General features: G+C 39.3%; 52 protein-coding genes and 1 pseudogene. 10 read left to right on the top strand and 43 right to left on the bottom strand.

The features are described from left to right. The first annotated feature begins 248 nt into the window (after window positions 1-248). The 4 genes from HMPREF9072_RS00770 to HMPREF9072_RS00755 all read left to right on the top strand — a co-directional run bounded on the left by HMPREF9072_RS00770 (window position 249) and on the right by HMPREF9072_RS00755 (window position 5838). On the top strand, window positions 249-1331 hold the full coding sequence (locus HMPREF9072_RS00770) for an AMP-binding protein (protein WP_002671241.1): 1083 nt from the start codon (window positions 249-251) through the stop codon (window positions 1329-1331). Between the two features lies 1 nt (window position 1332). Next, window positions 1333-3159 (top strand): ABC transporter ATP-binding protein, encoded by a 1827-nt coding sequence (locus HMPREF9072_RS00765; RefSeq protein WP_009410041.1) that lies wholly within the window; start codon window positions 1333-1335, stop codon window positions 3157-3159. A gap of 265 nt (window positions 3160-3424) precedes the next feature. Then, on the top strand, window positions 3425-4720 hold the full coding sequence (gene tyrS / locus HMPREF9072_RS00760) for a tyrosine--tRNA ligase (protein ID WP_009410039.1): 1296 nt from the start codon (window positions 3425-3427) through the stop codon (window positions 4718-4720). An 86-nt stretch (window positions 4721-4806) separates the two neighbouring features. Further along, complete coding sequence (locus tag HMPREF9072_RS00755) at window positions 4807-5838, top strand: WG repeat-containing protein (RefSeq protein WP_009410038.1); 1032 nt, start codon at window positions 4807-4809, stop codon at window positions 5836-5838. A gap of 242 nt (window positions 5839-6080) precedes the next feature. Here HMPREF9072_RS00755 and HMPREF9072_RS00750 read toward each other — a convergent pair whose 3' ends face one another. The 9 genes from HMPREF9072_RS00750 to HMPREF9072_RS00715 form a co-directional block, all read right to left on the bottom strand. Beyond that, the gene (locus tag HMPREF9072_RS00750; RefSeq protein ID WP_009410036.1) at window positions 6081-6686 is read right to left on the bottom strand and encodes a YigZ family protein; all 606 of its coding nucleotides are present in this window, start codon (window positions 6684-6686) and stop codon (window positions 6081-6083) included. 9 nt (window positions 6687-6695) lie between these two features. Further along, entirely contained in the window at window positions 6696-13778 is a 7083-nt protein-coding gene (gene sprA / locus HMPREF9072_RS00745) for a cell surface protein SprA (protein ID WP_009410035.1), read from the bottom strand. Window positions 13779-14405: 627 nt separating this feature from the next. Then, window positions 14406-14903: a cytidine deaminase gene (gene cdd / locus HMPREF9072_RS00740; protein WP_369814595.1), complete on the bottom strand. Its 498-nt coding sequence runs from the start codon at window positions 14901-14903 to the stop codon at window positions 14406-14408. Window positions 14904-14956: 53 nt separating this feature from the next. Beyond that, on the bottom strand, window positions 14957-15571 hold the full coding sequence (locus HMPREF9072_RS00735; protein ID WP_002671253.1) for a DUF4230 domain-containing protein: 615 nt from the start codon (window positions 15569-15571) through the stop codon (window positions 14957-14959). A 72-nt stretch (window positions 15572-15643) separates the two neighbouring features. After that, complete coding sequence (crcB, locus tag HMPREF9072_RS00730) at window positions 15644-16018, bottom strand: fluoride efflux transporter CrcB (RefSeq protein WP_002671254.1); 375 nt, start codon at window positions 16016-16018, stop codon at window positions 15644-15646. 24 nt (window positions 16019-16042) lie between these two features. After that, window positions 16043-16171: a hypothetical protein gene (locus HMPREF9072_RS12605; RefSeq protein WP_009410033.1), complete on the bottom strand. Its 129-nt coding sequence runs from the start codon at window positions 16169-16171 to the stop codon at window positions 16043-16045. Window positions 16172-16219: 48 nt separating this feature from the next. Further along, window positions 16220-16534: a hypothetical protein gene (locus HMPREF9072_RS00725; protein ID WP_009410032.1), complete on the bottom strand. Its 315-nt coding sequence runs from the start codon at window positions 16532-16534 to the stop codon at window positions 16220-16222. 14 nt (window positions 16535-16548) lie between these two features. Beyond that, the gene (locus HMPREF9072_RS00720; RefSeq protein WP_009410031.1) at window positions 16549-17163 is read right to left on the bottom strand and encodes an endonuclease III domain-containing protein; all 615 of its coding nucleotides are present in this window, start codon (window positions 17161-17163) and stop codon (window positions 16549-16551) included. Window positions 17164-17466: 303 nt separating this feature from the next. Continuing rightward, window positions 17467-18444 (bottom strand): hypothetical protein, encoded by a 978-nt coding sequence (locus tag HMPREF9072_RS00715; RefSeq protein WP_009410030.1) that lies wholly within the window; start codon window positions 18442-18444, stop codon window positions 17467-17469. Window positions 18445-18560: 116 nt separating this feature from the next. Between HMPREF9072_RS00715 and HMPREF9072_RS00710 the strand changes: the two genes are divergently transcribed. Further along, on the top strand, window positions 18561-19796 hold the full coding sequence (locus tag HMPREF9072_RS00710; RefSeq protein ID WP_009410029.1) for a ketopantoate reductase family protein: 1236 nt from the start codon (window positions 18561-18563) through the stop codon (window positions 19794-19796). A gap of 71 nt (window positions 19797-19867) precedes the next feature. Here HMPREF9072_RS00710 and HMPREF9072_RS00705 read toward each other — a convergent pair whose 3' ends face one another. Next, on the bottom strand, window positions 19868-20269 hold the full coding sequence (locus tag HMPREF9072_RS00705; protein WP_232300828.1) for a nuclear transport factor 2 family protein: 402 nt from the start codon (window positions 20267-20269) through the stop codon (window positions 19868-19870). A 149-nt stretch (window positions 20270-20418) separates the two neighbouring features. Here HMPREF9072_RS00705 and HMPREF9072_RS00700 point away from each other — a divergent pair, with 149 nt between their 5' ends. Beyond that, window positions 20419-20742, top strand: coding sequence for a helix-turn-helix domain-containing protein (locus tag HMPREF9072_RS00700; protein ID WP_009410027.1), 324 nt, complete (start codon window positions 20419-20421; stop codon window positions 20740-20742). 68 nt (window positions 20743-20810) lie between these two features. On the opposite strand, the gene HMPREF9072_RS00695 is transcribed toward HMPREF9072_RS00700, so the two are convergent. After that, on the bottom strand, window positions 20811-21356 hold the full coding sequence (locus HMPREF9072_RS00695; protein ID WP_009410026.1) for an NAD(P)H-dependent oxidoreductase: 546 nt from the start codon (window positions 21354-21356) through the stop codon (window positions 20811-20813). A 94-nt stretch (window positions 21357-21450) separates the two neighbouring features. Between HMPREF9072_RS00695 and HMPREF9072_RS00690 the strand changes: the two genes are divergently transcribed. Continuing rightward, window positions 21451-21828, top strand: a complete 378-nt coding sequence (locus HMPREF9072_RS00690; RefSeq protein ID WP_009410025.1) for a helix-turn-helix domain-containing protein — start codon at window positions 21451-21453, stop codon at window positions 21826-21828. A 136-nt stretch (window positions 21829-21964) separates the two neighbouring features. Here HMPREF9072_RS00690 and HMPREF9072_RS00685 read toward each other — a convergent pair whose 3' ends face one another. From HMPREF9072_RS00685 to HMPREF9072_RS00580, 23 genes are all read right to left on the bottom strand, one after another. Next, the gene (locus HMPREF9072_RS00685) at window positions 21965-22414 is read right to left on the bottom strand and encodes a MarR family winged helix-turn-helix transcriptional regulator (protein ID WP_009410024.1); all 450 of its coding nucleotides are present in this window, start codon (window positions 22412-22414) and stop codon (window positions 21965-21967) included. After that, window positions 22389-22841: an EVE domain-containing protein gene (locus HMPREF9072_RS00680; protein ID WP_009410023.1), complete on the bottom strand. Its 453-nt coding sequence runs from the start codon at window positions 22839-22841 to the stop codon at window positions 22389-22391. Before HMPREF9072_RS00680 ends, HMPREF9072_RS00685 begins: the two co-directional genes overlap by 26 nt. 62 nt (window positions 22842-22903) lie before the next feature. Next, window positions 22904-23458: an NAD(P)H-dependent oxidoreductase gene (locus tag HMPREF9072_RS00675; protein ID WP_009410022.1), complete on the bottom strand. Its 555-nt coding sequence runs from the start codon at window positions 23456-23458 to the stop codon at window positions 22904-22906. 189 nt (window positions 23459-23647) lie between these two features. Further along, window positions 23648-24451, bottom strand: a complete 804-nt coding sequence (locus HMPREF9072_RS00670) for a hypothetical protein (protein WP_009410021.1) — start codon at window positions 24449-24451, stop codon at window positions 23648-23650. A gap of 205 nt (window positions 24452-24656) precedes the next feature. After that, window positions 24657-25034 (bottom strand): VOC family protein, encoded by a 378-nt coding sequence (locus HMPREF9072_RS00665; RefSeq protein WP_009410020.1) that lies wholly within the window; start codon window positions 25032-25034, stop codon window positions 24657-24659. Window positions 25035-25111: 77 nt separating this feature from the next. Beyond that, a complete protein-coding gene (locus HMPREF9072_RS00660) occupies window positions 25112-27505 on the bottom strand; it encodes an AAA family ATPase (RefSeq protein ID WP_034565957.1) in 2394 nt (797 codons plus the stop codon). A gap of 65 nt (window positions 27506-27570) precedes the next feature. Next, window positions 27571-28323, bottom strand: coding sequence for a helix-turn-helix domain-containing protein (locus HMPREF9072_RS00655; RefSeq protein WP_009410018.1), 753 nt, complete (start codon window positions 28321-28323; stop codon window positions 27571-27573). 107 nt (window positions 28324-28430) lie between these two features. After that, window positions 28431-28925 carry a 3'-5' exonuclease gene (locus HMPREF9072_RS00650; protein WP_009410017.1) on the bottom strand — a complete coding sequence of 165 codons (495 nt, stop codon included), beginning with the start codon at window positions 28923-28925 and terminating at the stop codon, window positions 28431-28433. A 44-nt stretch (window positions 28926-28969) separates the two neighbouring features. Next, window positions 28970-29788: an alpha/beta hydrolase gene (locus HMPREF9072_RS00645; protein ID WP_009410016.1), complete on the bottom strand. Its 819-nt coding sequence runs from the start codon at window positions 29786-29788 to the stop codon at window positions 28970-28972. 216 nt (window positions 29789-30004) lie between these two features. Continuing rightward, entirely contained in the window at window positions 30005-30454 is a 450-nt protein-coding gene (locus HMPREF9072_RS00640; protein ID WP_009410015.1) for a hypothetical protein, read from the bottom strand. 51 nt (window positions 30455-30505) lie between these two features. After that, the gene (locus HMPREF9072_RS00635) at window positions 30506-31465 is read right to left on the bottom strand and encodes a quinone oxidoreductase (RefSeq protein ID WP_009410014.1); all 960 of its coding nucleotides are present in this window, start codon (window positions 31463-31465) and stop codon (window positions 30506-30508) included. A 223-nt stretch (window positions 31466-31688) separates the two neighbouring features. Next, complete coding sequence (locus tag HMPREF9072_RS00630) at window positions 31689-32399, bottom strand: ABC transporter ATP-binding protein (RefSeq protein ID WP_009410013.1); 711 nt, start codon at window positions 32397-32399, stop codon at window positions 31689-31691. Then, a complete protein-coding gene (locus tag HMPREF9072_RS00625) occupies window positions 32396-33937 on the bottom strand; it encodes a glycine betaine ABC transporter substrate-binding protein (protein WP_009410012.1) in 1542 nt (513 codons plus the stop codon). Before HMPREF9072_RS00625 ends, HMPREF9072_RS00630 begins: the two co-directional genes overlap by 4 nt. Before the next feature lie 139 nt (window positions 33938-34076). Then, on the bottom strand, window positions 34077-34724 hold the full coding sequence (locus HMPREF9072_RS00620; RefSeq protein ID WP_009410011.1) for an NADPH-dependent F420 reductase: 648 nt from the start codon (window positions 34722-34724) through the stop codon (window positions 34077-34079). Between the two features lie 86 nt (window positions 34725-34810). Further along, complete coding sequence (locus tag HMPREF9072_RS00615) at window positions 34811-35401, bottom strand: Crp/Fnr family transcriptional regulator (RefSeq protein ID WP_034565946.1); 591 nt, start codon at window positions 35399-35401, stop codon at window positions 34811-34813. A gap of 48 nt (window positions 35402-35449) precedes the next feature. Further along, window positions 35450-35881, bottom strand: coding sequence for a hypothetical protein (locus HMPREF9072_RS00610; RefSeq protein ID WP_009410009.1), 432 nt, complete (start codon window positions 35879-35881; stop codon window positions 35450-35452). A 79-nt stretch (window positions 35882-35960) separates the two neighbouring features. After that, on the bottom strand, window positions 35961-36653 hold the full coding sequence (locus tag HMPREF9072_RS00605) for a LytTR family DNA-binding domain-containing protein (RefSeq protein ID WP_009410008.1): 693 nt from the start codon (window positions 36651-36653) through the stop codon (window positions 35961-35963). Then, window positions 36650-37729: a sensor histidine kinase gene (locus HMPREF9072_RS00600; RefSeq protein ID WP_009410007.1), complete on the bottom strand. Its 1080-nt coding sequence runs from the start codon at window positions 37727-37729 to the stop codon at window positions 36650-36652. The genes HMPREF9072_RS00605 and HMPREF9072_RS00600 overlap by 4 nt, the downstream gene beginning before the upstream one ends. Before the next feature lie 49 nt (window positions 37730-37778). Then, complete coding sequence (locus HMPREF9072_RS00595; RefSeq protein WP_009410006.1) at window positions 37779-38720, bottom strand: DUF6268 family outer membrane beta-barrel protein; 942 nt, start codon at window positions 38718-38720, stop codon at window positions 37779-37781. A 159-nt stretch (window positions 38721-38879) separates the two neighbouring features. After that, window positions 38880-39293 (bottom strand): EamA family transporter, encoded by a 414-nt coding sequence (locus HMPREF9072_RS00590; protein ID WP_009410005.1) that lies wholly within the window; start codon window positions 39291-39293, stop codon window positions 38880-38882. Window positions 39294-39325: 32 nt separating this feature from the next. Next, window positions 39326-39958 (bottom strand): NAD(P)H-binding protein, encoded by a 633-nt coding sequence (locus tag HMPREF9072_RS00585; RefSeq protein ID WP_009410004.1) that lies wholly within the window; start codon window positions 39956-39958, stop codon window positions 39326-39328. Between the two features lie 27 nt (window positions 39959-39985). Beyond that, complete coding sequence (locus HMPREF9072_RS11770) at window positions 39986-40255, bottom strand: hypothetical protein (protein WP_009410003.1); 270 nt, start codon at window positions 40253-40255, stop codon at window positions 39986-39988. Window positions 40256-40284: 29 nt separating this feature from the next. Further along, window positions 40285-40962: an alpha/beta hydrolase-fold protein gene (locus tag HMPREF9072_RS00580; protein WP_009410002.1), complete on the bottom strand. Its 678-nt coding sequence runs from the start codon at window positions 40960-40962 to the stop codon at window positions 40285-40287. A 120-nt stretch (window positions 40963-41082) separates the two neighbouring features. Here HMPREF9072_RS00580 and HMPREF9072_RS00575 point away from each other — a divergent pair. Beyond that, window positions 41083-42650, top strand: a pseudogene (locus HMPREF9072_RS00575) (Na+/H+ antiporter). A gap of 75 nt (window positions 42651-42725) precedes the next feature. Here the strand turns inward: HMPREF9072_RS00575 and HMPREF9072_RS00570 are convergent. Continuing rightward, the gene (locus tag HMPREF9072_RS00570) at window positions 42726-43073 is read right to left on the bottom strand and encodes a hypothetical protein (RefSeq protein ID WP_009409999.1); all 348 of its coding nucleotides are present in this window, start codon (window positions 43071-43073) and stop codon (window positions 42726-42728) included. A 597-nt stretch (window positions 43074-43670) separates the two neighbouring features. Beyond that, on the bottom strand, window positions 43671-44255 hold the full coding sequence (locus HMPREF9072_RS00565; protein WP_009409997.1) for an NUDIX hydrolase: 585 nt from the start codon (window positions 44253-44255) through the stop codon (window positions 43671-43673). Window positions 44256-44260: 5 nt separating this feature from the next. Here HMPREF9072_RS00565 and pyrE point away from each other — a divergent pair, with 5 nt between their 5' ends. Next, entirely contained in the window at window positions 44261-44902 is a 642-nt protein-coding gene (gene pyrE, locus HMPREF9072_RS00560) for an orotate phosphoribosyltransferase (RefSeq protein ID WP_009409996.1), read from the top strand. Window positions 44903-44920: 18 nt separating this feature from the next. Further along, window positions 44921-45640, top strand: a complete 720-nt coding sequence (locus HMPREF9072_RS00555) for a carboxypeptidase-like regulatory domain-containing protein (protein WP_009409995.1) — start codon at window positions 44921-44923, stop codon at window positions 45638-45640. Window positions 45641-45691: 51 nt separating this feature from the next. Here the strand turns inward: HMPREF9072_RS00555 and ftsH are convergent, their stop codons facing one another. From ftsH to HMPREF9072_RS00520, 7 genes are all read right to left on the bottom strand, one after another. Next, on the bottom strand, window positions 45692-47653 hold the full coding sequence (gene ftsH / locus HMPREF9072_RS00550) for an ATP-dependent zinc metalloprotease FtsH (RefSeq protein ID WP_009409994.1): 1962 nt from the start codon (window positions 47651-47653) through the stop codon (window positions 45692-45694). 4 nt (window positions 47654-47657) lie between these two features. Then, entirely contained in the window at window positions 47658-48029 is a 372-nt protein-coding gene (rsfS, locus tag HMPREF9072_RS00545; RefSeq protein ID WP_009409993.1) for a ribosome silencing factor, read from the bottom strand. 320 nt (window positions 48030-48349) lie between these two features. Next, the gene (locus tag HMPREF9072_RS00540) at window positions 48350-50215 is read right to left on the bottom strand and encodes a hypothetical protein (protein ID WP_009409991.1); all 1866 of its coding nucleotides are present in this window, start codon (window positions 50213-50215) and stop codon (window positions 48350-48352) included. After that, window positions 50212-50646, bottom strand: a complete 435-nt coding sequence (locus HMPREF9072_RS00535) for a nucleoside deaminase (protein WP_009409990.1) — start codon at window positions 50644-50646, stop codon at window positions 50212-50214. The genes HMPREF9072_RS00540 and HMPREF9072_RS00535 overlap by 4 nt, the downstream gene beginning before the upstream one ends. Window positions 50647-50717: 71 nt before the next feature. After that, a complete protein-coding gene (locus HMPREF9072_RS00530; protein WP_009409989.1) occupies window positions 50718-51113 on the bottom strand; it encodes a DUF937 domain-containing protein in 396 nt (131 codons plus the stop codon). A gap of 7 nt (window positions 51114-51120) precedes the next feature. Continuing rightward, on the bottom strand, window positions 51121-52080 hold the full coding sequence (locus HMPREF9072_RS00525; protein ID WP_009409988.1) for a D-2-hydroxyacid dehydrogenase: 960 nt from the start codon (window positions 52078-52080) through the stop codon (window positions 51121-51123). Window positions 52081-52130: 50 nt separating this feature from the next. Beyond that, complete coding sequence (locus HMPREF9072_RS00520) at window positions 52131-52814, bottom strand: cell division ATP-binding protein FtsE (protein ID WP_002671339.1); 684 nt, start codon at window positions 52812-52814, stop codon at window positions 52131-52133. Between the last annotated feature and the right edge of the window lie 232 nt (window positions 52815-53046).

Here is a 53046-nt window from a genome sequence, read left to right as displayed (position 1 = left end):
TATAGAAAGGGTATATAAGTAGTTGATTTATACTGTAATATAGCAAGGCTAAAAGTGCTAAAAACGAGGTTTCGAAGCGAAAGTAATGGAAAGGTAAAATGAGAATAGAGCGATGGTTGGGTAATTGCCGACAAACCCAATGAGGGGGAATTGTAACGATGAAAATATAAGATTTTACATTTAATTTTGCTCATTTCGTTTAATTATTGTAGCTTTGCCACTGCTATTAAAACAATATTACATTTAAGATGAACGAAATAGACTACAAATTTGTACATAAAGATTTTAGAATCAATGGATTTCCTATAGATAGAGAACGACTTATTATTTTGGCGGTAGCCTACGTGAAAGATGGTTTGCCTTACCGCAAATCGGTGGGGAGGTTTCTTTTGGATTGGCTTGACGACAGGGATTATATAGAAGCGACGACCTCTGGTTCTACTGGCATTCCTAAGCAAATTCACCTTAAGAAACAAGGTATGGTTAATTCGGCTTTGGCTACGGGTGAATATCTTAATCTTTCACCTAAGAATCGTGCTTTGTTGTGTTTGCCAGCTGACTTTATTGCAGGTAAGATGATGCTTATTCGCGCCATTATTTTAGGTTTACACCTTGATATTATTCGCCCTTCGTCTATGCCTTTATCGCTTACCAGTAAGGATTATGATTTCTGTGCAATGATACCTTTGCAAGCGGCGAAATCTCTTACTGATTTGCCTCGTGTGAAGAAGGTAATATTAGGAGGTGCTTCTATTGATGGAGAATTAGAAGCTAAATTACAGAATATTCCCACAGAAGTGTATTCGTCTTACGGAATGACTGAAACTATTTCGCATATTGCGATGCGCAGGGTAAATCACACGATGGAGCACGAAACTACCTATAAAGCAATGCCTAATGTTACGTTTACCCAAGACGACCGCAATTGTTTGGTAATTAATGCACCTTTGATTGCCGACCACCCTGTGATTACTAATGATATTGTAAATCTCATATCGCATAGTGAATTTGAGTGGTTAGGGCGTTTTGACAATATTATCAATTCGGGAGGCTTTAAAGTCTTTCCAGAAAGTGTAGAGCACAAGATTAAGAAGTACATCAAAGGTGATTACTTTATTACTAAAGAACCTGATGATGAATTAGGACAACGAGCAGTGCTTTACGTACAGGGTGAGGAGAAGGATTACCCTACTTTGGCACACGATATTTATATGGATAAAGATATACTGAAATACGAAGTGCCTCGCCAAATCTATTTCGTTCCTAAGTTTGTGTATACCGATAATCAAAAGCTAAGAAGGGACGAAACGGTTAAGAAATACAAGAAATAAGATGAAACTCAAGAGATTTATCCCTTATATATTGCCTTATAAGAAACAGGCAATACTGAACATATTTTTCAATATTCTTTATTCACTCTTTAGTGCACTTTCGTTTGTGGCACTTATCCCGATGCTTGATGTACTTTTTGGCAAAGCGCAAACAGTAGCTGAAGCTCCTGTATATTCGGGTAATTTGTTGGATTTAGGGAGTTATGGTAAAGCCTACTTAAACTACAAAGTAGGAATTCTTGCGGGAGAAAATACTATTTGGGCTCTTGGAATAGTGATTGCTTTGGTAATTTCACTCTTCTTGCTGAAGAATATGTTTAGCTATTTAGCTTCTTTTTTCATCACTTACCTTCGCAATGGTGTATTACGCGATTTGCGTGATGCACTTTACAAAAAGGTTGTAAGCCAACCGATAGCATTTTTCTCAGAACAGCGCAAAGGCGATATTATGTCGCGTATGGTAGGTGATGTAAACGAAGTACAATACTCATTGCTCTCGGGATTGGAGGCTTTTGTGAGAGAACCTCTTACTATTCTCTTTTCTATTTTGGTGATGCTAGGTATTAGCGTGAAACTTACAGTATTTACCTTTGTATTTATTCCTATTGCAGCGGCAGTAATTTCGAGGATAGGTAAATCACTAAAAAAGAATTCAATAGCTTTACAACAAGAGCAAGGGCGATTTCTTTCGCTCATAGAAGAGACTATAGGGGGATTGCGCATTATAAAGGCATTTAATGCTGAGGGTATTTTTTCTAAGAAATTTAAGGAATCTAGTAATACTTTTAACCGATTGAGCAATAAGGTAATGAACCGTCAGAACTTAGGGTCGCCAATGAGTGAGTTTCTCGGTATCCTGATGATTGCTATTTTGCTGTGGTTTGGAGGCTCGTTAGTGTTGGTAGATAAAACATTAGAGGGCACTCAATTCATTGCCTTTATGGGATTGGCGTACAATATTCTCACCCCCGCTAAGGCTATCAGTAAGGCATCATACGATATGCGAAAAGGGAATGCAGCAGCCGAGCGTATTTTGGAAATCCTTGATTACGAGAATCCTATTAAAGAGTGTGAAAATCCTGTTGTAATTTCTGATTTTACCACTGCTGTAGCTCTGAAAGATATTACTTTTGCGTATGCTGAACTGCCCGTACTCAGTCATTTTTCTTTGGAAATACCTAAAGGAAAGACAATTGCCTTAGTAGGACAATCGGGGAGTGGCAAGAGTACTATTGCGAACCTTATCACTCGTTTTTACGATGTAAATCAGGGAGAGGTACTTATCGATGGGGTGAACGTAAAAGATATGCAAACTGCCTCCTTGCGAAAGCTCATAGGGGTGGTATCGCAGGATTCTATTCTTTTTAATGATACGGTAAAGAACAATCTGCTGATAGGAAAGCCCGATGCTACTGATGAAGAACTAGTGACAGCGGCTAAAATAGCCAATGCTTATGAATTTATAAAAGACCTTCCCAAGGGTTTCGATACCAACATAGGCGATGCAGGTAGTAAACTGAGTGGCGGGCAAAAACAACGCCTTAGTATTGCTCGTGCAGTACTGAAAAACCCACCTATAATGGTACTCGATGAGGCAACTTCGGCACTTGATACTGAAAGCGAGCGTTTGGTACAGAATGCCTTAGAAAATATGATGAAGAACCGCACTTCGGTAGTGATTGCACACCGGCTTTCAACAATCCAAAATGCTGACCAAATAGTAGTAATGCAAAAAGGGCAAATAGTAGAGCAGGGTACCCATACTGAACTGATACAAAAGAACGGTATGTATAAAAAGTTAGTGGAAATGCAATCGTTTGAGCAATAAGCTTAGGGTATAGGAGTGAGCCACACAGGCAGGTGCGAGCCGCACGGGCAGATAAACAAAAGACGAACAAAAGACGAACAAAAGACGAACAAAGAACGAAGGAAAGGCGAACAAATGACGAATCTAAACCGAAGAAAAAGCGAATAATAAATCAACTATAGACAGATATTTATACTTACTTATTTAGAACTTTAGCAAGAAGAAAAAAGTGTTTTTACTTTTTTCGTACCTTTGCACCCAAATAGATTATAAACGAACAAAACTAATGAAGAATTTTATAGAAGAATTGCGTTGGCGCGGTATGATTCAGGATATAATGCCTGAAACGGAACAACACCTTATGGAAGGCTTACGGGCCGCTTATGTGGGAATAGACCCTACTGCTGACTCACTGCATATTGGTCACTTGGTGGGCGTGATGATGTTGCGCCATTTCCAAAATTGCGGTCATAAACCCTATGCACTTGTAGGAGGTGCAACAGGTATGATAGGCGACCCTTCAGGTAAATCGGTAGAACGCAATTTGCTCACTGAAGAAGTATTAGCACACAATATAGCGGGTATCAAAAAGCAGTTAGCTAAGTTTCTCGACTTTGAAAGCCAAGCTTCTAATCGTGCTGAACTCGTGAATAACTACGATTGGATGAAAGACTTCTCGTTCCTTTCATTCATTCGCGACATTGGTAAGCACATCACCGTAAACTATATGATGGCTAAGGATTCGGTAAAAAAACGCTTCGACCCTAATGAAAATACCGATGGAATGTCGTTTACTGAGTTCTCATACCAACTCTTGCAAGGTTATGACTTTTTGCATCTCTACCGTGAGAAAAACCTCACTTTGCAAATGGGCGGCTCTGACCAATGGGGAAACATTACCACTGGTACCGAGCTCATTCGCCGTATTGCTGGAGGAAAGGCGTATGCCCTTACTTGTCCGCTGATTACTAAAGCCGATGGTACTAAATTCGGTAAGAGTGAAGGCGGTAACGTATGGCTTGACCCTGAGAAAACTTCGCCTTATAAGTTCTTCCAATATTGGATTAATACTTCCGATGCCGATGCAGAACGTTATATTAAAATCTTTACAATGCTCAGCAAAGAGGAAATCAATACTCTCATCGCACAGCACACCGAGGCACCTCACTTGCGCATATTGCAAAACAAATTAGCTGAAGAACTCACCCTATTAGTACACGGACGCGAAGAGCTTGAGAAAGCTAAAAAAGCATCACAAATCCTCTTTGGTAACTTTACTTCTGCCGATTTACGCACTTTAGACGAGAAAACTTTCTTAGAAGTGTTTGACGGCGTACCTCAAGCCGAAGTAAGTGCCGCCGATATTACTGGTGGACTTGATATGATTGCCATTCTTTCAGCAAAAACGGGCTTCATTAGTTCTAACTCCGAAGCACGTCGTGCCTTGAAAGAGAACTCTATTTCCGTAAATAAAGAGAAAGTAGGTGAAGACTATCAAATAGGGGAAAAAGACCTTGTAGATGAGAAATTTATCTTATTACAACGCGGAAAGAAAAACTACTTTATAGTGAAGAAAGTGTAGCTCTCTATAATATTCAACTTTGTCAAGGGAGCGCGCCGTGCAGATAGAAAAACTTTGGCAAAGTTTTTAACTTCTAGTTCTTAACAATGAAACTCCTCTTACCCTTTATTTTATGTTTCTTACTTATCGCTTGTAAAACAGTAGATATGACGGTGCTAAATGATGTGCCCTTTTATGCTTTTTCTAAAGAAAAGGAAGGAGATAATGAACGTAAATTTCCTTTTGTACCTTTGGAATATCAACAGCAAAAGGCAGTAGTGAACAGCTTTCGGTTGCATTTTAAAAAAGATTCTTTGTTTGTAACTTACGACTCAATTGCTAATGACTCAACTATTCCTGTAGTAAGAGGCTTTAAAGGTAAGCAAAAACGGCGCTTTTGGCGCTATTATGCTGCTCGTGAAATAGAACCTTATTTTCCTATTTATATGAGGATTTATATTCACCGGTTGCGTTTGCGCCCTACTGAAGAAGGAAATTTGAGAGTGGATACTTATGTAGATAATGAGGGGGTTGTATTAGTTATATTAGGAACAGGTTATTCCTATAAACTGAAGCATATTTATAAGCGTATCAATGATGAAGAGCTGATGATTCCTTTTTTTGAAAATGGTAAATATGGTATCAACAAGGGAGGAAAATTGTTCATACCTGCTCAATATGATTATATCAGCGCCTATACCGATGGTTTCTTTATCGTAGAACAAGGAGGCAAGTGGGGAACGATTGATAAAAATGGTCAGATGATCATTCCTTTAGAATACGATGCTTTGCAGTATGATAAATCAGTAGACAGTCACCCTTTGTTTATAGCACAAAAAGAAAGATGCTACGGGTTTTTAGAACCTTCAGGAGTACCTATCTTACCTCTTATTTATAGTTATATTGAAAAACGATGTAGTGGAAAAAGTTATAATTTAGGGATAGGTGATAAAGTAGGCTATTTTACTTATGATATTAACTCTTCGTCAAAAAAGCCTTATTTATTTATTCCTGCTGTATACAGCAAAATAGAAATGCGTACCCTCTATTGGGATTATATATTAGTGTACGAAGGACTTACGCCTTTGTTCATAGACCACACAAAGGTAATGAATACAACTTACAGACAGTTCATCTGAGTAAGTGGGAAGCTTTTATGGGAGGAGAGTCAGAGCAGGAATGTATAGTAAAGATTGATAATAGTTTTTATAAACCCAACTTAGAGACCAAGCGCCCTGCAATGCGCTCTGAAAACCCTATACTTGTATTAGAAAAATGAAAACTCTGATTTCTTTCTTGTTATTCTTAAAGAGGAAATACAAATAGGCAATCAATATTACCATCCTCATATAGAAAGTAAGCACCCAAGAAAAGAAACACCCTAATCTTCTTCTATTATATGTACCCCAAAGAGATTACTAAAAATCTCTTTTACTTTTATAAAATCACTTTGTCGTACGGCTAAATGTAGCACACAGTTTTCAGTGAGCAGTTGATGACTGATAGTGAGGTTTTGCTCTTTTACTACCCGCATTACTTTGTTCATCAGTGGATATTCAAAACTGATGATGAGTTCCTCGGTAATGCGCTTTTCTACAATTTCTACTTCTTGCAAGGTGAGTTGAGCAGTAGTTTTGTAAGCCTGCACCAATCCGCCTACCCCTAATTTAATCCCTCCGAAATAGCGCACTATTACCACCAGTACGTTAGTAAGCTCAAATGACTGTATTTGTCCATAAATAGGAATCCCTGCTGTATTGTTAGGTTCACCGTCGTCGTTAGTGCGATAACGCTGGGTAGTGCCATATCCCAACTGCCACGCATAACACCAATGCCGTGCCGAGAAATGTTCTTTCTTCACAGCTTCGAGATGCACCTTTATCTCCTCTTCAGAAGTAATTGGGAAAGCATAGCCTAAAAACTTACTGCTTTTCTTCTTAAAAATCACCTCTTCTACCGAGGTAGCTATGGTTTTGTAGGTATCCAAATTAGCTAATTATTGAAAGGTATATTTCACTGAAAGTCCTGTGCGAATAGTCGTGATTGGGAAGGCAGTTGAGATAGCTGATTTAGAGAAATTGTATTGGAAATAATACGATGCCAAAAGGTTACGAGTAAGAGCATATTCGGCAGTGAGGTTACCCAACCACGAGGTTTGTCCTGCCGTTACTTGGTTGTTGAATATTTCCATATTGCGTATTACCGTAAACTCATTGAGGTAAGAAAGAGTACCTTTCAGTACTAAATCGCTCTTCAAGGTAGTGAGATTACCATTTACTCGGGTAACGAAACGCAAATCTTTAAATCGGTATCCTACCCCGAATTTGTATTCGCGTTTGAGAATCTCAGTTAGGTAATCATTATCTAAACTGATAGAAATAGTACGGTCTCGGTTGAATTCTGCCAAGAAGCTCATAGAGTTTTTGAATTCCATATCTGCCCTAATAAGCGGATTGAATTGCTCAGCGAGCGTAACAGTAGAATAGAGTTTCTCATTAAGAAAATCGCCTGCTACGTTCGTTTTATTAGGGTTAGCCGGTTCATATTCTAAGTTAGTTCGGAACTCACTAAGCGAGTAGCTAGCACGATAACCGTGTGCCAATGAGAAACGACGGAAAGTATTCTTAATAAACTCTACGCGCATTAGTCCGGTATAGCGTATATTCCACTCAGGGATAGGAATATTCTTGAAAGCGTCAAGCGATACGCCACTGGCGCTACTTCCTGAATAGGCTGCAAAGAAAGCTGGTATCATCACTGCTTGGCTCTTTTTGCTATAACCTATAGGGTAACCTTCTGCATCTACGCTGGCTGGATTCAAACCGCGCGCCTCAGCCAAACGACGCGCTACGGTAAGTCGGTTTTCTTTGAAACGTTCAAAGGCTTCCGACTTGTATTCATCAATCTTATTAAAGGTAGTAGCTATCAAGTTGGTAGAGATATTGAAGCTACCCACTTGGTTACCTACTAATGGATTATAAACAAAGTTCCGCACTTCAAAGGTTTCAGTATAGTTCTCGGTATACTGACGATTAGCCTTTAAGTTGATTTGCAAATCAGGGACAGGTTGCAAATTAGCCGTAAGCAATAGTTGTCTTTCTTGTGATTTAATGTATTGGTCGTTGAAATCAGGGAATTCAGTAAGGTAACCGCGTTTTGCCATCTCGTAACGCAAGTCAGTTTGGTCGCCAAACATAAAGCCTGCCGATGGTTTAAAGGTGCCTAAGAAGCCTACTTGTTGCGTATATCCTGGTATGGTGCGGGCATTGGTAACTGAGTAGTTCACTCCTACTGTTTTAAGCATTGTCAAGAAAGTTTTAGCTACACTGGCTTTTTCTCCTCTTGGAGTAGCTTTTACGCCTAAGTAACGATACAGCTGGTCGAAAGTAAGGTTTGCTGTAAAGTTATGTGTGTTACCGTTTTGCAAGGTGTTTACTTCTTGGCGTGCCAACTGTAAGAGAGTTTGTGAACCGCGCTGATAGTCGAAATCACCAGAATAAGTATAGTTAGCTTTCATAAATTCAAAGAAAGGAAACTTACTAAAAGGCAAATCGTAGTTCACTTGAAACTTCGAGAAGAAGTGGTCTGGAGTTCCTAAATCCCAGAAATCTGACCAAAGTGATACTTCTTTATTAATGCCTGATATATCCCCATTGCCATCGTACACATAGTAATTGCGAATGATACTGTTATTAGTGGCATTGAAGTTCAATCGCAATGATTTAGTCAAATTGTAGTTGATAGCGTATTGGTGATTCATCTGGTAATTGCGCTGTTGTAGCTCAGGGAGTGCTTTTTGCTGATTTGCATTCACACCATCAAAATGTACATCGCGAAACAATTGCTTGGTGAAAGAACGATTGATATCACTAGTAAACATAATGCTGGTAGGCAGAATGTTCAAGTTTATATCTGCTAACCATTGCCAATAGCGCTTATTAGCAAACTTACTACTTTTCTTGAAAGGCTCTACGGCAGTAGGTTTGAAAGTATAGTTGTACATAAAGCCTGCGCGCACTTGTTGTTCATCTTCGTAACGCAACTCGTAATCGCGGTGATTCTTCTCGTTGTAAGCGTAGTTAAAAGTAAAGTTCTCTATGTTGTAAATACGGTTTTTCTGTCCTTCGCCTAAGTTTTTCTTCACCCCGATGAGGTTAATACCGCGTCTTAGTGTATAATCTTCCGCTTGTTCTTTAATAATTTCTCGCTCGCGTGCGTTTTGTGCTACGTCCAATCGGTCTTCTAATTTGATGTCTTGATATACGGGGTCGTACTCTGGGGTCGAGAGTTTCTGCGAGTGATTCAAACCTACTGGTATTTGCATATTCCACTTAGGAGGAAGCAGTTTCCCCGCATTGATGTTCATCATTACATCGTATTCGCGGGTACTTTCTAAGGCGCGCTGATTAGGAGCTTGGTCTACCGCTCCAAAACCTACGGTATGCATACGTCCTGTAGCCGAGATGTTCATTAGTTCAGAGGCATTCGCATCAAGAGAGCCTACGGCTGCCCAACCGCCGTGGTTTTCCAATTCGGCTACACGCAATTCGTTGAACCAATATTCCCCACTCAGTCCATTACTGCCCGATATGTTTTTCACCCCTATCATTACGGCTCTTACACTACCGAGCGATGGATTCCCTTTGATTACATAACGGTTTTGTCCCGCTACGTGTGGCGCACTCTCAGGTACTACATTGAAGTTTGCATCGTAGTATACTGCATCACTCATTGTTTGGTTGCGTATGCTGATAGCTTTTAACTTGGTGAGCACGTCCATTGGGATAACCAATTGGTTGTTTTGTGGCCATATCAGTTGCTCTGTCGAAGCACCCGCAGGCGTTACCTGTAAGGGTATTTCCACTTGGTAATAGTTGTCGTTAAAGTCAGTACCTACCCGCAAGAAAGCCACTGCCTGATTATCGCTCAGCGGTTTGTTCTTATAGGCTTCAGCGTGTACAAACATCTTGATATACTTGTATTGTCGAAGGTCAAAGCGCATTGCCTTGTATACCGCCCTACTATCGTTGTTTTCAAGGTTATCCACTATGTAAGATAAAGCCTGCTCGTTTTGTTCTACCAAGGTGTTGTTGGTATTAATACGCTCACGGCGTACCCCTGGTGGCATACGGTAAGGGATAGGCTGACGAGTTTCGTTCTCAATTAAGTTTACTGAATTGATTTCTACTTTGGTGCCGTCATCACTTGGGTCGTCCTTATCAGTGCTGAGGGTATAATTGTAATAACGCCAATCACCGCGAATAAGGTCAAGTGTACCAAAGCGTAATAGCATTTCTTGAGGGAAGCCTGTAAGGTACATACGCATATGGGTCATCGAGTTGATGATATCCATCTTGTCGTTGTTGTTCAATGGGTATTGGAACCCTTCTCGCCACATCTCACCGCTGGCAATCGGTATTTTAAACTGTATCCAGCGGGCACTTACTTGTTGCCCGTTAGGTGCTTCTACCGATACCACGCGAATATCATTCACATAAGGGTCAGCAGTGGTAATATTAGGTTTAATACGTACTCTGTATTCAAGGTAGTTGTTGGCGGTGTTCATCGTATAATCACCGTTGATATCTTCATAATCAGGAATTGTGGTCGAACCTCTGTTCGTATTAGTCACTGCCACAGGCGAGTTTCCTTGCGTACCATTGTAGTTGTAATAACGGTTTAAGATACCACCACTACGCGCCAAAAAGTATTCGTAGTTATCCATCGCAGGGTCGTTAGGTGAGGTAGCTACGTTATTGTTGTATATTCTCGATTCTTCGGCGTCGGTGAGTCCATCTAATCCTATATCTTGCAAGGCACGGTTAGATGAGTTGTCATCAAAAGCATATATCAGTGATTGTGCCGCAGGTACTTTACCCCAAGACGAGGTATTAATACTTGAAGTAGAAGAAAGTCCTGGTAAGCCGTTTTCATACTGTTTCCTACCGTCTTTAAGTACGTCTTCTGATATATTTCCCAAGTTGAACACCAATTCTCCATCACCACTGTATTCACCTGAATAATAAGGATCCATTACCCAGAACTGCAAGAACTCTATGTTACTTTCTTGAAAATCCGAATAGCTCATACCGCGCATAATTCCTGCCCATTTGTCGTTTTTAGTACGAGAAGCAAAACTTGGGTCGTTGTTATAAGGCCCTTTTACATTAGGATAATAAGCTAAGTCTAAGGTAGTTTGTACTAACGATTGTCCTTGGGCTAATTGCTGTTGTGGGAAGATTTCTTCTATAAAAATACGACGTGTACTATTCTTAGAGATTTCGCTACTACTTATCTCCGAAGGCTTTTGGTTTGAATAGAACACAGGGTCTATGGTATACCACGACAGTTTGGCACGCCCATAACCATTGCGTAGGTTATCGGGGTCATCAGGTCCGTTACCGTATAGGGTGCGTGAAGCTGTACCACTACCTTGTCCAAATTCCAAAGGCGTGCTCGCCAATTTCCACGCAAGGGGCGAACGCATATCAATAGTGGCTTGCGCTGCCTCAAAGTCGTCTAAGTACACGGTAGTTTCCCCGTCAAAATCATCTGCCTTAGGGGTACCGGCTCTTAGGTAAGCAAATTCACCTCGTATAGATAGATTCGACGGCGCATCGCTCTTAATCGTAGGAATACGGTTTACCCAGCGAGTTAGGAAAGGTAGCTCAGTAGAGTAAGTTCCTCCAAAACCGAAGATAGTATTGTTTACGGCTTCTTGTCCGTAGCTGGTCTTTTGGGTATAAGGTCGTTCGCGTAGGTTCACGATAGAACCTCCAATGATAAACTTATCGTTGAATTTGTGTTCTACATTCACGCCCATAAAGCGGGTGGTTTTCCCTCCAAAAATCAGGTTGTTCTCTACTGAAACCTGTATAGGCAAGTTGCTCGCTTCAAGACTCGGATTGATAATTTCCACAATTCCTGATTGATAGTCTACTAAATAGTCTAATCCTTCAACCAGTATACGCCCACCGGCTGTTACCGTTACTGAACCACGAGGTATGTTGAAAGCTCCTAAGGATATACCTCTTCTACCCGATGACTTATAGCGTCCTTTCATTTGGAACTTATTCTTATCACCGTCCATCTGGGCTTGGGTTTTCGTATTTTTGTATAGTGAAGTATATACGTATTTTCGTTGATTGTCATTATAAGTTGCGGGGTCATCATAATTTGCACCACCACCTAAGGTGTTGTATAGGTATTCACCAAAAGGCTCTACTTTGGTAAAGAATATTTTTCCGTATTGTTCGTCTACGGTAATGCCCGGAACAAAATCAAAGAACCCGTCACCACCTGGCTGAGGGTCGTTGTATTTGTTGAGGCGGTCGAAGTTGAAGAGATTTAACAAAATGCGGTCTTCCAATCCTGTAGGCCAACCGTTATTGTTTACTTTTTCGATATAGTTAATAGGGGAGGGGTTGGAGTAGAAGATATTCATACGGAAATCTTCTGCTGAAAGCTGTGCCGAACCTACTGAATACACGTTCTTCATCATCAAATCCCAAATAGGGTCTTTCACATTTAAGCGGTTACTTTTAAGCATCTTCAACACCAAAAGGTTGTTGGTAATTGCATTGTTACCACCTCCGTAGAACTGATTGGTAGTTGCCGAGATACCGTCGTTGGCAAACTCACCCACTTGATACACTTGGCTACCGTAGGTATATTGATAAGCTACCGCCAATACCTCATCGCTACTAAGGGCTGTGTTCAGCGATATATAACCGAGTTTGGTATCTACTTTATAGTCCACTCCCTCTTCAAGTTTACGAGCGTTCTCTATAACGGCGTAGTCGTAACCCTGACTCACGTAGGAGCTGTTCGTGCCAAAACCTTGTTGTACCGTAGCCACATCGCGAATAGCGCTAGTAAGTACCGAATTTGGCGTGCCCAAACGTGTAGGGTCGTATTTGTTAGCCCCATTGGCAGGCATATTATTGGTGGTAGCATTAAAGAAGCTGGCTCCTGCTTTATTTCCCAAACGCGTATTCTCCATTTTGGGTTCACCTAAGTCTTGTACAGCCAAGATATTGCGGATATTCCCCATACGGCTATTGCGGTTGGTTACCCACACCTCCAAACGGGTAATTTGCACTTTACTATTGATAAATGGGTAGTTTTCTAAAGCGCGGTCGTAGTTATCACGGAAGAACTGTGCGAGGAAGTAGTTGCGGTTTTCGTCGTAGTCAAGAGCCGAAAATTCAAACTCTGTAATAGTACCACTGCCTTGGGCACTTACGGTCTTTCGCTCCGATTTCTGTTCAGAGAAAACACCCGTGATAGTAGTGCGCCCAAATTTAAGTTCTGTCTTCACCCCGAAAAGGCTCTGCGAACCTGTGATGAGTGAGTTAGACATCGGCATTGAGATATTACCCAATTCTATTTTTTGTACGATATCGTCTTCATCAGGGGTATATTCTAATTTAAATACATTTTGGAAATCAAAAGAGGCTTGTGTGTCGTACTGAGCGTTAAGTGTTAGGCGTGTACCTATCTTACCGGTAAGCCCTAAGCTGATGCGCTGTTCAAAATCTAAGCCCCACGAACTGCGGTAACGCGGACTCACTACGGGGTTGTCGTTGCGCGTATAGCGTACGCCTAAATCTACCCCTACACTTCCCTGCGGAATCAGTTCTATATTGCGCCCCCCGAACACGCTTTCAAAAAAGTCAGAATTTACGTATAATTCGGGCAAGAGGTCACGTTGCGTTTTTTTCTTATCGGCAGTATTGCTTTGGGTATCGCCTATGGCGTCCAATTTAGTTCGGTAGTATTCCTTCATACGCTCACGCAACACCAAGTTTTCATATTGTTGTACCGTGAGAAACATAGGGGTAGAAAGGTCGTAATTCCCTAATTTCTCAGTGTATACATAGCGGTCGAGCGTCGGGTTATAGGTGTACTGATGCACAATGCTTTTAGGTTGCTCTAACCCTATACGCCCAATGCCATTCCGCACAGTCGTCTCAGTTTGAGTACTCGTAGCGGTTTGGGTCGTAGGGGTTACTTGTGCTTGAACACTGAATCCTGCTAAAAGTAGTAGAAATAAGGTTAAACGTTGCTTTGCTGACATCTTATAAGAAATAATTAAACACCTATAAACCAAATTATTGCTATAACGTTATAACCTCTTTTTTGGCAGATAGGTACATTATGAGATAATGTAATTTGGTGCAAAAATATAAAATAAAGTATAATTAGCAAAGGATATCACTTTTTTTCTACACCAAATGTGTAAATTATTTTTTTAAATATACTTCACCTTCACCCTATCTTATCATTATTCTACCTTCGCCTTTCAAACGGATAACCACCCCAGTTGAAATCACCTTCCTCCTCCTAATACACTTTTTACTTTCGTTTCTCCCCTCATTACTCTTCGCTTAATTAACATTTTTTAACTTTTTAATATCTGCTCTTAACTTCTCATTATTAACTATTTATATACCTTTCCTATATCAATCGTCCAAGATTCGTATAAGCTTCCTATAAGCTTTCTATAAGCTAACTATACCATAACCCTATCTTCGATATCTTCCGTGTATATCCGAAATACTCCGATAATGCACTTTTGTAAATCCCTTTCTTTTGCAAAAAATAAGGCAATGGTTTTTCATACCATTGCCTTATAGCAGTTACTCTTTGTATTTCTTTTTTACGTTTATCTATTAACTCTCACCTGTCCGTGTGGCTCGCACTTTTACATCAAACTACCGTCAAAAAGGAAAGGTAGTAAATCTTTAATAGAAGCTGTTCTGATGATATTCCCTTCTGCTCCCATAAAATAAACAGGTATTAGCTTTTTCTGCTTAGTCTCGTATTCTGAAAGTGATTGCCTACACGCTCCACACGGAGAAACAGGGTAACAAGTAGGGTCTTCGGCAGTACCCGAAATAGCAATCATCTCTATTTCTTCATCAGGACATTGGGTAGAAGCCTGATAAATAGCCACTCTTTCAGCACATAACCCCGACGGATAAGCAGCATTCTCCTGATTAGAACCTATGAAAATTTGTCCGTTTTTAAGACGAACCGCCGCTCCTACCTTAAATTTGGAGTAAGGAGCATAAGCATTTTCTCTAGCCATAATCGCTTGTTGCATTAGTTCTTGTGCTTTTTTTGGCAGGTCAGTAATTCCCTCAAAAACGCTATATTTAATATTTAATTGTTTTTCCGTTTTCATAAGTGAATATTCAATATTTGATTTATGGGGCAAATATACAGAAAATAATCAAAACTAATACACTTTTGTTATGGTTTCAGCATTTTAAAATCTTCTCTACTCTCAATAGGCGTATTTTGGTACTCTAACGTCCAGCCCACAGCTCGGGTAGCAAAAATAAGATTAGAAAGTTCAGTAAGCAATCGATTTTCGGCATTGCTCCTTAGGGTTGAAGCATTCACTTTGCGTTCCAACTCGGCTTTTACCTTCTTCTGTATCTTCTCTACATCGGTAGGAGTAAAAGGGTTCACCTGACTCTGGCTCACGTCGTAATATTTCATCGTTGGGTATATCTTTACCTCTGCCTCTGGCAGCGATTTAATGATGACTTTCTTTTGCTCTTCGTTTACCTCATAGCTGATTTTGTGCAGGTCGTAAGCTACCGTTACATCAGCATTTACTACTGTGAGGATTTTCTTATCAAACGAAAGCAAATCCATAAAGTACTTTTGAGTATCGGTATACGAGAGTACTTCTGCAAAATGTCCTTCAGTAACAACCAACTTGCTTACGTTTGCTATTTGCGTTTGTATCAGAGCCGTATCAGCCTCCAATCTCTCTTTGTCTTCTTTCTTATCAGTAAAATACTTTATTAATAGCAAGGCTACTACAGCCACAGCTACTCCTAACAAAAATTTCTTCATTGTCGTATATATCTCTTAATGTAAAAACTTCTTATTTAAATGCCAGCTATTGCTAGCTTAATCTATTACCTTTTACCTGTTGCCTATAATGTATCCCAAAAAGCACGCCAAAATTCCTAATCCTACACTTCCTACTACATAAAAAGTAGCTTTTAGTAGTTCATTTTGCTGAAATAATTGCAGTACTTCCAATGAAAAAGTAGAAAACGTGGTGAAGCCTCCCAAAACGCCTGTCATTAGTAATAAAATTAGATAGCTATCTACTTCTTTATTCTTGAAATAACCGTAGAGTATTCCTATCAAGAAACACCCCAATATATTTACCATAAAAATACTTATTGGGAAGGACAATATTTTACCCCATCTGCTCAATCCTACTGAAAGCACATAACGAAAAACTCCGCCCATAAAGCTCCCAAGCCCTACTATTAAAACTGATTTTATCATACTTACAATTATTTGGTAATACTGTTAGATTTGTTTATCGTCTGCCCAATTCACAAAAACCGTCATTAAATGAGTTTCGAGGGCTTCGCAATAGCCTACAAAGAAGAAATCTTCTCTGTACACTAGCTCTTCGGAGAGCTTTATATTTTCCACTTGTTTTATTTTTATCTTCTTTTGATAGTTTGTTGTGATGTTGTTTGTTTACTTGTAATAATAATACCAATTTCCGTTCCATTCCTTGTCGCAATCTTCCTGAGAGGCAAAAGTACAATCTTTTATACCTTCCTCAGGATATTGTTGCTCACGCAATAGTTTTTGGTGATAGTCGTTTATCTTTTGCAGTAAGCCTGTTTCCTTTGCTTTGCTCAGTTCCTCTTCTGTTTTAAAGATGTAAGACACAAAGTAATCTTGCGGGGCTATATAAGCTCCGAAATCCACAGAAGCGTATAATTCTTGAAAAGTTGCCTTTACCTCTTTTTGTGTTTGGGCAATGATATTTTTCCATATTTTGCTCATAATTTTTTTATTTATTATTCTAATAACCACTGTTCATCGGTAAAACCTTTGCGGTAAGCCTTGCCGTGTACATCAATCACAGCGTGCCATTCTTGGCAGGTTTCTAAGGGAATTTCAGCAACTAAGGGCATACACTCTTCGCGTAGGGCTTTATAGGTTTGTGCAGTAGAAAGGTTCAGTCGGTTCAAAAGTCGTATAGCGTACTGGTCGGCTATGAACACCTTTCGCTCAAAAATGTACAACAACATTGCATCGGCAGTTTCTTCGCCTACACCTTTGATAGAGAGCAGTTCCTTGCGAAGCTCCTCAGTAGGGATAGCTTCAAACTTTTGTAAGGAAGCTCCGTGCGATACATACCATTCCATCAGTGCTTTGATGTAAGTGCTTTTTTGCTTGTAGAAGCCTGCCGGACGTATATATTCCTGCAAAGTGTTCAGTTCCATAGCGTGCAAAGCCTCTACCGAGAGCTTGCCCTCTAAGTTAGCAAGCGCTTTTTCGGTATTCTGTTGGGTCGTTTGCTGAATGAGAATCATCGAAATCCAGTCGCTAATGCGATTGGGATCATTCCACCAATATTGCTTGCCGTAATGGGCTAATAATTTATTGAAAACTTTGATTTTTTGAGACATAAAATGCCTAAGGTGTTTTTATAAGTTAATGTCAATTCGATATATATAATACAGATTTACAGCTGTGTTTATATTGTAATCTGTGAAATCCAGCAACGCAGTTGCCAATTCGTGCCCATCACATTTGTCAATTATCAATTGTCAATTGAAAGACTATCCGTGCAATTCGTGTAATCTGTGTGTAGTCTGCGAGCTGGCATAGCAGAGTATGTGTCTAAAGGCAACTTGTTGCCTATTTGTTTGATTTTTTTAAGATTTGTAAGATTTCTGTAGCGTAAGCTACATTTTTTTTTTACGTCGAACTCACGTTAAGTTATTGTAATTACACAAAGATATTTCTTTTAAACCTCTATCGAAAAGAGAGGTCAAGCAAAGGTTACCTGTGATATTTTGGAGTTTGTGTTTTGTCATTCCTTTAGGTAAGAAAATATTGCCATATTCGCGTGTGGTGAGCGAAAAGACTTTTTGATTGCCCTTCCATTCATCGGTTTTAAAAATAGGTGTTAGTATCACATATTCAGATTCTGTGAAACAGCCATTAACACCGCGTTTTTTATGATCGGTATGCAAATTGTCCGATTCAATAATTTTCTCAATGACCTTCCCTTCGGCAGAGATTTGTGCGAGCGCATAATAATCCATTCCCCATTTATTAACCGATGAAGCGCTTTCACCCGGAATGAAGGCGTAGATTTTTTTATCCGATATTTTAAGACTGTCTATTTTTGGGGTGTCGGTGGTTCTGTTGTCACGATGTTTAAATGCTTTTTTATCTATGTAAGAAAAGGATTTCCATTTGGCAGTTTTGGCTGTATCATCAAATTCTAAAAGGGCAAAACATCTTGCATTGCCATAATAAACTTCATTTTCAAAGCAAACGGGAATTATTTGGCTATCGGATATATTTTGAAAATACCGCTGTTCTGCCTTCTCTGGTACAATGTTATACCTGAGCAATGATTTATTTTTTATCGGAATGAGTGCTGGCGACGAATGCATATCTGAGTAATATTGCACTTCTTTTGCCGAGATGATGATACCAAACCCTTCTTTATATCTGAAAAGCACAGGATAATCTCTGTTTGACATTGGGTTGTATTCAATGGAAATCTTTTTGACGCCTTCGGTTGAAAGGACAAGGGCGTAATATTTATGCCAATCGGTATGATCGGAAGTTAGGATTACGGCAGTGCCATTGGGTAGTAAAGTTGAAGCATAGACAAATGAGAATTCATTGTCAAATTCCCATTTTCTCAAAAGTGTTAGTTTAAAATCGCTCATATCCTTTTCTTTTTGCAGACTGTTTACTCGGCAAAGGTAGTAAATAATTTGTTAATTAGCTAATTAGCAAATTGACTAATTATTATTATCTTTGTGCCTTAAAAAAACATATTATTATGGAATTGCAAGTAGGAAAGAGCTATCGAGTAAAAAATGATATTTTCAACTTTAAAGCGGGTGAAGTTTGGTCGTTAGTAAAAGAAGGATACCAAACTTACTATGGTGAACACAATTTTGTATTTGTCAATGCCGAGAAAAATAGTCGATTTATAGTATTACGTGATGCTTCCGATGAAGATATGGGAATATACTGCCATTTGGATAGGTATTTTGAGAAAATTGAAGGGGATGATAATAATTTCATACCTTTGTCCTTAGATAAAAAAGACACTATGAAAATCTTAGTAATAGGCATAGGCGTTATAGCTTCTATTTACGGCTATGTATTTTCTAAAGCAGGACACACGGTAGCACATTATCTTAGAAAAGACAGTAAAAAGAATAACATACACACTTTAAACGTTCATATCTTGGACGGACGTGGACACAAGAAAGGACTTTCGTATACCGATAGCTATTCTATTGAGCACGCCACAGAAAAGGAGTATGATTTTATCTTCATTGCGGTACCTTCTGGAAAATTAGCAAGTGTGATAGAAGAACTCAATAGAGAGCATATTACAGGAACACTGCTTATTGCTTGTGGTATTTGGGAAGATAAGAATTATCTGGAAAAACTCTTAGGCAATCGTCCTTATGTATTGGGTTATCCCGTAGCAGGAGGCAACTTAGAAGGTGAGACCCTTAATGCTTGTTTGTTTGACCATTTTATGCTGGAGAGCAAAGCAAAAACTACTATCGATAATTATGACGATTTAGTAAAGCTATTTAGTGATTGCCACATAGCCTTAGAACACCCTTACGATATGCTCGAATGGATATGGTTACATCTGGCTATTAATGCGGGAGTTATTTCGGTAGCAAGTACTACAATGGAAAATTATAGCAATAATGCACAAACTACTGAGGCAGCCGAGAAGCTAATGCAGTCTGCCAAACTACTGAAGCAAGCCGTAAAATCGGTAAGTGAAACGGTGAAGATAGTAGCCTCACGAGGGGTGGTACTAAAACACTACAACAACGAGTTACTACCTTACAAATTGCCTACTTTCCTTTCAGCACCTTTGATGAAAAGAATGTTTGCCAACAATATCCTTACCCAAAAAATAATGACTCTCCACAACAACCTACCCGACTTATTATATGTATGCAAGTGCGTGTATGAAGAAGGTAAGAAAAAAGGTATAGAAGCACCTTTGTTCTATAAAAATTGCAGTAAGTTACCAATGTAATGGAAATACCTAAAATCTAGTATAACATAAAAAAATCCCCGCTTATAGTATGCTCTACAAGCGGGGAAATATTATTTCTGTTGGTTAGATAACCTGAGGGCTTCTGTCCAGAAGGCGTCCTCTTCGTCTATGTGTTCAGAGAATAACCAAACCTCTTGTATTTTGTCGTTCTCTACCCGATAGAGATCAATACCTCTCATTCGCATACTTTTGTCAAAAGCAAAGACCTCAAAAGCGACGGCAGCAGCTACCAAAGGGTCGTTTTCGGTGATATAATCAATTTGGTCAATAGCAAAAGTGCCTCCACTGAGTTGCGACATTCTTCCCAAATGAGAGAATACAGCCTCTTTACCTTTGTAGCTACCTGAAAGAGCTCCTTTCCCTGGTTGATGCCATACTAAATCATCGGCTAATAAACTGCCTACTTTCTCAAAATCTCCTTTAGCTAAGGAGACATAAAACTGATGTACAATTTCTGTTTTTGTTATTTTTATATGAATTTTTCTTTGTTATTTCACCGCAAAATTATACCTTTGTATCCAAGCACACAAGTACTTACGAGAAAGTAAGCACCTTACAAAAAAGTTAGAATTACTCAGTATCAAATAGAAAAAATATTGCGATGAACGAAAAAAATATTAACAAAGACTGTCCTGTATGGCGAACAATGCAAATAATGGGAAGCAAATGGGCAATGCTTATACTGTTTCATCTCAGTCAGCGCACACATCGTTATGGAGAACTAAAGCGTGCCATTCCACAAGTGAGTGAAAAAGTACTTAATGAAGAACTAAAAACACTCTGCTCACATCAATTAGTAGCAAAAGTAAGTTATCCAGAAGTACCCCCGCGAGTGGAGTATTCCCTTACCGATTTAGGTAAAGAAGCCTTGCCTATCATAGAAGCGATTATTCGTTTTGGAAATGACCACTTGAAGAGTAACTAATAAAAACCCTCCCCGCTCGTAGTATTTCCTATCAGTGGGGAGGGTGCTTTTTAATCCTAATTTGTGTGTTATTTCAGCAAAGAAAGAAATGCTAACAATCGCTGGGCTTGCGCTTTGGCTTTTGCTTCTATATCCTCTTTGGTATAACCTGCATTTACTGATGTCCCGTGAAAATATAGAGGCTCTACATACTTCATCTGTGCATAATAAGCCGTTTGCGCTAAGTTCTTACAAAACTCGTATACTTTGAAATGGTGTTCTCCCAAAGTGTGATATTCACTTTCGGGTGCCCCAACGGTAAAACTTGGGATAAAATATTTCCCTTTGAGCTTATCTCCTTGTGAACCATAAGCAAACTGATACGTGAAAACCTCATCAAACCAATGCTTGAGTATCGCTGGCATATTATACCAATAAAAAGGATATTGAAAGATAACCTCTTGATGCTTGAGTAAGGCTTCTTGCTCTGCTTTTACATCTATTTGAAAGGTAGGGTATAGCACTGATAAATTTCTGATTTCAAAATCTATATCGCTACGAGAAAGTTCCTCTATGATAGCCTTATTGGCTATTGATTGGTCAAAATGGGGGTGTGCTAAAATTACTAATGCCATATTGAAATTATTTTTTAATTTTGGCGCAAAATTATAGTACAACTTTCAATCTGGCAATAACTATCTAAATAGATACTTTATAATTTCAACTACTATGGAAACAAAAATAGAGTGTACTGCCCCCAGCGTTCGCTTAGGAGAAAAAACCTATCCTTGTACCATTGCCGTAGCGATGGATTTGATAGGAGGAAAATGGAAAGCCGTGATTTTGTATCATCTTAAAGAAGGTGAAAAGCGATTTAGCGAACTGAGAAAAGACCTCTATTCGGTAACCGAAACTACGCTGAGTATCCAGCTAAAACAATTGGAAAACGACGGGCTTATTTCTAAAGTTGTCTATGGCGAAAAACCTCCTTTGGTGGCTATCTATTCACTCACCGACTTAGGGAAATCTTTTTTGCCCATACTCGATGCCCTTACCCAATGGGGAAATAAAATTGTGCTTGAAAAAGGAACTTTCCTAACGGAATAAAACACAATTATTAATTTCCAAATTTTCTAATTTGCTAATTGCTCAATTATTCTCCGCTTCCTTCTTCAAAGCATTCACTCTATTAATACCCAAACAAAAATCTATATTAAGGATAGCAAGTAGCAAAACGATTCTGCTAATTCGTTAAAAGTTTGTGCAGTTGAGCGTTGAACGAGGGCTGTTCAGTTGCCAAAGTACTGAAAAATTCATCGTCGAAAGCCTCGACTTTAGCGACAGCTTGCGCGATGAGTTCGGCACCTTGAGCGGTGATAGCAACTACTTTGGCGCGGGTGTCGGTCTTGTGTTCTTCCCTTGTGATGAGGTCTTTGCTCTGCAAAGTGCGCACCACTTGCGAGGTAGTCATTGGGTCTATCTTGGTGAAATTTGCCAAAGATACCTGCGTGATTTCCTTTCCTTGTTGGGCGAACCACTGGGCACTCGCCAAGAGTACAAACTGGGGGTGTGTGAGGTCGAAAGGTTGCAACACTTTTTTGATTCCGCGTTGCCATAACATACTTACCTGCCAAAGTAAAAGCCCTGAGCTTTCTTCGGCTTTCAAATTAAAAATTGAGGGCTGAGAGGTCATTGTGTAACATTTTAGAGGCTATAAGTTTAAAATCGTTCTCGGATATTTCCAAAATACCAAAGCGAAAAGGATATCCCCACGCTTTTTTGTTGGGGATAAACTCCAATAGCTCAATAAGGTCGGCTATGGGCGTTTCTTCGCAGTCTACAAAAGTAATATTTCTCCTAAACGGACAGAAATTTTCACTCATCTGAAAGGCATAGATTTCCTCGTCTTTCACTCTGCCAATAGCCGTGAAGGCTTGGCATTTGTCTTCTTTTCCAAAATAGCGTTTGGAAGAGTAATAGAGAATACCGTCACCCTCCTGCATACGCTTCAAAGGCTGTGCCTTGCCGTGGCAGGCTTGGGCAAAGCCTCCCGCAACACCCATTTGTACGTGGTCTTTGCTCGCCACGATAATCCAATATTTGATAGGTCTCTTTTTCATTTATAAATGGAATAAAAACCGTGTGACACACTGCCACACGGTGATTTTTATCAATTGCAAAATTAGCTTAATTCTTTGATTTGCGCAACCAATCGAGCGGCGTGATCTTTGGCTCTTTGTTGTAGGGTTGTAAGTGCTTCTTCGGGCATTACCTCTGGAATGTACTTCATTCCGTAAGAGATTACAGGCTCTTGGAATAGCAGTTTGCAGTGATTGGCAGTTTGGCGGTGAATATTGAGAAAATCGGTAAACGGATAGTTCTGTGCGCCACCGTGTTGGTAAGCCTCTTCAGGTGCTCCGGTGGTGAAAGAAAGGATGAGTTTCTTGCCCATCAGCTTGTTGTCGCTATAAGCAAAGCCGTGTGAAAACACGTTGTCTAACCATTTTTTCAACAAGGCAGGAAGCGAATACCAATTCACGGGGAATTGCCATACAATTACATCTGCTTTTACAAGTTTAGCTTGTTCGGCAGTTACATCAATTTGATAGTTAGGATAAAGAGCTTGTAAGTTACTTACTTCAGCCTCAGGGAGCAAGCGTTTTACTTCTTCTAAAATAGCCTTATTGGCGTTAGACGTCTCCATTGTAGGATGCCCGTTGATAATTAAAACTTTCATATATAATTTAAATTTACTTCTTTATTCGGGCGCAAAGGTAATATGTTTTTATATAATAAGCAAACTTACTATATATTATTTTATAAATATTTTTTTAAGGTGTAGGTATACTATGATTTGTGGATATAAAAAATCCCCAAAGGTATATTTCTCTACAAGTGGGGAGGGGGGGTATGTTTTCTAAAGGTTTTATGGCTTTTCATAGGTTGGTGAAGGAGAGGCATTATAGCCACCAACAAACCATTCCTTTTTTTCGCTATCATATCTTAGAATCTCTACAGATGAATTGTCCTTGACATAGAAAAAATAAGTGAAATTTTGATATTCAGATCTAAACAAATAAGAAATTACTACATTATCAGGGGCTAATTTGAGCCTTATGAGTAGCTTTTTTATAAAAAGAGAAGTTTCTTTGTCTTCTTTTAGGGTTTCAAAGTCTTTGTTTATATCTGAAATGCGTTTTCCAAGCGTATTATCAGGAATATAGTCGTACATTTCATTGGTTTTAGGGTTAAAGTAGCCTAATATATTAGCTCTCCCACCGTATTGTTGTCCTGCTTCAATATGAAAATAGAATATACCTTTATATTCTTTGGTTTCCATACTATGTGCGAGATTTGCAAAAGCTCCCGTATGAGGGTATAATCCTATATAATAGGTTTTATGTGTCATTGTAGTTAAATCAAAACTTACGGCGGTTACTACTCCCCAACAAGAATAGAAAACAAGTAGCTTATTTTCTAAATGAAATTCTTTGATGATATTGTAAGTATGATATGCACCTTCTCCTAAATATTTACTTGTTGCCCAATTAGAGTCCTTTTTATAAGTAGAGACAAATATTTTAGTTGCTTCTCCTGATTTTTTGTCTATATAAAGTGTACGGAACTCGGCTTGCTTCTCTCCACTATCATCTCTGACTAATTGTAGAGAAAAGTCCTCGAAATCTTGTTTGTATATGGTGTCTATACTTGTTTTGGTTTGACTAAACATATTTTGAGAATAGTTAAGTATAAAGATTAAGAATAGGAATGTTCTCATAGGCTAATTTTTAGAGGATTGTTCGATTTTATCGAGTTTTATTCCTAACCAAATGGCGAATTACGAATTACGGATGATGAGTGCAAAAGTAGTGAATAATTAGCTAATTAAAAAATCCCCGCCGGTAGATTTCTCTACAAGCGGGGATTTTTTATTTTTACTCAGGTGCAGAATAGGTTACGATATCTATACCGATGCCGTTGGGGTCTATAATGGCAAAATGGCGTTCGCCCCAAGGCTCTTCGCGTAAGTCTATAGCAATAGGTACTCCTTGCTCTTTTAGTTTGTGGTAATACTCATCTACATTCTCTACTTCAATGGTGAGGTATACGCCCTGTTGGGTAAAAGGTTTTTGGAAGAGAGGCTGTTGCGAAGGGTGGTTAGGCAACAAAAAACTGATTTCTGCCTCGTGATTGGGGGTGTGCAACAGCAAATAAAAGTCGTTTTCAAAAGTAACGCCAAATTGCAATACTTGGGTGTAGAAAGCCTTGCTCTCGGCTAATTTCTCGGTGATAATACCTGCGTTTAATTTCATTCTGATAATGTATTTGTTATTCGGGGGCAAAAGTACCGCAAGCGCAGGGAATACGATTGTAAAAAACGGACAAAGTTTTATTTCTTACATTCTCCTATACTTTTTAATAAAGCATCATATTGTTCCTTATCCTTTTCTTCAATTTTTCTTAAAATATATTGAGCCATTGTTCTCATTTCTGGAACATCAACAGGTCTCATGCTTCTTTCAAATAATCCCTCTAAATGAGAATATTCATTATCAATTCTATCTGCTAATATTGTAGCCTGCTTGTCTCCTCCAAAAAAATTTAATAGTTTAGCTTTATCATTTATGTCTGCATTAGGATATTTATAGAATAAGAAAGCTTCTAAAAATTTTCGTGTATTATTAGAAAAATTATAGAATAAGTTATATTCATCAATGTCATTTTCTTCTGCAATAGAACATTTATATATTTGATGAAATAGGTAATTAAATTCTGTTACATAGTTTTTTAAATAGTTTGGCATTATGATTAAATTACTTTCATCTCTTTCTCTAGTAAGTAAAAAATAAGAAATAATATTTTCCTGATTTTCTCTTTTAGTAAAATGATTTGAGAATTTTTTCAGATATTTGAGAAAATCTAAATTATGTGTTGATATGAATAATTGTTCAAATTTTTTTGTTTGAATAATTTCTGAACTTATCAAACTATAAACAAAAAATATGTGATTCCCATCTAAACTTGAAATAGGATCATCTATCCAAATAATAGGATTCATATCTTTAGTATCAATATCCTCAAGTTTAGCCATAAAATAGCAAAAAGATATTAAACTACATTCTCCTTCACTTAAATGATATGCTTTTTTCCCATTTCTAACAACTTCAAAATAAATACTTTTTTCTCCATCCTTATCTTTTAAAGCTTGTAAGGTTAAAAAACTATGACCAAAAAAGTTATTAAGATATTCATTTACTTTTTTGGCTCCAGCTTCTTCATCTTTTCTTTCTCTTTCTTTATTGGAAATAAGATTTAATACTTCTGTGATTTTATCATTAACTTTTTTTTCTTCATCTAAAGAAATTTCCCACTTAATTTTCAGATCATCTATTTCTGCTTTTTCTTTTGAATATTCAATATTTCTTACAAAATTTGTTACTTCTTTTAATCTTAATACCTTTTTTGCATTTTCTTGATCTTGCAATAATTTTTCGGAATAACGATTTGATTCTTCAGCAAGAAGATTATACTTCGAGATACATTCTTTTAATTCTTTTGAAAAATCTTGTATATCGGGAAAAGACTGAGTATTTAATAAATCTTGTTTTCTTGACTCTAATACTTCTTTTAGACTATTAAGCTCTTTAACTATCTTTTTAATGCAATTGTCTTTCTCCTCAATTAGTCGTTCTAATTCATTTTGAAAATTGGTATAGAAAAGATTTTTATTTTTATCTATTGGTAGTACATCTGAAATTTTAGTCACATATGAGTCTACTTCTTGCAACATTGAATCAATTTCTTTTTCTAATTTTTCAGACTCTTCATCAAAATGTTTATCTAATTCTTTCCAACGTTCTTCTGATATTTTATTACCGCAAAAAGAACATTCTTTTAAACCATTTTCTTTATGAATTTTCCGGCCTTCTTTTACCCAGCGATTTAAAACAGCTATTTTAACTAGCTCTTCTATCTTATTAGAAGGTGTAATAGGCCTAGTAACTGCCTCCTTTACTTTATTATTTAAAGTTTGTAAATCAATTTCAGGGACAATAATAGGAGAGGTATCTATTTTAATTATTTCTTTAAGAAGAGCTAACTTATTAGCCTCTTCTTCTTGTGTTAAGATAACTTCTTTTTTTAAGACAGTTTCTATTTCATTTTTTAATTTTGTAGAATTATAATTTTGATCTCCAAATATATCTGAGTGATATTTAATACCTATTTCCTTATTTATTGCTTTATCTTGTATTTTATCTTCCAGACTTGTATTCCTACTATCATATCTTTTTTTAGCTAATTCTCTATTATGTTCTTTTTTTTCGAGTTCTAAATAGAGCCCGCTTTTATTTCCTTCTTCATTTCTACCTAACTTTTCTTTTAATTTTTCTATCTCTTCTTCGATACTATTATTTTCTCCTAATATGGCAAAAGGAGTTATGTTCTCTTCGGGATTATAGATAAATCTCAAATTTTCCTTTACAAAATCTTCGTTGAAGACACGAATAATTTGTTTTTGTTCTTCTATATTCTTTAGAGTTATTTTATAGTTAGAATCAAACTCAACTTCAAAGTCAGGACTTTCATATTTTTCTGATAGTTTCTTAGTTTCTAAAGAGCGAACAATTCTTGAAAGAGTTGTTTTTCCAGAATAGTTCCTCCCATAAATAATATTTACTTTAGTAAATTTAGAAATATTATTTCCTTTATCTCGAATAACTTTATCCCATTCAAAGTTTTTAAAAACTGCTAAGTTATTTATTTTTGTGATTTTTGTAATCATTTTCACTTCCATTAAGAATATGCAAAATTAATTAAAATTTATTTACTTCAAATCTTTTTAACAAATTACTCTATAAACACCTTACTTGGGGTATCGCCATAGAATGTTTTAAACGATTTGATAAAGTGGGCTTGGTCGTAATAAGTGTCTAAAAAAGAATGGTTGTGGTAGGCTTTTGTACTTAGTATATGCTGAAAGCGCACAATATTGCTAAAAGTCTTAGGACTATCGCCTATGTAGTAGTCGAAAAGGCGGCGCAACTGTCGGGTGCTGATGCCGGTATCCAACTCACTGATGTGTATGCTGCCTTTGCTTTGTAATATCTGCAAAAGTGCTGAGAAAAAGCGCTTGTCCATCTGCAAAGGGCGTTGTGATAGGTGACGGAGAAAATAGTTGTCCAAACGTTGTGCTATGGTAGCTAACGAAAGGGGAGCCTCCAACTGCTGAGTGATAAAAGTAGCCAAAGCAGGAACTACCTCGCACAAGGGAATTTCTTGTGCGCTGATTTCAAAAGCATCCTGACCAAAAAGTAGCGGAAAGGCACTGGGCAGAAAGCGCACCCCTACATAGTGAAAAGCACCCATTATGGGAAACTCAATATACGTATTGCAATAGCCCATAACGGAACTCATCTGCGGGGCGTTGCAGTCAAAAAATAAGTCTATACAACCATCGGCAACTACTCGGTAGCAAAAAGGTGTGCTACGCGGAGGAGATTTCAGTTCCCAATAGCAATAGATAAATGAGCGCAAAGCCTCACACGGAAGAAACTCGGTATAGGTAACCTCTTTTTCTTCCGCAGGAATAACCGATTGCATAGGGTGATAATAGGGACGAAGTGATAACACGTTGTTTGCTATTGATTAAGTGCAAAGATAGAAATAATTAGCCAATTTGTCAGATTTGCTAAATAAAGGTTGCGATCTCACTTGAAAAGTTCTAAAGCGATATGCGCACAAGCCTCGGCATCGGCTAAGGCGTGGTGATGTTGCTTTAAATCAAACCCAAAATAAGCGGATACAGTGTCTAACTTGTGATTTACAAGCTGAGGGAGGAGTTTACGCGCTTTTTGATAAGTACAAAAGAAAGGATTAGTGTGTTGTGGGAGCTCGTAATAAGCTAATACAGCCCGCAAACAACCTTCATCAAACACACTATTATGAGCTACAAGGGGTAATTTTTTTATTTTTGGCAATATTTCTGCCCATACTTCGGGGAAGAGCGGTGCTTTTTCGGTGTCGTGCTGCGAAAGACCGTGTATTTGGGTATTGAAATAACTATAAAAGTTTGGTGCAGGTTTAATCAGTTGGTAATAAGTATCGACAATCTCGTTATTTTCTACAAAAACAAGTCCGATACTGCATACGCTACTGCGGTATTGGTTGGCGGTTTCAAAGTCTAAGGCTGCGAAAGTGTTCATTTTATTCAGGTAACAAGTAAAGTCAGTGTTATATCGAACTCACGTTATTTAAGTTGTTTTTTCATCCATTGACTTACCTCGGTGGCGGGGATATCTTCTTGGTTAGAGAAAACGTGGTCGGCTTTTGGAGTGATTGTTAATTCGGCGTTTTTGTAGAAATACAAAAGATATTCACTATACGAGTAAGGTACGGCTCTATCACCTGTTCCGTGAATGATTTTTACCTTTCCTTTGTAACGTTTAGCGGCTTCAAAAGGCTTTATGCGTTGCCCTGAAAGAATATAGTCCTTGCCTACGGTAATTTTGCCTGAGAAGAGGCTCACCTTATCGGGGACATTTAGGGGGTCGAAGGTAGTGCCAAAAAAAGACCCTTGTAACATATTATCGTGAATGATAACTGCTGGAGCTAGCATTGCCACTGCCTTGATTTTACTCTTGCCGAGTTCTGAACTGAGCAATATTGAGATCAGCCCTCCTTGTGAATGACCATAGATGCCTATTTTACTCACAAAAGGTAGTTGTTCAACATACTGAACAATACGGCGCGCATCTTCTAATTCGTTATCGAGGCTCATTTTCTCGAAGTCGCCATCGCTTTTCCCGTGTCCGTTGAAGTCGAAGCGCACAGAAGCAATGCCTTCTTTGGCAAGGGTTTCGGCTATAGTGATGTTTATTTTCTCGTTGATATTTCCAGTAAAACCGTGAAACATAATCACCACGGGGATTTTCTTTTGGTTAAAATTGTCGGGAGTAGTAAGCACCCCTCGGAGTTTGCCTACCGCACCTTGTGTTTCTATAGGTTCAGTTTTGGCATTAGCCCAAAAAAACGTCGTTAAAAACAATAAAGTCAATACTTTTTTCATCTTATCTGATATTTAGTGTTTATTATTTTACGGGGACTATATAGTTATCCATTTGAAATGACTCTGTGATAAATAATGAGAGTTCAACGTAAGTAATTATTTAAAAAACAGCAAAGTATTTTAATCTTCCACAAAACCAGCGAGTTGGCGCTGCTGGGTAATGTGGAAGATAAAATTTCACGAAATTGACAATTTTACGTTTACTAATTTTGAAGACTACTTTTTCAATCGTTTGAAAACAAAGCGGGTGATAAAAAGCCCTGTAGAATCGTCTTTACCTGAATTACTTTCTACACCACTGGTAACAAAGGCGAGCTCCCATCCTTCTTCACTCATTGCATTGAGTTTGGAAGTGATAAGGGCATCGTTGGCAGCGATATTCTGAAAGCGAATCCCCCCGATGTTAAAGAAGTTCAGCAATTTGGTTTCGTCAAAACCTTTGACACGAATCTCATCACGGTCACTTTTGTTGCGTTCATCACCGTCTTCGGAGCGGGTGGTGGTAAAATCTTTGTAATTGCGCTCATCGTTAGTCGAAATCAAGCGCGAACGCCCCATTCCAGAAGGTATAACCGATTCTACAGCGGTTACTACTTTAAATTCGTAGGTTTGTGCTGTAGCTACAAAGCCCACAAGGGCTAAACAGAATAAAAAAATCTTTTTCATTGGATTTGTATTTGATGATTTAGGGGCAAAGATACAAAAATAATTAGCAAATTAGTTAATGCGCACTACTACTTTGCCATAACCTGCACTGCTTTCAACATATTGATGAGCAGCAACTATTTCTTCTAAGGCAAATACTTTCTCGGGAGCAACAGGTACATCGTGTTCGTCAATATAAGCAAATAATTGGGTAATCTTTTCGGCATTTACACTGCCTGAATAGAAGGTGGTAAGATAGGCATTGTGCAGGAGGTCGCGAGTAGGGTCAAAGTCCTCTAAATACCACTTACCGCCTAAAAGTCCTGTAGCACAGATGATGCCATATTCTTTTATATGGGCAAATGAATCCTTAATACTCGCAGGTCCCACCAACTCTAATATTTTATCAAAACACTCATCGGTAGCCAAAACGTTATCATTATCGGCGATAATAGCATCGTAACCCAACCCCAAGAGTACAGCTGCTTTCTCAGTATTATTACCTCTGATAGAACCTACTACCCTCAGCGTAGGGTATTGAGCTTTTACCAATCGTAAAAAAGCAATGCCTACCCCACTGGCAGCAGCACGCACCAGTACGGTGTCGGTGGGTTTGATTTGTAGATTCTGCATAGAGCCAAAAGCAGTGTAATAGGTTTCGGGTACTGCCGCAAGGTCGTCCCAACTTAGTGAGGTGTTTATAGGATATACCTGTGTATTGGGCAAGAGGGTATACTCGGCATAACTACCGTCAAAAGCCCTACCCATTTCACCCATTAGCGAAACAACAGTCTGCCCTTTTTGCAAAGTAGGACTGGTAGTAGCTTCCACTACCCCTACACACTCAATACCTAAAATACGCGGAAAAATAACCGAAGGTGAGTGTCCTTGCCGCGTGAATATCTCCGAACGGTTGATGCCGAAGCCTTTTACTTTTACTAACGTCCACCCCTCTTTGAGTGCTGGGATAGGACGTTCTTCTAACTGTAATTGTTGGGCATCGCCTGCTTTGTAAATAACGATAGCTTTCATTTTTATAGATTATTAATTAACGTGAGTTCGACGTAAGTAATTACTTAACAATCAGTAAAATATTTTTAATCTCCCACGAATTTCACGAATTTTCACGAATTTGGGAGTGTATAAAAGTCTTTATTTTTTATTATCTCACGAATTTTCACCTGACGGTGAATTATTTTGTGAATATATTATGATATAAAGCTGTAAATCAATATTCTGTTATATCGAACTGACGTTAATTAACTAATTGTCTTACAAATTCATTAGCAGGGTGTTGTTTAATCATTTCGGGGGTGTCGTATTGCTGAATAACACCCTTGTCCAACACCAATACTTTGGTACCCAGTGTTAAGGCTTCGGCTATGTCGTGAGTAACGAATACTATAGTAGCCCCTGAGAGCTGATGCAGCACTTTGAGCTCTCGCTGTAGCTGCTGACGGGTAATGATGTCTAACTCCCCAAAAGGCTCGTCCATTAAGATGATTGAAGGGCTTGCCGCTAAGGCTCTTGCAATACCTACCCGCTGCTGCTGTCCGCCCGAAAGCTGATGTGGGAATCGGTTGGCGAGTTCAGGGTCGAGGTTTACCTGTTGTAGTTTTTCGGTTACAATGTGTGTGATGTCGGTTTTAGAGTAGTTTTTCAGACGGAGTACATAAGCAATATTCTCAGCAACAGTGAGGTGCGGAAAGAGGATATTCCCTTGAATTACATAACCTATGTTGCGGCGTAAGGCAATGAGGTCTTCCTCCAAAATATTCTTGTCGTCAATGTATATTTCGCCCTTGTCGGGCAATACCAATCCGTTAATCATTTTTAGTACGGTGGTTTTGCCAGAGCCTGAAGTGCCTATGATAGTGAGGAAAGTGCCGCTTTCAATGGTGAGATTGAAGTCAGCAATAATTTCCTTACCATTATAATTTTTGTGTATATGAGAAAAAGTAATCATCGTTGTGGGTCTAAAAGTCCTTTTTGTAGCAGAAAGTTCTTAGCAACTTCTTCAGGTCGTTTTCTTTCAGTTTCTACTAAGAAGTTGAGGTGTGCCATCGTAGTATTGTCTATTAGCTGGTTCAGCTTTGCCAAAGTAGTGCGCAGGGTGGGGTAGGTGGTCAGTAGCTCGGTGCGTACCACTGTGCCTGCCTTGTAGGAAGGGTACATATTACGGTCGTCTTGCAGTACCACCACCTCACTTACCGATAGTTGTCCGTCGGTAGTGAAAACCACCATAACGTCAATCTTCTTATCGCGCATCGCTTGGTATTTCAGTCCGATGTCCATATCGAGTACCTTTCTAAAGTGCATTCCATATACCTCTTGTAGTGCTTTGTAACCGTCTTCTCGCTCAAAGAAGTCGTATTCAGCCCCAAAGATAAGTCGCTCGCTCACCTTAGCCAAATCAGTAAAGGTTTTGAGCTGGTATTTTTGAGCCATTTCCTTGCTCACTGCCAAACCGTAAGTATTGTTGAAACCATATAGGTTAGCCCATTCCAATCCGTATTGCTTTTTATAGGCAGTTTCTAAGTCGGCAAACTTGTTCTCGTTGTAAGGGTCTTTGCGTTTGAGTACTGCTTCCCACGCGGTTCCGGTATACTCGGGGTACATATCAAAGTCTCCGCGCAACATTGCTGGGTGAATGTTGGAGGTGCCACCTCCTACACCATTGGTCAGTCGTACCGAAAGCCCCGTGTCTTGCTCAATAAGCAAGGTGAGCATTTGCCCTAATATGTAGCTTTCGGTCATCGGCTTGGTAGCGATATGAATATTTTTCGTCTTTTTTGGCGAAAGCACAAAGAACAAGGTGATGAGCAGTGCCAAAATTCCTATTCCTACCAGCTTTAGCGGATTGCGTTTATAGGCAACTTCACGGTGCATCAATCGTTGCTCTACTTTTGCCAAAAGAAAATCAAAACCTAAAGCCAAGAGCGCAATCAGCACACTGCCTATGAGGGTCATCGCACTGTTATTGGTAGTGATACCTCTGTAGATAGCCACACCCAAGCCCCCGGCACCTACAAACGAGGCAATCCCTGCCAGTGCAATGGTCATCGTTACCATATTGCGAATGCCCGACATCAGTACAGGGAGGGCTAAAGGAAGTTTGATTTTCCAAAGCAGTTGCCTGCGGGTGCTACCCATTGCCTCTGCAGCCTCTACAATCAGCGGATTGATTTGGGTAATACCCGTATAAGTACTGCGGATAATAGGCAGTAAAGCATAGAGTATTAGAGCAATAAGAGCCGTGAGGTTCCCTACCCCCGTAATAGTGATAAAGAAACCCAATAAAGCGATAGAGGGGATAGTATAGAGCACATTCACAGCCCCCAAGAGCCAAACGGCATACTTGCGGTACTCGCTGATAAAAATCCCCAATAGCACCCCTATAAACGTTGCGATAACAATTGCCAAGAGCGAGATAAGTAAATGCTCAGCAGTCAGGTGCAGGAAGAACGGCGCTTCCTCACGAAGAAGAGTGATAAAATTTACCAATGTGTTGATGTGTTAATTTGCCAATGTGATAATAGTGCAAAGATAAAAATAATTAGCCAATTAGCCAATGTGTTATCGACACATTGGCTAATTAAATGGTTGAAAAAGATTCTGTTTTCTTTACTAATTAACAAAACGACTATTTAACCAATTGCCTTGCTTCTTCTAAAGTAACGGTTTTGCCTACAGCACCAGCTTCGTGTAGGTCACCGAATACTTCTATACGAATAGACTGATTGAGACCGCCTACACGTACGGGTTCAAAACCTGTGTCTTTGATAAGTTGCTCTACCACTGGGTTGATACTTACCTCATCGGTAGCATAGAAGAGCACCTTGCGTGGAGTGGTAAAGGCTTCAGCACTGAGCGATCCTGCCAATAGGGTACCTAAGGCTTTTACCAAGTGTGCTCCTTGTGGCAAGTGTGAAGCATTGATTTCACCTGCTGAGGCTTCAGCAGCAATTACTTTCTTAAAGCCTCCGTTTTCATCGGGAGCAATAGGGTTAGATACATCTACAATTACTTTTCCTTTGAGTGCCTCAGCGTGTTCTTTCAAGAAGTCAGCAACAAGAGGAAAATAAATAGCGGGGATTACGATGTCGGCTTCTTTTACCGCAGTAGCGATGTCGGCTACTTGTGCGTTTTGCCAAGCTTTAGCTACTTCTTTTACTTTGGCAGTATCTCTACCTGCTACTATAAATTTGCGACCTGATTTGTTAAGGTTTTTGGCTACTGCCTTACCAATGTTTCCTAAGCCTATAACGGCAATTTTTTGTTCTGTTTTCATTTTAATAATACGTTTAAAATTCTGGTGCAAAGGTACGGCGATACGGCAGGCGAAAGCAATAAAGTATTTTAAGAAATACCCTTAAATTATTTTAATCTTAACAATTCGGCTTTTACATTGCTAAGCGATACGGGAGTGATTCCTAGAAAAGCAGCAATTTGTGTCTGTGGTAGTCGTTGTAGTAGGTGAGGATAGGCTTGGGTGAAGTAACGATATTTTTCTTGTGCCGAAGCACTGATACTCAATAGGAAGCGTTGTTGAAGTTGGGCATAGGCTTCTTCTATCAACACGCGGAAGATGCGGTTAAACTTAGGCGAATAGCCGTAGAGTTGAAATAAATCCTCTCGTTTTATCTGTAGTACAGTAGTATTTTCGAGGGCATCAATACTGAACTCTGAAGGTGTTTCTTTATAGAGGCTCATTAGGTTGGATATCCACTCATTTTCAGGAGCGAAATGTACAATATGCTGGGTGCCTTTCTCGTTGATGGTGTACATCCGCAGGCAGCCGCTCACTACAAAATTGAGCACGTGGCACACATCGCCTTCCTGCAGTATGTATTGCTTCTTGCGGTACAAACGTGGCTGAAAAGCCTCAGTTACATAGGCTTTCTCTTTGGCGTTAAGCAGAATAATCTTCTCAAAATGATTGATAATTGGGGTGATATAGGGTTCCATAGTATTCATTTGTTCAGGTAAAGGAAAATATAGCAGAGTTTTTACAGGTCAATTTTTAGAGGATTGCTTGATTTTATCGAGTTTTATCCCTAACCAAATGGCTACTCCTAAGGTTTGTATACCACAGGAATATAAGAATGCTTCTCGTATTTCATATAAATGATGTCTATCAATCCATTTACCATCTTCTAAAAAACTGAAAACTATGGCGCCTATATTTACAGAAATAAAGGTGAGTACAAAAAATAGAAGAACACCTATTATTGCGTTTTTAGAAGTGAGTTTTATGTACTTTTCTATGATTTTAGCTATTAAGAAAGAGGGAATTACTCCTGCAAGTAAGGGGATAAAGATAATCCCTATAATTGAATCGGCGGCATCTGTTCCTCCATAGATTATTCCTAATATATATACTGAAATAACAACAATTATAGTCTCTATTATAATTGCTTTGCAAAGTAATGAAGAGGTATGAGGCATAATTTTAATGACGAATGACGAATGATGAATGACGAATGACGAATGACGAATGATGAGTGCAAAAGTAGTGAATAATTTGCTAATTAGCAAATTTGTTAATTACTTCATACGCTCTGCCTATAGGAATTTCGGTATCCCCTATATACACAAATTGCTGGGTGTAGGAGGTAACGTGTTGTATATTCACTACATAACTTTTATTAACGCGTACAAATACCGAATCAGGGAGCTGGTTATGTATGTTTTTGAGATTAATCCACGTGATGTAGCGGTCGGTGAAGGTGTGGATAATCACATAATCTTTCAATGCTTCTATATATAGGATATCGTTATGAGGAATGCGGTAATTGCGTCTGTTGGCGCGGATACTGATGTATTGCGTATCGGTAGCTTCAAAGTTGGTTTTCTGCTGAGTGAGCAATTGGTGGTAACTTTCGGCTTTGGCAACGGCTTTTTTAAAGCGTTCGGGGGTAATAGGTTTCACTAAATAGTCGAGGGCATCTACTTCATAGCTGTCTAAGGCATATTGGCTGTAGGCGGTAGTAAAGATAACCAAAGTATGTTCAGGTAAGGTTTTGGCAAACTCCAAGCCGTTTACCCCAGGCATCTCTATATCCAAAAAGAGTAAGTGTACTTCGTTCTTTTTCAGAAAGTCGGCAATGCCTACAGTGTTTTTGAAGGTGCCCACTACATTCAAATGGCTGTATTGCCTTATGAGGCGCTCCATACCGATACGCGCTAAGGGTTCATCGTCTATTATCAAACAATTCATAGCTGTAGAACTAAGGTTACTATATATTCTTGTGGTAGAGCTTCTTGCAACAGCTTAAAACAGTCGCCATAGAGCAGTTCTAACCGCCGGCGGAAGTTAGTTAATCCTATACCGCTGAATTTTTGTTGAGGATTAGGTTGCAAAGGTACAGAATTGCGTACAGAAAAGTGTAACCATCCTTCTTTTTGTTCGCATTTCATATAGATATAGGTAGGTGCAAGGGCATCAATACTGTGTTTTACAGCGTTTTCGGCTAAGATAAGCAGTATATTAGGAGGCAGTTGTATGCCTTGTATATTCTTTTCGTTGTAGGTAATCTCATAAGTGAAATCATCACGGCGCATTGCTTCCAAAGAAAGAAAATCGGTGAGAAAACGCAATTCAGAAGAGAGAAAAACTCGTTCTTCGTGCGATTGGTAGAGCAAATGCCGCAGGAAATCGGATAATTTTGTGAGGGTGTACGAAGCTTTTTCGGGGTCGATATACAACAATGTGTTGATACTATTGAGCATATTGAACAAAAAGTGTGGTTGTATCTGGCTACGGAGGGCTTGTAGCTCACTTTTGGCAGCTTGTTGTTCTAATTCTTGCATCTTTTCGGTGCTTTTTATCCACAATTGGAATATTTTTATGAGTGTGGATAGCATTATAAAGGGCAATAAACTCAATAATGAAAAGATAAATAGGGTAGGGATAGGCAAAGCCATTGCTTTTTTTAGGTCTTCACTGATAATATACTCTCTCCATATAACGGCATTTAGGTAGTAGGTAATCACTTGACAGATGAAAAGTATCCCTATAAGGCTAAAGGTGTAAGTAACAAGTTTCCCTCTAAACAAAAAGCGCGGAATAAGCACATAGATATTTAAGTAAAAAGCTGCTGTGATAATCATACATCTCTCTATCCAATCCAAGTGGTCAACAAAGCCTTTGTACGCTCCCCATTCTTTAGTGATTAGGAAAAACAATAGCAATGATACACAGGCAGTTATATGCCTATAGATACGATATCTATCGGCAATAAGGAACTGTAAGAAGAGATTGTTTTTTAGAAATATATAGGGATTTTCGTCCATAGTTTCTATTTGGTAAAGTCATACCTATTTAGATTTTTGAAGCCTGTTATTAGTTTCCTCCGATTGTAATCCCTGCCGAAAGGTAAAAAGCAGGGTTAAACTGACTGGAGCGAGGGGTGCCATCTTCATTTTTGGCTTCAGACTTGAACATCGCAGAGAGTTTACGCTCTTGGTATACACCCGAACGCAAAAAGTTAGCCCCTACTATAATAGGAATACTTAAGTATTTACCAATTTTAAATTCAGGTTGCAAGCCTGTGATGATATTCTGTTGGGTGAAAGTTTCCTTTTGTCCGTTACGTTTTAAGTAAGCGGCATAACCTCCCACATTAGCAACTAATTTCAGATTGAAGCGCTCGCTAAAGTTATACCCAAAAGCAATTTTTGCACCATCGATAGAAGCAGCTTCTATGGTGAATTTGTCGGCAAAACCGCCTTTGTATTTAACATAAAGGGCAGGGAACACCATAGGGTAGCCAAAGGTATTATTAAGGGCAGCACCTCCCCCTATTTCTAAGTTGGATTTCCAGTGCCATATAAACACTACAGCACCATTTGCTACTACATTTTCACCTATATGAATAGACGAAAGACGATTTTCGGGGGTATAGCTTCCTGCACCGAGTGCCATAAGCATAGACCAACGTGTTTTTAAAGGGCGGAGATGAATAGCGCTCACGCCGAGGTTCATCACCTCTGAAGGTAGTTCTTTCCCGATAGGAAAGTTGTGATTGTTCATCTTTACAAAAGTGCCGTTAAGCCCTACACCCCATACGGTAGGTCGCTGGTAAAGGTCTTCATCCTCAGGGGCTTGCATAGAGAGGGGAACCATTGCTCCCACAGAGTAAATCATAGCCGAGCCATCGCCTATATTGCTGTCGCTTACGGCATCGTAGAACTCGGAATTGCTCATATACTCTGCTTTTACACTGATTTGCGCTGAAACACTTACTGCAAAGAGCAGTGCTATAAAAGTTATTATTTCTTTCACTATAATAAAGATTTAAGTATTACAGTGGCAAAAGTACAGAAAAACGGATTGTTAGAAGAAAAAGAGTTGTTTTTCTATACCAAAAGCGGGAATTACTATACTAATCATACACATTGTCAAAGCCCTTAGACTTTGGCAAAGTTAATGATATATTATTGTTCATATCACCATCACTAAGGTACCAATGGCGATAAGTACAATGCCTATTAATGATTTGAGGGTAAAGGCTTCGTGTAAGAAGCAAACAGCTAAGATAAACGTAAGAACAATACTAATCTTATCTACAGCTACTACTTTAGAAACGACTCCCATTTGTAAGGCTTTGTAATAACATAACCACGAAAACCCAGTTGCAAGTCCTGAGAGGATTAGAAAGAGCCAACTTTTCTTGCTGATGTGTGCTAAACCACTGTCCTGTTGGGTAAGGAAGACCATTACCCACGCTAAAGCGACTACCACTAAGGTTCTAATGGCTGTAGCGAGATTAGAATTGACACCCTCAATCCCTATTTTGGCAAGAATAGAAGTAAGAGCGGCAAATACAGCTGATAATAGTGCGTAAATGAGCCACATAATATTGATTTATCATTTATTGTTGATCTCTATCAAAAGATTTTATCAAGAGTAAAAGTATGTATACCCTTATTCGCAGTAGCAACTTCTTTACGCATTCTCTGAGCAAGAACAGCTGTTGGCATAGGGCGATATCGCTTGAAAAGTCCTATTTTGTTGAGGAAATGAATAGCTTTTACTGAGAAGTTCTCAGCGCCTCTATCGCTATTAGAGCGGATGAGTATAGAGGGTTGGAAGATGAGCAGGCTTGGGAAACCAAGTGCCTTGATAGCGTCCTCTAACTGTCCTTTCATACGGTTGTAGAACAGTTTAGATTGCGTTGTAGCCCCTGCAGCCGAGACGAGTACAAAAGTAGGTACTCCATTGGCTTTACACTGCTGGGCAAAGGCGTACTGATAATCGTAATCCACGCGCCATTGAGCTTCTTTACTACCTGCAACGGCTAAGGTGGTACCCAAACAAGAGAAAGCTACATCGCCGTGCAACAAATCTGTCCACGCCTCGGGGGTATCGAAATTGACCACGTGAGCGTGTAGCTTGGGGTGGGAGAGGGCTAAAGGTTTGCGCACGAAGCAATGCACCTCGCTATAAGTGTCGTCGGTTAAAAGTTGTGTTACTAAATCTTTTCCAGTGGCGCCTGTAGCGCCGATGATAAGGGCTTTCATTTTTAGGTAAGAGTTAAGTGTTATTTTCTACTTGTGTTGTCCTAGTAACCAATTACGTACCGCTTTAAGTTGATAAGCGTAATCAAAAGCATACATATGCTCCCCTGCTTCGGCTCTTTTTGTAAAGCCATTAGGTAATACAGTTCCTTTAGTGAATCGTACTATATTTTTATCAGCTCCTTTTTTAAGTAACTTCTTTATGGCTTCCTCTTTCTGCTTGTCAGGGAGATTTGCCGCAAATTTAGTTGTGGCATAGGCGATGTTCTCTTGAGTAAAGAAAGTCTCCATTTGTTGCATAATGGGGGCTGCTTTATCTAATTCAGAAGCTATATAAAAAACTTTTGCTTTGGAAGGACTTCTTTAAGTTGCTGAAAATCCCAATGCGTACCCACATACAAAGAAGCTGCAAACAAGTCGGGGTAATGTACATTCAGATAAAAAGAAATCATTCCCCCCATAGATTGTCCGGTAGTATACACCCTACTGCGGTCAATTGCATAAGTATTAAGAACTTGTTGCAAAAGATGATAAGTGGTAGGCACTTCATCGGTTACCTCGTAAGCATCATTGGTAGCAGCGTCTTTTCCACTATAAGAAGGCACTAACACAAAACAAGGGTGTTCTTTTTGAGTTTCATCAGTAGCCCAAATAATTCCGCCATAACCTTGTTTGAGAGGAGCTATCACCCCTTTGCCTACAGTACTTGCATCTGCCATAAAAAGCACCAAAGGATATTGCTTGTTAGGGTCGTAATTTTTAGGAGTGAATAGATTGTATTCCATTGTTCGCCCAGTGAGTGTATCAGTAAAAGATAGCTGTTTAAACTTAGGGGCAATTTCTTCTCGCAAAGCGAAAAGTTTATCATCGTAACTCTTGTCAGCTCCACCATACTCACCCGTCCAACGACTTACCTCAGGCAAGGTAGGCGAAGTAGTTTGTTTTTGACTATTGCACCCTACAAGGGCTATAACAAGGCATATTGCCAGTTTGTTTATTCTTTTCATAAAATGCTATTTTTAAAATTAAATTGCTATTTGTTGGTGCAAAGATACAAAAAAAACACTCATCAGTTATGATTAAAAAAGTATTTTTTACTATTTTTGTCGCCTCGTAATTAATGAACTATGGTACAATACTTCCCTTACTTATTGCTTTTGATGGTGGCTATTATGCTACTGATTATGTTGGCTAACCGACTTAAAGTGGCTTACCCTATTCTGTTGGTTTTAGGAGGTTTAGCGATTAGCCTTATCCCTAATGTACCTACCATTACACTCAACCCCGATTTGGTGCTCATCATTTTCTTGCCGCCACTTTTATATGCTGATGTTTTCTCGATATCGCTAAAAGAGATGTGGAAATGGCGACGCATTATCTTTAGTTTTGCTTTTATCGTAGTGTTTATTACAGCGGCTGCGGTGGCGTGGGTTGCTAATATGGTATTTCCAGGGTTTTCATTAGCCTTAGGTTTTCTTTTAGGAGGAGTGATAGGCTCTACCGATGCCGTAAGTGCTTCAGCGATTATGAATTTTGTAAAGGTGCCTAAACGCACCAGTACAATAATAGAAAGCGAGAGTTTGCTCAACGATGCCTCTTCACTGATTGTATTTAGGTTTGCAGCTTTGGTAGTTACTACCGGTCAGCTGGTGTGGACGGATATAGCATTGAATTTCGTTTGGGTAGTTATTGCTGGGGCAGTTATAGGTTTGGCTATCGCTTGGATGATGAGCAAAATGTATAAATATCTCCCTACCGATGCTAATATGGATATTATCCTCTCACTTATAGCACCTTATATAATGTATATTGTGGCAAACGAAGTGGGTGCTTCGGGGGTGTTGGCAGTAGTGGCAGGCGGTATGTATATGTCGCTGCATCTTACTAATATTTTTGCTGCCTCCACACGTAACAAAGGGGTTGCGGTATGGGGTATTTTAGGTTTTATACTCAATGGTCTTGCCTTTATGTTGATAGGTCTTGCCTTGCCCGAAGTACTCGAGGGCATTGAAGCCGAAGGGATGAGTCTTGCCACTGCTACGAACTACTCATCACAGGGGTAGTAGTAGGGGTGCGACTGCTATCATCTTATGGGGCGCTTGTGATAACTCAAATAATGAAACGCTTTATCACCGTTGCCGATGAGCGAAACCCTGGTTCTCGGGTGCCTTTGGTATTAGGTTGGGCAGGAATGCGCGGGGTGCTTTCATTGGCGGTAGCGCTTTCTATCCCTCTAACTTTAGAGAATGGTGAGCATTTTCCGCATCGCAGCCTGATTCTCTATGTTACTTTTATAGTGATATTGGCAACCCTACTCGTACAGGGGCTTAGTTTGCCGGCGCTTATCCGTTGGGCAAAATTCCCTGATTATGAAGATCATATTCCTGAAGCAGAAGCTGAAAGCCTTATTCGGAAATCATTGGCACAAGCTGCTTTGGATTATATGCAAAAACATTATAAAGAAGGAATAACTGATAGTTTTCTATTACAGAATCAGAAAGATATATGGCAATACCAACTCGATATGCCTAAATGCAATACTACCCCTGAAGTACGAAAGAAATACCTTGCTATTTTACGTCATCAGCGGGAGATATTACAACAACTGAATAAAAACCCACGTATTGATGAGGAGCAAATACGCAATTTCCACCGGCAATTGAATTTAGAAGAAGAAAAATGGGAGATGAATTAGTTAATTTGCCGATTTGCCAATTTGTCTTGCAGGCACGAGCGACACGCTCGTGCCCTCAGAACATATTGTTTTATATTAATCAGTTTCTTTTTCGTATTTGCCTCCGTGAAAGTATTCGTAAGCACTCACTTCCAATTCCCCGCAATCAGAAATAAGACACCCTTCTTCATCGTATATACTATAAACTTGCTGTATGTTGCCTATGGGGCATTCACCGTCTAAGCCTAATAGCACGCTGTAAAACACATCGTTTAACAACAGGTCAATCACTTCTTCTAATTGTTCTTTTTGAGTACTGCTCAGTGCCATTTTTTTTATTTTGGTATTTACAGCTGAAGGATAGTCTGGTTGTACCTGAAAGCACGACTTTAAAAAATTTAGCTTTTCAATATAAAAATTCTTTGCAAATTCGTCTGAGGTCATAATGTTAATTTGTTAATTAGCTGATATGTCTATTTGTTCGGTTTCTCCAAAAATATATTTAGCAAAGTGTTGTTGTAAAGTCATAAAAATAAATTAATAAAATTAAATGACGCAAAGATGCCAAAATTGTGTGTGATGTTATTATTATACCATATAGAAATTGTCTTTTACTCTTAGCTGTTGGTAGTCTTATTCCCCACTTTACGGAAGAAGAATTGGTTACCGACTTTTCCCGAAAGTCCTTTTGTTAGGCAGTTGTTTTTTGTTTTCACCATAGTTTACTTAGAGTTTAGAGGTCAGGTTTTAGGAATTAGATTAGTGATACAAAGGTAAGGATAAATTTTCAATTAACCATTAACAATTAACCGTTTGATATAGTGATTGTATTCCAGTGGTATTCGCTATAACTTCGATTAGTGTTCTGGGTAGAGCCACTGTAGAGCCACTGTAGAGCCCCTGTAGAGCCACTGTAGAGCCACTGTAGAGCCACTGAAGAACCACTGAAGAACCACTGAAGATTCGGTATAGCTTCGGTGTAGGTAGTAATAAAAAAGACACAAGCGTTTTGCTCACACCAGCTTGTGGAGAGATTCTTTGCTAATTGAATAGCTTCTGAATATTCTTATACGAATCCTTCACCAACTCTCGTACCTCTGCCTCGTCTTTCCAACACGCTTTTTCTATATCTTCTTCGGTTTGAGGTACCAATTTCTTCTTAAAGGTAGTAGTCATATCATACCAATAGGTCTCTTTCAAAAAATATTGCCCATCGCGTTTGAATATGTGATAAGTAATCATTCGGAAGCGCTGGATAAGCAGTTTTTTAACACCTGTTTCTTCCTCTACTTCACGCAAAGCACAAGTAGCGATATTTTCGCCCTTTTCTTTCTTTCCTTTAGGCAAATCCCACTTGCCGTGACGCTTAATCATCAGTACTTTTCCTTCCTGATTATACACAATGCCACCCCCTGCTTTTATGGTAGGAATAAGTTGCTTAAATTTCTTCATAAGTTTTTCTTCCTTAGGGTGATATAAGTAGATTTTTTCTACCTCTTTTCGCTTGAGTTCCTCCAAGATAACATCAAGAGTAACATCTTTTATTGGAAAACATTTGACGTTCTCAATATTTTCTCGTACATTTGTCAAAATAATCGACTTTTCGTCTAAAAATATTTCATACATAACCTATGATTTTAGATAGTATTACGGCACAAAATACCGCTGAATTTTTATTGCAAATTAACGCAATTAAATTGAATTCTGAAAATTATTTTACTTGGGCGAGCGGTTGGAAGTCACCAATTTATTGCGATAACCGTATAATTCTCTCATTTCCAGAGATTCGTTCGTACTTTGCAAGTGTACTGGCAAGAGGTGTAAAAGAGAAGTTTCCCGAAGTACAAGTCATTGCAGGGGTAGCTACGGGGGCTATTGGCATTGGTATGTTGGTAGCTAATGCACTCCAATTGCCTTTCGTGTATGTGCGTCCTGAACCTAAAAAACACGGCAGACAAAACCAAATTGAAGGTTTTTTGCGCCCTGAACAAAAGGTAGTAGTGGTAGAAGACCTGATAAGTACCGGAATGAGTAGCCTTAATGCGGTAAAAGCCCTACGCGATAGTGGTGCTGAGGTATTGGGAATGATAGCCCTTTTCTCTTACAATTTTGATGTAGCCAATGAGCGTTTTACCGAGGAGAAGGTACCGCTTTACACTGCTGGCGATTACGACAGTCTATTAGAAAAAGCCTTGCTTTTTGGTCGTATCAAAAAAGAAGATTTAGAGATGCTCCAGCAATGGCGCAAAAGTCCGGATACTTGGAAACAGTAAAATATTCATAGTAATTTTATGAAATATCTAACAATTATATGGTTGTTTTTTAGTGTAGGAGTCTTTGCACAAAAACAAGTGCGTGGTAGAGTGGTGCGTGATACAATACCTTTGTCAGGAGCTCACGTGATGAATCTTTATACCAATGCTGTTACTACTACTGATGCCAATGGTTATTTTACACTGAAAGCAAGTGAACGTAATACTTTGCAAATTACTTTTGTAGGAATGCAAACTGTTTATCGCACTCTTACAAAAGCTGATTTTGGTTTCGGAGGAGTTTTAATACAGATGAAAGAACAGGTCAATCAGCTTGATGAGGTTGAAGTATCAAAATATCAAGGGGTTTCTGCTCAAAGGTTAGGAATTTTACAGCATACTCCTGTAGAGCGTACTTTTGCTGAAAAACGGTTGTATAGTGCTACTCATAGTGCAGGAGGAAATTTATTAAGCATTGATTTACTCATTAATACTATAAGTGGACGAAAGAAGCTCTTAAAGAAAATTGTAGCCAATGAACAGAACTTAGCTGTAGCCAGCTATATACGTGAAAATATGAAAGTCTTTCTACAAAAAGAACTTAAACTAAACGAAGAGGGAATAGACATTTTAGCCTATTATGTAATGGAGAGAACCGAGTTCCACGATCTTGTAAGGAAGAAGGAAAATAAGCAAATGGAGTTTATGCTTATAGAGGCGTGGGGTGAGTACCAAAGATTAGCAAAAGCAGAAAAATAAAGAATAAAAAAGATGTATCAAAGAGAGTTTGACACATCTTTTTTATTGTAATTACGATACAACTTCTGAGGATTTATCTTCTTCTTCCTCCTCAATAATATCGTGTGGGTCTTTAAACTTGCGCTTACCAAAGATATTTTCAAGATCTTCGCGGAAGATTACTTCACGTTCTAAGAGCAAGTTTGCCAAAGTAGTAAGCTTATCCTTATTCTCAGTGAGAATATCAATAGCACGCTGATATTGTTCTTCTATAATCTTAGAAATCTCTTCATCTATTAGGTGTGCTGTTTTCTCACTATAAGGTTTGGTAAAACTATAATCGGCTTGGGCTGAATCGTAATAAGTAAGGTTACCTATCTTGTCATTAAGCCCATAAATGGTTACCATTGCACGCGCTTGTTTGGTTACCTTCTCAAGGTCGCTGAGAGCACCTGTAGAAATCTTATCGAATATCACTTTCTCAGCAGCTCTACCGCCAAGGGCAGCACACATTTCATCAAGTATCTGTTCAGTACGCACTATTTGGCGTTCTTCTGGTAAATACCAAGCTGCGCCTAACGACTGTCCGCGAGGCACGATAGTTACTTTTACAAGTGGTGCAGCGTGTTCTAAGAGCCAACTTACAGTAGCGTGACCTGCTTCGTGGAAGGCTATTGTCTTGCGTTCTTCGGGAGTAAGGATTTTAGTTTTCTTCTCCAAACCACCTACAATTCTATCCACTGCATCAAGGAATTCTTGTTTGCTTACCGCTGTTTTACCTTTACGAGCTGCAATAAGAGCAGCTTCATTACATACGTTAGCAATATCAGCGCCAGAGAATCCTGGGGTTTGTTTTGCTAAGAAGTCTATATCTAATGTTTCTGCTGTTTTGATAGGTCGCAAATGTACTTCAAATATCTGTTTGCGCTCATTTAAGTTAGGAAGCTCTACATAAATCTGACGGTCGAAACGTCCTGCGCGCATTAGTGCTTTATCGAGGATATCAGCGCGGTTAGTAGCTGCTAATACGATAACATTAGTATGTGAACCAAAACCGTCCATCTCGGTAAGGAGTTGGTTGAGAGTATTCTCACGCTCATCATTAGCTCCCGTCATTACATTTTTACCACGAGCACGACCTATAGCATCAATTTCATCAATAAAGATAATGCAAGGAGACTTTTCTTTAGCTTGTTTGAAAAGGTCGCGCACACGAGAGGCTCCTACCCCTACGAACATCTCTACAAAGTCAGAACCAGAGAGTGAGAAGAAAGGTACTTGTGCTTCACCTGCTACAGCTTTCGCAAGAAGAGTTTTACCTGTACCAGGAGGACCTACTAATAGGGCTCCACGCGGTATTTTACCTCCTAATGAAGTGTATTTATCGGGGTTTTTGAGGAAGTCTACAATCTCTTGTACTTCTTCTTTTGCTCCCTCTAAGCCTGCTACATCTTGAAAAGTTACGCGCGTTTCTTTCTTTTCATCGAATACACGCGCCTTAGATTTGCCAATGCTGAAGATACCACCAGCTCCTCCGCCTCCTGCCATACGGCGCATTACGTAAATCCATAAGCCTATGATGACTATAAAAGGCAAAATAGAGAACAGCAAATCGCCGAAGATGTTTTGCTGGGTTTTGTTCTCACGAGTAGTGCTGAGGTTGTTATCTTTTACAATTTGGTCGAATCGGTTTTCGAAATTACTCAAATCGCCTAATTCAAAACGGTATTGGGGTACGTCACCTGCGTTAGCACCTTGCATAAAGGTATTTCCCGTAGGTTTTACCTCTTTGTGCTCTTCTTTTTTAAGAGCATCGGGGGTGAGATATACATTAGCTTCTTTATGGTTTAAGATGATGATTTTGGATACATCACCATTGCTAAGGTATTCTTCAAATTTAGATTGCGGAATCTCTTTGGGTTGTGACCAAAAACTGGCTCCTGAATAATAATTAAAACCTATAAGTATCAGCAGTAATATGGCATATAACCAATAGGCTGAAAAACGAGACCCGTTGCTTTTATTGTCCGACATATTTTTAATAGTTAGTTTCTAAGTTGATAATTTTAGCGTCTCCCCAAAGTCCTTCGAGGTCGTAATGCTCACGTATTTTTGTTTGGAAGATATGCACCACTACATCCACATAATCGATGAGTACCCACTCGGCATTAGTTTCACCTTCTACGTGCCACGGGTGTTGATGACCTTCGGCTTGACTCACTACCTTTTGAATAGCACCAGAGATAGCCGACACTTGGGTATTAGAAGACCCATTGCACAAAATAAAATAATCGCACACGGTATTCTCTACCTCGCGCAAATCCATAATGGTAATATCGGTTCCTTTTACTTTTTCTATACCAGCTATAATATTACTAATAAGCTGATTTGATGATATTTCCTTATTCAATGTTCTTTATTTTTACAGTTTAAACTTGTTGTATCTCTCTTGAAAGCGCGCAAAGATAAGACATTCCTTTTAGAAAAGCAAAAACATTGCCATTATTCTTCTGTCAGTTAGTTTCAGACATTTTGTCACGTAGTTAAAAATGTGGATGTGCGAGCCGCACGAGCAGATGTGAGCCGCACGGGCAGGTGCGAGCCACACGGACAGATGAAGAAAAGACGAACGATAGACAAAGAAATGACGAACGATGAACGAAGGAAAGACGAACAATGAACGAAGAAATGAGGAACGATGAACGAAGAAATGAGGAAGGTGAGGCGAAATTACCTAAACGATACGATATTAGGCAAGCGTTGAGAAAAGCTGTGTAGCCTGAAATCGTCGTTGGTAACGCCTGTAAATTTGAAGATATTGTTACCTGTACCTGGGATATTAGGATAATACCCAAAGGAGAATTGTATGGCTCCAAAGGGAAAATAGTCGTTGGAGATATAAAAACCTATGGAAACCTTAGAGTATACTTCTGTTTTTAGAAAGGCAGTGTTTTCCCTACCTATAAAACCTATATCGGCTGAGAGAAACGGACTAAACCTAAAGCCTATCAGCTGAAAAGGAGCATATACTTGCGTTTGTGAGGTGAGAATAAGTTTGCGTGTGCCGTATACTTCACGACTACTGAAGCCTAAGATACCATTAGATTCATTTAAGTTGATTCTGTCGCGCTGGTATACATTTCGGTTAAAACCTACTACAAATGAGGAACGCAAGAACTGACGAAAATGCCAATCGCCTATGTCGAACAATTTACTGAAATAGGTGCCTTCACCTTTTAGCACAGTTTCTTTGTTCGTGCCGTCCTTGAAGAATGTGCCTACCTCAAAGTTGATAGAATGGTAACCACGCTTGGTATAGTTTGCCTCAGCAAAGCCTATACCGAGATAGGGCAAAGTAGCGTAGTTCTTCCGCAGTATCCCTGAGGTGAGAAACAAAGAGCGTCCTATTCCTACGTCCTCGATATCGCCGTTGCGAAATATATAGCGGTCTTTCACAAAGCCTGTACTATTGAGACTGAATTGGGTGAGATATAGGTTCTCGTTGCCGTAATATTGCTCGGGGTCTATCTCGGGGGAAGGTTTCTCGTAGTAATTTATATTGCGAAAACGCCCAGCTATGATAAAGTTATTGATGCGCTTATTTTCTACTTTTCTGAGGGGCTTTACCCAACTACCAAAAGCATCGAAGGTGCGTGTCATTAAGATAGGAATATAGATAGAGTCGCGATAACTAATACCTTCGTCTTCATATCGGTATTCGTAGTACCCTAAGCGCCCCGACCAGCGTGCCAAAGGTGAATACAGCGGTCGCTCTACCTGTATGCTCTTTGAAAAATAGTTCTCGTAATCGGAATAATAACCGGTTCGCACATTGATGTAAGTGTTTTTGATGTTTCTCACCACATAATTAAAGCCTTTACCATTGTTCCCGATTCCTGAAAAGTATTGTTGATAGGTGAGCGAGAGTTCGTGTCCTATCCCAAAGAGATTTTGCTCGGTAAGTCGTGTCCAGCCTCTACTGCCTGCCAAGTCGCCGTCGACGTATATAGACCAGCTATCGAGCACATTCACTTGTACATCTACTGAATCGGAGGTTTGACTCACAGGGATAGCACACACTTGTGCCCTACGGATATACCGCTGATTGCGCAATACACGTTCGGTTTCACTCAGCAAAAGGGTATCTAAGGGCTTGTCTTTTTTAAACAGAAGAAACTTTCGTACCGTGCTTTCGCGGGTTTTCACGTGAAGTGCATTACCAAAACGCTCCAAACGAGTGTTAGGTACTTTGCTTAAATCTTTCTCGTCAAACCCAAAAGGGTCTAAGGTAGTAATAACGATATTTCTAATGATTTTCCCTTGATAAGAAGGGGCTTTTTTAGGAGTAACGGTAGAGGTGCTTGTACCTTCGGATGTCTTTTCCTCAATTATAATAAAGTTATTGAGATTTTTAGTGAGCTTATATTTGCTAAAGAAGTTTTTGATTCTCTCATAGAATACTTTGTTTTTAGCTTCTCTTTCAGGTGAAATGCCTTCTAATAGCGAGTCTTTTACCTTTAAAGTATCTATTTCTTGAGAAAGAAGATAATTCATTCCCAAGAGAAAGAGTGCTATAAGACTAAAGGTTTTTCTCATTTCCTTTTTTGCTGAAAGAACTGTTTTAACAAGGCTGTAGCTTCCTGGCTTAAAATGCCTGTAACTACTTCGGTTTTGGGGTGCAATTTGCCCCCCATTACGCTGTAGCCTCTATGGGTGTCGGGGGCAGCATAGACTAAACGCGATAACTGACTCCAATACAAAGCACCTGCACACATTGCACAAGGCTCTAACGTGAGGTACATAGTGCAACCTATGAGGTATTTACCTCCCAAATAGTGAGCCGCCATAGTAATGGCTTGCATTTCGGCGTGCGCTGTCACATCGTTGAGGCGCTCGGTAAGGTTATGGGCTTTGGCGATAATTCTGTTATCAATGGTGATAATGGCTCCTACGGGAATCTCGTCTTCCTCGAAAGCTAATTGTGCTTCTTCTAAAGCCTTTTGCATAAAGTATTCGTCAGTATTCATTGAAATAAAAATTACTTTGGCAAAGTACAAAAACTTTGCCAAAGTAATGTTAAAATACGGTTATAAGGTAATTATTTATTACCGCCAAAGAGGTTGCCAATACCTCCCATAATATCATCCATTACATTTCCGTCTTTGTTTTTGTCAAAGAAAGAGTTCATCATTTCACTGATGTTACCTCCTTTGCCTGAGAAAAAGTTGGATATCATTGGGGTTAAGTTTTGGAAAATTTTGCTTACATTATCCAATGAAACACCTGTTTTCTCACTGATAGCTTTTAAGGTAGACGATTGCCCGTCGCCTGTGAGTTTGTTTAAAATCTCACTACCTTCGGCTTTGCCGAGCATCGATTTGAGTGAATCCATTACCGAGCTTACTTTATCGCTACCGATACCTGTTTTCTCGCTCAATCCTTTTACGAGTTGTTGAAGGTTATCACCTCCTAAAAAATCTAACATTCCTGCCATATAATAATTATTTAAATAAGGTTATAATTTGTGAGGCTAACTCAAAGCCTATGCGGTTCTGAGCCTCGTTAGTAGCTGCCCCTATGTGTGGGGTAAGCGATACCTGAGGGTGCATTAACACTTGTATAGCGGGGTTGGGTTCGTTTTCAAATACATCTAAACCTGCAAAAGCTACTTTGCCACTATCTAAGGCTTCTATAAGGGCTACTTCATTTAAAGCACCTCCACGTGCTAAATTGATAACTCCTACACCATCTTTCATCAAGGCAAACTCTTTTGCATCAAGTATATAACCTCCTTCTGCTGGGCTGTTGTTGAGAGTGATAAAATCAGCTTTTGCCAGTAGGTGTTCTTTTTCTACGGTTTTGATAGTGAAAGGCAAGGTTTGTCCGTCGAAAAAGTCGAGGGTTATTACTGCCTCAGTTACTTTGGGGTCGTAAGCCATTACGTTCATTCCTAAACCGATAGCAATACGAGCTACCGCTTGTCCGCTACGTCCGAAACCTATAATGCCTATGGTTTTACCACGCAATTCGGCGCCATTGTTATAGTTTTTTTTGAGTTCGTTAAACTGAGTGTCGCCTTCCAAAGGCATATTGCGGTTGGCATCGTGTAGAAAACGTACGCCACTGAAAAGGTGAGCAAAAACGAGCTCGGCTACCGAATTAGCCGAAGAGGCTGGGGTATTAATCACGTGTAGGTTTTTGCTTTTGGCGTGTGCCACATCTATATTGTCCATTCCTACGCCTCCTCTACCGATGAGTTTGAGTGACGGACAGCTATCGATGATATCTTTTCGCACTTGTGTGGCTGAACGCACTAAGAGCACATCGATTACGTGTTTGTTTATATAGTCTATCAATTGGTTTTGAGCTACCTTAGTAGTGATAACTTCAAAACCTTCTTTTTCTAACGCTTCTTTTCCTGAATCGGAAATTCCGTCGTTTGCAAGTATCTTTATCGCCATTATATTAATTTAATTAGTAAATTAGTGAATTAGCAAATTGCCAATTACAATTATACCCTTCTCTGTACAACCTCAAAGATGCGTTCGCCATCGCATTTTAGGGTTTTGGAAGGGAACTTGAGAATGAGGGCATAGTCGTGAGTTGCCATCAGTATGGTTCGTCCCGAGGCGTTGATTTCTTTGAGGACTTGCATTACTTCTACACTGGTCTCGGGGTCTAAGTTACCTGTGGGTTCATCGGCTAAGATGAGTTCGGGGTTGTTGAGCAAGGCACGTGCGATAGCTATGCGTTGTTGTTCGCCTCCTGATAGCTCGTGAGGGAACTTAAAACCTGTATTCTGCATTTTTACTTTTGCAAGTACCTCTTTTATGCGTTGTTGTATTTTTGCTTTATCAGTCCATCCGGTAGCTTTCAGCACAAAAGCGAGATTATCGTGCACGCTTCTATCGGTAAGCAGTTTGAAATCTTGGAATACCACTCCTAGTTTACGGCGGAGCAGTGGGATTTCGTCTTCGGTGAGTTTATTTAGGTTGAAACCCACAACTTTTCCTTGTCCTTTGGTAAGGGGTAAATCGCCGTAGAGCAACTTGATTAAGCTACTCTTTCCTGACCCTGTTTTGCCGATAAGGTACACTAATTCACCTTTTCCAATGGTGAGATTTACATTGGAGAGAATGAGGGTATTCTTTTGATATACTGATACTTCTTTTAAATCTAATACTGGTTCTTCCATTGATATAAGTTCAGTAAGGCAACTATTTACCTTACAAAATTCCTGCAAAGGTAGAAAAAATATTTGGATGATGGAAATTTTTTCGAGAAAAAGTGAAAAAAGGAGGTTATATAGAAAATAGCCGTAGCGCAGTAGGCGGTCGTAATACGATGGCAGGGAAATGGGAGAATGAGAAAATGAGAAAATGTGAGAATGAGAGAATGACGAGTGACAAAAGCCCCCGAACCCCCGA

It is taken from the genome of Capnocytophaga sp. oral taxon 324 str. F0483 (assembly GCF_000318315.2).
Classification (GTDB): Bacteria; Bacteroidota; Bacteroidia; order Flavobacteriales; family Flavobacteriaceae; genus Capnocytophaga; species Capnocytophaga ochracea.
Note: the sequence above shows the minus strand (reverse complement) of the source record. Positions and strands in the feature narration are given on the sequence as shown.

What these genes read in the sequence shown, in the direction of transcription:
- HMPREF9072_RS00770 (WP_002671241.1), top strand. Translation starts at nt 249, where the DNA reads ATGAACGAAATAGACTACAAATTTGTACATAAAGATTTTAGAATCAAT.
- HMPREF9072_RS00765 (WP_009410041.1), top strand. Translation starts at nt 1,333, where the DNA reads ATGAAACTCAAGAGATTTATCCCTTATATATTGCCTTATAAGAAACAG.
- tyrS (WP_009410039.1), top strand. Translation starts at nt 3,425, where the DNA reads ATGAAGAATTTTATAGAAGAATTGCGTTGGCGCGGTATGATTCAGGAT.
- HMPREF9072_RS00755 (WP_009410038.1), top strand. Translation starts at nt 4,807, where the DNA reads ATGAAACTCCTCTTACCCTTTATTTTATGTTTCTTACTTATCGCTTGT.
- sprA (WP_009410035.1), bottom strand. Translation starts at nt 13,778, where the DNA reads ATGTCAGCAAAGCAACGTTTAACCTTATTTCTACTACTTTTAGCAGGA.
- HMPREF9072_RS00735 (WP_002671253.1), bottom strand. Translation starts at nt 15,571, where the DNA reads ATGAAGAAATTTTTGTTAGGAGTAGCTGTGGCTGTAGTAGCCTTGCTA.
- crcB (WP_002671254.1), bottom strand. Translation starts at nt 16,018, where the DNA reads ATGATAAAATCAGTTTTAATAGTAGGGCTTGGGAGCTTTATGGGCGGA.
- HMPREF9072_RS00725 (WP_009410032.1), bottom strand. Translation starts at nt 16,534, where the DNA reads ATGAGCAAAATATGGAAAAATATCATTGCCCAAACACAAAAAGAGGTA.
- HMPREF9072_RS00720 (WP_009410031.1), bottom strand. Translation starts at nt 17,163, where the DNA reads ATGTCTCAAAAAATCAAAGTTTTCAATAAATTATTAGCCCATTACGGC.
- HMPREF9072_RS00715 (WP_009410030.1), bottom strand. Translation starts at nt 18,444, where the DNA reads ATGAGCGATTTTAAACTAACACTTTTGAGAAAATGGGAATTTGACAAT.
- HMPREF9072_RS00710 (WP_009410029.1), top strand. Translation starts at nt 18,561, where the DNA reads ATGGAATTGCAAGTAGGAAAGAGCTATCGAGTAAAAAATGATATTTTC.
- HMPREF9072_RS00700 (WP_009410027.1), top strand. Translation starts at nt 20,419, where the DNA reads ATGAACGAAAAAAATATTAACAAAGACTGTCCTGTATGGCGAACAATG.
- HMPREF9072_RS00695 (WP_009410026.1), bottom strand. Translation starts at nt 21,356, where the DNA reads ATGGCATTAGTAATTTTAGCACACCCCCATTTTGACCAATCAATAGCC.
- HMPREF9072_RS00690 (WP_009410025.1), top strand. Translation starts at nt 21,451, where the DNA reads ATGGAAACAAAAATAGAGTGTACTGCCCCCAGCGTTCGCTTAGGAGAA.
- HMPREF9072_RS00685 (WP_009410024.1), bottom strand. Translation starts at nt 22,414, where the DNA reads ATGACCTCTCAGCCCTCAATTTTTAATTTGAAAGCCGAAGAAAGCTCA.
- HMPREF9072_RS00680 (WP_009410023.1), bottom strand. Translation starts at nt 22,841, where the DNA reads ATGAAAAAGAGACCTATCAAATATTGGATTATCGTGGCGAGCAAAGAC.
- HMPREF9072_RS00675 (WP_009410022.1), bottom strand. Translation starts at nt 23,458, where the DNA reads ATGAAAGTTTTAATTATCAACGGGCATCCTACAATGGAGACGTCTAAC.
- HMPREF9072_RS00670 (WP_009410021.1), bottom strand. Translation starts at nt 24,451, where the DNA reads ATGTTTAGTCAAACCAAAACAAGTATAGACACCATATACAAACAAGAT.
- HMPREF9072_RS00665 (WP_009410020.1), bottom strand. Translation starts at nt 25,034, where the DNA reads ATGAAATTAAACGCAGGTATTATCACCGAGAAATTAGCCGAGAGCAAG.
- HMPREF9072_RS00660 (WP_034565957.1), bottom strand. Translation starts at nt 27,505, where the DNA reads ATGATTACAAAAATCACAAAAATAAATAACTTAGCAGTTTTTAAAAAC.
- HMPREF9072_RS00655 (WP_009410018.1), bottom strand. Translation starts at nt 28,323, where the DNA reads ATGCAATCGGTTATTCCTGCGGAAGAAAAAGAGGTTACCTATACCGAG.
- HMPREF9072_RS00650 (WP_009410017.1), bottom strand. Translation starts at nt 28,925, where the DNA reads ATGAACACTTTCGCAGCCTTAGACTTTGAAACCGCCAACCAATACCGC.
- HMPREF9072_RS00645 (WP_009410016.1), bottom strand. Translation starts at nt 29,788, where the DNA reads ATGAAAAAAGTATTGACTTTATTGTTTTTAACGACGTTTTTTTGGGCT.
- HMPREF9072_RS00640 (WP_009410015.1), bottom strand. Translation starts at nt 30,454, where the DNA reads ATGAAAAAGATTTTTTTATTCTGTTTAGCCCTTGTGGGCTTTGTAGCT.
- HMPREF9072_RS00635 (WP_009410014.1), bottom strand. Translation starts at nt 31,465, where the DNA reads ATGAAAGCTATCGTTATTTACAAAGCAGGCGATGCCCAACAATTACAG.
- HMPREF9072_RS00630 (WP_009410013.1), bottom strand. Translation starts at nt 32,399, where the DNA reads ATGATTACTTTTTCTCATATACACAAAAATTATAATGGTAAGGAAATT.
- HMPREF9072_RS00620 (WP_009410011.1), bottom strand. Translation starts at nt 34,724, where the DNA reads ATGAAAACAGAACAAAAAATTGCCGTTATAGGCTTAGGAAACATTGGT.
- HMPREF9072_RS00615 (WP_034565946.1), bottom strand. Translation starts at nt 35,401, where the DNA reads ATGGAACCCTATATCACCCCAATTATCAATCATTTTGAGAAGATTATT.
- HMPREF9072_RS00610 (WP_009410009.1), bottom strand. Translation starts at nt 35,881, where the DNA reads ATGCCTCATACCTCTTCATTACTTTGCAAAGCAATTATAATAGAGACT.
- HMPREF9072_RS00605 (WP_009410008.1), bottom strand. Translation starts at nt 36,653, where the DNA reads ATGAATTGTTTGATAATAGACGATGAACCCTTAGCGCGTATCGGTATG.
- HMPREF9072_RS00600 (WP_009410007.1), bottom strand. Translation starts at nt 37,729, where the DNA reads ATGGACGAAAATCCCTATATATTTCTAAAAAACAATCTCTTCTTACAG.
- HMPREF9072_RS00590 (WP_009410005.1), bottom strand. Translation starts at nt 39,293, where the DNA reads ATGTGGCTCATTTACGCACTATTATCAGCTGTATTTGCCGCTCTTACT.
- HMPREF9072_RS00585 (WP_009410004.1), bottom strand. Translation starts at nt 39,958, where the DNA reads ATGAAAGCCCTTATCATCGGCGCTACAGGCGCCACTGGAAAAGATTTA.
- HMPREF9072_RS11770 (WP_009410003.1), bottom strand. Translation starts at nt 40,255, where the DNA reads ATGCAACAAATGGAGACTTTCTTTACTCAAGAGAACATCGCCTATGCC.
- HMPREF9072_RS00580 (WP_009410002.1), bottom strand. Translation starts at nt 40,962, where the DNA reads ATGAAAAGAATAAACAAACTGGCAATATGCCTTGTTATAGCCCTTGTA.
- HMPREF9072_RS00570 (WP_009409999.1), bottom strand. Translation starts at nt 43,073, where the DNA reads ATGACCTCAGACGAATTTGCAAAGAATTTTTATATTGAAAAGCTAAAT.
- HMPREF9072_RS00565 (WP_009409997.1), bottom strand. Translation starts at nt 44,255, where the DNA reads ATGTATGAAATATTTTTAGACGAAAAGTCGATTATTTTGACAAATGTA.
- pyrE (WP_009409996.1), top strand. Translation starts at nt 44,261, where the DNA reads ATGATTTTAGATAGTATTACGGCACAAAATACCGCTGAATTTTTATTG.
- HMPREF9072_RS00555 (WP_009409995.1), top strand. Translation starts at nt 44,921, where the DNA reads ATGAAATATCTAACAATTATATGGTTGTTTTTTAGTGTAGGAGTCTTT.
- ftsH (WP_009409994.1), bottom strand. Translation starts at nt 47,653, where the DNA reads ATGTCGGACAATAAAAGCAACGGGTCTCGTTTTTCAGCCTATTGGTTA.
- HMPREF9072_RS00540 (WP_009409991.1), bottom strand. Translation starts at nt 50,215, where the DNA reads ATGAGAAAAACCTTTAGTCTTATAGCACTCTTTCTCTTGGGAATGAAT.
- HMPREF9072_RS00535 (WP_009409990.1), bottom strand. Translation starts at nt 50,646, where the DNA reads ATGAATACTGACGAATACTTTATGCAAAAGGCTTTAGAAGAAGCACAA.
- HMPREF9072_RS00530 (WP_009409989.1), bottom strand. Translation starts at nt 51,113, where the DNA reads ATGGCAGGAATGTTAGATTTTTTAGGAGGTGATAACCTTCAACAACTC.
- HMPREF9072_RS00525 (WP_009409988.1), bottom strand. Translation starts at nt 52,080, where the DNA reads ATGGCGATAAAGATACTTGCAAACGACGGAATTTCCGATTCAGGAAAA.
- HMPREF9072_RS00520 (WP_002671339.1), bottom strand. Translation starts at nt 52,814, where the DNA reads ATGGAAGAACCAGTATTAGATTTAAAAGAAGTATCAGTATATCAAAAG.